50 protein-coding genes and 1 pseudogene (1 of these 51 running past the window's edge) are annotated in these 47964 nt (G+C 36.5%); 24 read left to right on the top strand and 27 right to left on the bottom strand.

The genetic code is table 11. The features are described from left to right. Positions 1-134: 134 nt before the first annotated feature. Positions 135-548 (top strand): acyl-CoA thioesterase, encoded by a 414-nt coding sequence (locus J4771_RS13175; protein ID WP_224135446.1) that lies wholly within the window; start codon positions 135-137, stop codon positions 546-548. Between the two features lie 118 nt (positions 549-666). Here the strand turns inward: J4771_RS13175 and pepE are convergent, their stop codons facing one another. Next, positions 667-1359 carry a dipeptidase PepE gene (pepE, locus tag J4771_RS13170; RefSeq protein WP_224135445.1) on the bottom strand — a complete coding sequence of 231 codons (693 nt, stop codon included), beginning with the start codon at positions 1357-1359 and terminating at the stop codon, positions 667-669. A 238-nt stretch (positions 1360-1597) separates the two neighbouring features. Here pepE and J4771_RS13165 point away from each other — a divergent pair, with 238 nt between their 5' ends. Then, the gene (locus tag J4771_RS13165; RefSeq protein WP_224135444.1) at positions 1598-2074 is read left to right on the top strand and encodes a hypothetical protein; all 477 of its coding nucleotides are present in this window, start codon (positions 1598-1600) and stop codon (positions 2072-2074) included. 67 nt (positions 2075-2141) lie between these two features. After that, positions 2142-2981, top strand: coding sequence for a prephenate dehydratase (gene pheA / locus J4771_RS13160; RefSeq protein ID WP_224135443.1), 840 nt, complete (start codon positions 2142-2144; stop codon positions 2979-2981). Between the two features lie 75 nt (positions 2982-3056). On the opposite strand, the gene J4771_RS13155 is transcribed toward pheA, so the two are convergent. Both J4771_RS13155 and J4771_RS13150 read right to left on the bottom strand, forming a co-directional pair. Then, positions 3057-4985: a M1 family aminopeptidase gene (locus tag J4771_RS13155; protein ID WP_224135442.1), complete on the bottom strand. Its 1929-nt coding sequence runs from the start codon at positions 4983-4985 to the stop codon at positions 3057-3059. A 135-nt stretch (positions 4986-5120) separates the two neighbouring features. Then, a complete protein-coding gene (locus J4771_RS13150; RefSeq protein WP_224135441.1) occupies positions 5121-6404 on the bottom strand; it encodes a replication-associated recombination protein A in 1284 nt (427 codons plus the stop codon). A 117-nt stretch (positions 6405-6521) separates the two neighbouring features. Here J4771_RS13150 and yidD point away from each other — a divergent pair, with 117 nt between their 5' ends. Both yidD and lgt read left to right on the top strand, forming a co-directional pair. After that, positions 6522-6800 (top strand): membrane protein insertion efficiency factor YidD, encoded by a 279-nt coding sequence (gene yidD / locus J4771_RS13145; RefSeq protein WP_224135440.1) that lies wholly within the window; start codon positions 6522-6524, stop codon positions 6798-6800. 165 nt (positions 6801-6965) lie between these two features. Next, positions 6966-7832: a prolipoprotein diacylglyceryl transferase gene (gene lgt / locus J4771_RS13140; RefSeq protein WP_224135439.1), complete on the top strand. Its 867-nt coding sequence runs from the start codon at positions 6966-6968 to the stop codon at positions 7830-7832. Positions 7833-7883: 51 nt separating this feature from the next. Here lgt and J4771_RS13135 read toward each other — a convergent pair whose 3' ends face one another. Further along, a complete protein-coding gene (locus J4771_RS13135) occupies positions 7884-8117 on the bottom strand; it encodes a hypothetical protein (RefSeq protein ID WP_224135438.1) in 234 nt (77 codons plus the stop codon). Positions 8118-8205: 88 nt separating this feature from the next. Beyond that, complete coding sequence (locus J4771_RS13130) at positions 8206-9705, bottom strand: NAD(P)H-hydrate dehydratase (protein WP_224135437.1); 1500 nt, start codon at positions 9703-9705, stop codon at positions 8206-8208. Positions 9706-9868: 163 nt separating this feature from the next. Here J4771_RS13130 and mscL point away from each other — a divergent pair, with 163 nt between their 5' ends. After that, on the top strand, positions 9869-10240 hold the full coding sequence (gene mscL / locus J4771_RS13125) for a large conductance mechanosensitive channel protein MscL (RefSeq protein ID WP_224135436.1): 372 nt from the start codon (positions 9869-9871) through the stop codon (positions 10238-10240). Positions 10241-10302: 62 nt separating this feature from the next. Here mscL and J4771_RS13120 read toward each other — a convergent pair whose 3' ends face one another. Together J4771_RS13120 and J4771_RS13115 are read right to left on the bottom strand one after the other, a co-directional pair. Continuing rightward, on the bottom strand, positions 10303-11262 hold the full coding sequence (locus J4771_RS13120) for a D-2-hydroxyacid dehydrogenase (RefSeq protein WP_224135435.1): 960 nt from the start codon (positions 11260-11262) through the stop codon (positions 10303-10305). Between the two features lies 1 nt (position 11263). After that, positions 11264-11665 carry an LNS2 domain-containing protein gene (locus J4771_RS13115; protein ID WP_224137860.1) on the bottom strand — a complete coding sequence of 134 codons (402 nt, stop codon included), beginning with the start codon at positions 11663-11665 and terminating at the stop codon, positions 11264-11266. Positions 11666-12108: 443 nt separating this feature from the next. Between J4771_RS13115 and idi the strand changes: the two genes are divergently transcribed. Both idi and gcvT read left to right on the top strand, forming a co-directional pair. Continuing rightward, entirely contained in the window at positions 12109-12618 is a 510-nt protein-coding gene (idi, locus tag J4771_RS13110; RefSeq protein WP_224135434.1) for an isopentenyl-diphosphate Delta-isomerase, read from the top strand. Positions 12619-12872: 254 nt separating this feature from the next. After that, positions 12873-13955, top strand: coding sequence for a glycine cleavage system aminomethyltransferase GcvT (gene gcvT, locus J4771_RS13105; RefSeq protein WP_224135433.1), 1083 nt, complete (start codon positions 12873-12875; stop codon positions 13953-13955). A 125-nt stretch (positions 13956-14080) separates the two neighbouring features. Here gcvT and J4771_RS13100 read toward each other — a convergent pair whose 3' ends face one another. Next, the gene (locus tag J4771_RS13100; RefSeq protein WP_224135432.1) at positions 14081-14437 is read right to left on the bottom strand and encodes an arsenate reductase family protein; all 357 of its coding nucleotides are present in this window, start codon (positions 14435-14437) and stop codon (positions 14081-14083) included. 70 nt (positions 14438-14507) lie between these two features. On the opposite strand from J4771_RS13100, the gene J4771_RS13095 reads away from it, so the two are divergent. Both J4771_RS13095 and J4771_RS13090 read left to right on the top strand, forming a co-directional pair. Next, positions 14508-14972, top strand: coding sequence for an acyl-CoA thioesterase (locus tag J4771_RS13095; protein ID WP_224135431.1), 465 nt, complete (start codon positions 14508-14510; stop codon positions 14970-14972). A gap of 268 nt (positions 14973-15240) precedes the next feature. Beyond that, complete coding sequence (locus J4771_RS13090) at positions 15241-16785, top strand: T9SS-dependent choice-of-anchor J family protein (protein ID WP_224135430.1); 1545 nt, start codon at positions 15241-15243, stop codon at positions 16783-16785. A gap of 89 nt (positions 16786-16874) precedes the next feature. On the opposite strand, the gene rny is transcribed toward J4771_RS13090, so the two are convergent. From rny to J4771_RS13060, 6 genes are all read right to left on the bottom strand, one after another. Next, a complete protein-coding gene (rny, locus tag J4771_RS13085) occupies positions 16875-18449 on the bottom strand; it encodes a ribonuclease Y (protein ID WP_224135429.1) in 1575 nt (524 codons plus the stop codon). 266 nt (positions 18450-18715) lie between these two features. Next, a complete protein-coding gene (locus J4771_RS13080; RefSeq protein ID WP_224135428.1) occupies positions 18716-19003 on the bottom strand; it encodes a cell division protein ZapA in 288 nt (95 codons plus the stop codon). Next, positions 19003-19305, bottom strand: a complete 303-nt coding sequence (locus J4771_RS13075; RefSeq protein ID WP_224135427.1) for a V-type ATPase subunit a family protein — start codon at positions 19303-19305, stop codon at positions 19003-19005. Before J4771_RS13075 ends, J4771_RS13080 begins: the two co-directional genes overlap by 1 nt. 134 nt (positions 19306-19439) lie before the next feature. Beyond that, complete coding sequence (porT, locus tag J4771_RS13070) at positions 19440-20225, bottom strand: type IX secretion/gliding motility protein PorT/SprT (RefSeq protein ID WP_224135426.1); 786 nt, start codon at positions 20223-20225, stop codon at positions 19440-19442. A gap of 1 nt (position 20226) precedes the next feature. Beyond that, positions 20227-20889 (bottom strand): bifunctional demethylmenaquinone methyltransferase/2-methoxy-6-polyprenyl-1,4-benzoquinol methylase UbiE, encoded by a 663-nt coding sequence (ubiE, locus tag J4771_RS13065; protein ID WP_262900201.1) that lies wholly within the window; start codon positions 20887-20889, stop codon positions 20227-20229. A 67-nt stretch (positions 20890-20956) separates the two neighbouring features. After that, positions 20957-21526, bottom strand: coding sequence for a hypothetical protein (locus J4771_RS13060; RefSeq protein ID WP_224135424.1), 570 nt, complete (start codon positions 21524-21526; stop codon positions 20957-20959). Between the two features lie 99 nt (positions 21527-21625). Between J4771_RS13060 and J4771_RS13055 the strand changes: the two genes are divergently transcribed. The 6 genes and pseudogenes from J4771_RS13055 (at position 21626) to J4771_RS13345 (ending at position 26992) form a co-directional block, all read left to right on the top strand. After that, positions 21626-22693, top strand: a complete 1068-nt coding sequence (locus tag J4771_RS13055; RefSeq protein WP_224135423.1) for a 3-oxoacyl-ACP synthase III family protein — start codon at positions 21626-21628, stop codon at positions 22691-22693. Between the two features lie 127 nt (positions 22694-22820). Continuing rightward, the gene (locus J4771_RS13050; RefSeq protein ID WP_224135422.1) at positions 22821-24026 is read left to right on the top strand and encodes a metallophosphoesterase; all 1206 of its coding nucleotides are present in this window, start codon (positions 22821-22823) and stop codon (positions 24024-24026) included. A gap of 141 nt (positions 24027-24167) precedes the next feature. After that, positions 24168-24662: a GNAT family N-acetyltransferase gene (locus tag J4771_RS13045; RefSeq protein WP_317196351.1), complete on the top strand. Its 495-nt coding sequence runs from the start codon at positions 24168-24170 to the stop codon at positions 24660-24662. Between the two features lie 89 nt (positions 24663-24751). Next, complete coding sequence (locus J4771_RS13040; protein WP_224135421.1) at positions 24752-24994, top strand: hypothetical protein; 243 nt, start codon at positions 24752-24754, stop codon at positions 24992-24994. Positions 24995-25129: 135 nt separating this feature from the next. After that, entirely contained in the window at positions 25130-25561 is a 432-nt protein-coding gene (locus tag J4771_RS13035) for a hypothetical protein (protein WP_224135420.1), read from the top strand. 79 nt (positions 25562-25640) lie between these two features. Then, positions 25641-26992 (top strand): annotated as a pseudogene (locus J4771_RS13345) (IS3 family transposase). Between the two features lie 46 nt (positions 26993-27038). Here the strand turns inward: J4771_RS13345 and J4771_RS13020 are convergent. The 5 genes from J4771_RS13020 to mutY all read right to left on the bottom strand — a co-directional run bounded on the left by J4771_RS13020 (position 27039) and on the right by mutY (position 33317). Then, complete coding sequence (locus tag J4771_RS13020) at positions 27039-28391, bottom strand: peptidylprolyl isomerase (RefSeq protein WP_224137856.1); 1353 nt, start codon at positions 28389-28391, stop codon at positions 27039-27041. 78 nt (positions 28392-28469) lie between these two features. After that, complete coding sequence (locus J4771_RS13015) at positions 28470-30299, bottom strand: peptidylprolyl isomerase (protein ID WP_224135419.1); 1830 nt, start codon at positions 30297-30299, stop codon at positions 28470-28472. Between the two features lie 89 nt (positions 30300-30388). Then, a complete protein-coding gene (locus J4771_RS13010; RefSeq protein ID WP_224135418.1) occupies positions 30389-31309 on the bottom strand; it encodes a PfkB family carbohydrate kinase in 921 nt (306 codons plus the stop codon). Positions 31310-31396: 87 nt separating this feature from the next. Beyond that, positions 31397-31951, bottom strand: a complete 555-nt coding sequence (gldD, locus tag J4771_RS13005) for a gliding motility lipoprotein GldD (RefSeq protein WP_224135417.1) — start codon at positions 31949-31951, stop codon at positions 31397-31399. A gap of 337 nt (positions 31952-32288) precedes the next feature. After that, positions 32289-33317 (bottom strand): A/G-specific adenine glycosylase, encoded by a 1029-nt coding sequence (gene mutY, locus J4771_RS13000; RefSeq protein WP_224135416.1) that lies wholly within the window; start codon positions 33315-33317, stop codon positions 32289-32291. Positions 33318-33364: 47 nt separating this feature from the next. Here mutY and J4771_RS12995 point away from each other — a divergent pair, with 47 nt between their 5' ends. Both J4771_RS12995 and J4771_RS12990 read left to right on the top strand, forming a co-directional pair. Continuing rightward, complete coding sequence (locus J4771_RS12995; RefSeq protein WP_224135415.1) at positions 33365-33655, top strand: HU family DNA-binding protein; 291 nt, start codon at positions 33365-33367, stop codon at positions 33653-33655. A 447-nt stretch (positions 33656-34102) separates the two neighbouring features. Next, positions 34103-35662 carry an Rne/Rng family ribonuclease gene (locus J4771_RS12990; RefSeq protein ID WP_224135414.1) on the top strand — a complete coding sequence of 520 codons (1560 nt, stop codon included), beginning with the start codon at positions 34103-34105 and terminating at the stop codon, positions 35660-35662. 82 nt (positions 35663-35744) lie between these two features. On the opposite strand, the gene J4771_RS12985 is transcribed toward J4771_RS12990, so the two are convergent. Further along, positions 35745-36743, bottom strand: coding sequence for a YihY/virulence factor BrkB family protein (locus J4771_RS12985; RefSeq protein WP_224135413.1), 999 nt, complete (start codon positions 36741-36743; stop codon positions 35745-35747). 30 nt (positions 36744-36773) lie between these two features. Here J4771_RS12985 and rlmH point away from each other — a divergent pair, with 30 nt between their 5' ends. The 4 genes from rlmH to J4771_RS12965 all read left to right on the top strand — a co-directional run bounded on the left by rlmH (position 36774) and on the right by J4771_RS12965 (position 40348). Next, positions 36774-37247, top strand: a complete 474-nt coding sequence (gene rlmH, locus J4771_RS12980) for a 23S rRNA (pseudouridine(1915)-N(3))-methyltransferase RlmH (RefSeq protein ID WP_224135412.1) — start codon at positions 36774-36776, stop codon at positions 37245-37247. Between the two features lie 160 nt (positions 37248-37407). Continuing rightward, complete coding sequence (locus tag J4771_RS12975; RefSeq protein WP_224135411.1) at positions 37408-39075, top strand: ABC1 kinase family protein; 1668 nt, start codon at positions 37408-37410, stop codon at positions 39073-39075. A gap of 126 nt (positions 39076-39201) precedes the next feature. Continuing rightward, positions 39202-39978: a HipA family kinase gene (locus J4771_RS12970; RefSeq protein ID WP_224135410.1), complete on the top strand. Its 777-nt coding sequence runs from the start codon at positions 39202-39204 to the stop codon at positions 39976-39978. After that, the gene (locus tag J4771_RS12965; protein WP_224135409.1) at positions 39965-40348 is read left to right on the top strand and encodes a DUF3037 domain-containing protein; all 384 of its coding nucleotides are present in this window, start codon (positions 39965-39967) and stop codon (positions 40346-40348) included. Before J4771_RS12970 ends, J4771_RS12965 begins: the two co-directional genes overlap by 14 nt. A gap of 202 nt (positions 40349-40550) precedes the next feature. Here J4771_RS12965 and J4771_RS12960 read toward each other — a convergent pair whose 3' ends face one another. Beyond that, positions 40551-42896 (bottom strand): ATP-dependent helicase, encoded by a 2346-nt coding sequence (locus J4771_RS12960; protein WP_224135408.1) that lies wholly within the window; start codon positions 42894-42896, stop codon positions 40551-40553. Positions 42897-43007: 111 nt separating this feature from the next. Continuing rightward, entirely contained in the window at positions 43008-43373 is a 366-nt protein-coding gene (locus J4771_RS12955; RefSeq protein WP_224135407.1) for a response regulator, read from the bottom strand. Between the two features lie 135 nt (positions 43374-43508). Here J4771_RS12955 and J4771_RS12950 point away from each other — a divergent pair, with 135 nt between their 5' ends. Then, positions 43509-43763: a hypothetical protein gene (locus J4771_RS12950; RefSeq protein WP_224135406.1), complete on the top strand. Its 255-nt coding sequence runs from the start codon at positions 43509-43511 to the stop codon at positions 43761-43763. Positions 43764-43861: 98 nt separating this feature from the next. On the opposite strand, the gene J4771_RS12945 is transcribed toward J4771_RS12950, so the two are convergent. Next, positions 43862-44224: a SpoIIAA family protein gene (locus J4771_RS12945; RefSeq protein WP_224135405.1), complete on the bottom strand. Its 363-nt coding sequence runs from the start codon at positions 44222-44224 to the stop codon at positions 43862-43864. 243 nt (positions 44225-44467) lie between these two features. Here J4771_RS12945 and secG point away from each other — a divergent pair, with 243 nt between their 5' ends. Beyond that, complete coding sequence (gene secG, locus J4771_RS12940; protein ID WP_224135404.1) at positions 44468-44824, top strand: preprotein translocase subunit SecG; 357 nt, start codon at positions 44468-44470, stop codon at positions 44822-44824. A 58-nt stretch (positions 44825-44882) separates the two neighbouring features. On the opposite strand, the gene J4771_RS12935 is transcribed toward secG, so the two are convergent. The 4 genes in view from J4771_RS12935 to J4771_RS12920 are tightly spaced (at most 6 nt apart) and all read right to left on the bottom strand, a layout consistent with a single transcriptional unit that may run on beyond the window. Continuing rightward, positions 44883-45896 (bottom strand): CgeB family protein, encoded by a 1014-nt coding sequence (locus J4771_RS12935; protein WP_224135403.1) that lies wholly within the window; start codon positions 45894-45896, stop codon positions 44883-44885. Beyond that, entirely contained in the window at positions 45893-47041 is a 1149-nt protein-coding gene (locus tag J4771_RS12930) for an NAD-dependent epimerase/dehydratase family protein (RefSeq protein WP_224135402.1), read from the bottom strand. The genes J4771_RS12935 and J4771_RS12930 overlap by 4 nt, the downstream gene beginning before the upstream one ends. Before the next feature lie 6 nt (positions 47042-47047). Further along, entirely contained in the window at positions 47048-47863 is an 816-nt protein-coding gene (locus tag J4771_RS12925) for a glycosyltransferase family 2 protein (RefSeq protein WP_224135401.1), read from the bottom strand. Between the two features lie 2 nt (positions 47864-47865). After that, positions 47866-47964 carry the final stretch of a hypothetical protein gene (locus tag J4771_RS12920; protein WP_224135400.1) on the bottom strand. 783 nt of this gene lie beyond the right edge of the window, so the window shows 99 of its 882 coding nt (coding positions 784-882); the start codon falls outside the window, past its right edge; the stop codon is at positions 47866-47868.

Raw genomic sequence — 47964 nt, 5'->3', positions numbered from 1 at the left:
TTTCGTTCTGCAATTTTTCCGTCGGTTATATAATTTTGAGAGAAGACAAATATCGAATTTTTAATTTTCAAAAAAAAATTTTTGTGCTATTGATTATTTAAAAATATATTTGTATGACTTATTTAAAACTTAAGATGATACACACAACTCACTCATTAAGAGTACGTTACGGAGAAACAGATCCTATGAAATACGTTTATTACGGCAACTACGCCGAATATTTTGAAGTTGCCCGTGTCGAACTTTTTCGGGAACTTGGAATGCCGTATGATGAAATTGAAAAACTGGGAATTTGGCTTCCTGTTTCGGAGTATCAAATTAAGTATTTGAAACCTGCACTTTATGACCAAATTTTAGAAATTCATACCTACATCAAAAAAATTCCCAGTGTTCGAATTGAATTTGACTATGAAATTTACAACGAGGCGAAAGAAAAAATCACCGAAGCAAAAACCACGCTCTTTTTTTTCGAGGCCAAAACCAATCGACCGGTGAAATGTCCTGAGTTTTTGATGAAAATCATCGAGAAGCGTTGGAAGGAAGAATAGAAGTTTTTGGTTTCAGCTTTCAAGTTCCACGTTGTTACAATAGCGATTTGTCCTTACAACGAGACACGCCAATTCACCACTCCCAGTGAAGCGATTCAACGACGAAGCAGAATTCACATTAAAGAACACTTCCCGCCCCCACTTCATACGGCTCCTTCCCTTTTTCAAAAATTCTGGTGGATTCGCTCCCTTCAACGGTTATTTTATCTCCAATTCTTTTGATCCAGTTTCCTTCGCGAAGTCCGACCACTTTGGTGTCGTTTTGGGTCAAAAATTCCTTGATTCGTGTTTCTCTGGTTTCTCCGTTATGTTTCAGTTCAGGATTTGGGTCGAGGTAATGCGGATTTAGGTTGAACGGAACCAGTCCCATACAGTCAAAACTCGGTGGATAAACAATCGGCATATCGTTCGTGGTTTTCATGTTGATTCCGCCAATGTTCGAACCTGCGCTTGAACCGAGATAAGGTTTTCCCTTTTCTACATTTTCTTTTAGAACCTGCATCAGATTTTCATCATGCAAAGTTTTCACGAGCAGAAAAGTGTTTCCGCCGCCTGTAAAATATCCTTTCGCTGAATTGAGTGCTGCAACTTTATCGTCAAATTCGTGCAGTCCTTTCACGGAAATATTTAAATCTGCGAAAAAATCCTGCACTTTTTTAGTGTATTCCTCGTGCGAAATTCCGCCCGGTCTTGCAAAAGGGATGAAAATGATTTCGTCAACTCCGTCAAAAAGACGGATGATTTCAGTGGTTAAATACTCCAGATAATTTCCACCAAAAAGCGTGGATGTGGAAGCAAGAAGAACGTTCATAATCGTTTTGATTAATAATGAAAAAGTAATAATTAATAATGCTTTACAAATGTAGTTCAATAAAAATTACTGGAAAAGCTTACCTTTTTAACAACATTCACTAATTTAACCTATTGAAAACACAATCTCAACCACAAAATAAATTATGATATTCATAAAATATTTACTGATTTTTATCAACTTTGTGTTAATATTTTTTATTTTAACATTTATGATTCAAAAATGAAGTATATTTGCAATGAATTTAACACACAACAATAAAATCATGATGAATTACACAGTTGTTGGCCTGTTTCCAAGTCAGGAAAACGCCAAAGAAGTATCGGCAAGTTTAGAACAGTCGGGGATTAAAAACGAGGATTACATCATTTACAGAACCGACAAAGAAAATGCACCTGAAGTGAAAAGAAGTTTTTGGGAAAGACTTTTCGGAAATGCAAACCCGGAAATCATTAACATTGAGGTAGATAAATTAATCACAAGCGTTGCCATACACAGCGAAGAAGAACTGCAAAAAGTTAAAAAATCTTTCGAGCAAAATCATGTAGTGAAAATGTACGAGTTTAAGGACATGACCCTGGAAGAAGCCAAAGATTTGAATCATGTAAAGAAAATCGTTGAAATACGCGCAAAATCACACATTTACGCAATGCCAGAAATTGCGCTTTCAAACGGAAGTATTCAGGAAGGAATTAATGCTGAAGTAAAAGCATAATCTTTAATTTTAATTTGTTAAACAAGGAAATCCGTACTTTTTGTGCGGATTTTTCTATTTTTACCGCATGAAAATCGCTTTCCTTGGTCCACGCGCAAGTTTCACGCAGCTCGCCTGTTCGCAAATTTTTCCTGATGATGAACTCGTTCCCCAATCGAGCATTCTCGATTGTTTCAATGCGGTGAAAAATGGTGAGGTTGAAAAAGCAGTCGTTCCTTTGGAAAATTCGATTGAGGGAACCGTTTCCATGACTTTGGATTATCTGTACGATTTCGAAAATATTTTCATTGAAACTGAAGTCGTGATGCCGATTGCACAACATTTAATGATTCATCCCAATAACGAAAGTTTTGAAAAAATTATTTCACATCCGCAAGCTTTAGCGCAGACTTTTCATTTCCGTTTTTATCATTTTAAAAATATGGAGACGCAGGATTTCAGTTCTACGGCTGCTTCCGCTAAATTAGTCTCAGAAAATCCTCAGGAAAAATGGGCGGCAATTGCCAATTCCTACGCGGCGAAATTGTACGGCCTGAAAATCATTCACGAAAATATTCAGGATTTTGAACAGAACCACACCAAGTTTATCGTGATTTCTAAAAAGAGAAATTTTTTGCCATTAAAATTCCCAAAAACGTCAGAGAAAACTTCTTTGATGATTACCCTTCCCGAAGATCATGCAGGTGGACTTCATCAGGTTCTTTCCGTATTTGCGTGGCGAAAAATGAACCTTTCCAAAATTGAAAGCCGAACCATGAAAAAAAGTTTAGGAAATTATTTTTTCTTTATCAATGTCGCGAATGAATGGCATCCTGTTTTATCGGAAAACGCGTTGGAAGAACTGCGTTCGATTGGTGCAATCGTAAAATTCGTCGGACATTACAACGAATATTTGCTGGAAAGTTAAGGCTATTTCATCATTTTTGGCAAAGCCAGTCAGTCTATATAAAACTTTTAACGTCATAAAGCCCGTTCCTATTGATTAATCCTTTACAAATTTTAATTTCTTTCCATTAATTTTAATAAAATAAACACCTTTAGTCATCCCTGCAACATTGATGAAAGCGAATGGTTTATAAGTTCCGGATTTAATGAGTTTTCCATCTGCACTAAAAATTTCATATTCGGAAACTTTAGAAATTCCTTTAAAATTAATTTCATTTTTCACAGGGTTTGGAAATAACGCCACCTCAACTTTATTCACAAAATCTGTTGCCAAAGCCAAATCGTGAATAACCGTGGAGTTTTTTTCAATTATTTGGTATTCATAATTAAATTCCACACTTGCCACTTGGAAAGTCAACGTTTTAGAAAAAAATTGATTATTAGAACTGTGATCTAATACCAGATAAGCCGTTTCGCCATTCGTCCCGATAACTTTTATTGGTAAAGGCATTTCGAAAAAACTCACGGACGGATCACTTTGGGTCTGCGAGACCAAAAATTTGACTTCCTGATTGGCAATCGGTTGGTTCCATCTAATCTCATAGGTCGGGTGACCTTGTCCGTAAATCCAGTCGTTAAAAAACTCGGTAAAATCTTTTCCTGTTGAAACCAGCAATTGATTTTTGAAGTCTTCTGTTTTTGCGTATTTGTATGCAAATGAAGGGTTTGACGTGTAATCTCTTAAAGCCTGATAAAAAACGTCGTCGCCTAAAATCCACTTCATCATTCTTAAACAGAATCCACCTTTAGCGTAGGAAAGACGCCCACTGAAAACAACAGGAATGTTACCCAAATTACTGTCATTAACATAAACACTTCCATTCGGTAAATTGGTAATGGCATTCATTTGATTCAGCAAATGGTTCATAAATTCCTGATGCGTCATCATATTTTTTTCATAAATCACATGTTCTGAAAAAGTGGCGAAACCCTCATTCAGCCAAATGTCGTTCCATGCACCGCAAGTAATTTTATCGCCGAACCATTGATGAGCAAGTTCGTGAACAATTGCCGCTCTCGGAAACGAATCCATGGACGACATCGTTTGATGCTCCATCGCAGCACCGGGAAGATTAAATTCCATGTGGCCGTATTTTTCGTTGGAAAAAGGATAAGGACCGAAGTGATTTTCAAAAATTTGCATTACGGTTTTAGTCCATTCCAAATTTGCTACCACTGCAGGATTTGCGTAGGTATCAGGATAAATATAATTGACATACGGAAAAGATGAATTTCCCATGAAATCATTAGTTTTAGTAAAATTACCCACAGAAATTGCTGCAAGATAAGCCGCCATTGGATATTGTGTTCGCCAAAAAGTTTTCTTTTTATTTCCCGGAAGTACGATTTCGGACATCAATTTTCCGTTTGCGGCAACGCTGTATTGATCCGGCGTCGTAATTTTGAAATCGAAACCTTCAATTTTATCGTTCATGCTTTGTTTCGTTGGAAACCAATTTTGCGCACCATAAGGTTCGGAAAGCGTGGACAATGTTGGAAAACCATACTTTGTCCCCACAAAAAAAGAAGGTCTCCCAGAATTATCTGGAACCCCTGAATAATGAACTGTAAGTGAGTCCATTGAGTTTGCAGGAATGGTCGCTGGAAAATCAATTTTCAGTTCTTTGGTTGAAAGTTGTTGGAAATTCAGATTCTGCCCATGATAAACCACTTGCGAAACAGGAATTGTATTGGTAAAGTCGAAATAGATATTTGACATATTTTGATTCGGCAAAAAATGGGAAGTGACCGAACCTGAAATCCATAAAACGGCAGGATCAACTTCTACATCGAGTCTTTGATATTTCAAATCATAATTTAACGTGTTTGGATTGACATTGAAATTAATCATTTTCATGTACTTCCCTATTTCTTTATCAACTAAAGTTTTATTCTCGAACGGAATTTGCGCAGAAAGCAGGAAAACTAAACAGTTGAAAATCAAAAAAGAATAGAATTTTTTCATGACGGAAATTTGAATTAAAGATAAAGAATTTTATGATTTCAACATCGAATAATTTTGTGGGTCAAAATGCAGAAAACTGCAACCTCATTTTTTCCAAATTTACATGAAAACTGTTGATGGAAAGGAAAGTGAAAATTAATCGAAATACTTCCCTCTCCACTTTTTTTTCAACTCTTCCGAGATTTTATTTTCCGTTGAGTTTTTTCCCGGTTCGTACAATTTTGTTCCTTTAATTTCTTCTGGTAAAAATTCTAAATCTACGAAATTTCCTTCGTGAGAATGTGCGTAATCATAATCTTTTCCATAATCCAAATCTTTCATCAGTTTGGTTGGAGCGTTTCGCAAATGAAGAGGGACAGGAAGATTCCCTGTTCTTTTCACCAAAGACATCGCTTCGTTAATCGCAAAATAAGTGGAATTCGATTTCGGGGAAACCGCCAAATAAACTGCAGTTTCACTCAAAATAATTCTGGCTTCGGGATTTCCAATAACATTTACCGCCTGAAAACAGTTGTTGGCAATAACCAACGCATTCGGATTTGCCAAACCAATATCTTCCGCCGCCAAAATCAGCATTCTTCGTGCAATAAACTTAATATCTTCCCCACCTACCAACATTCTTGCGAGCCAATAAACCGCCGCATTTGGGTCTGAACCACGCATCGATTTTATAAATGCAGAAATAATGTCGTAATGCTGTTCTCCATTTTTATCATAAAGTGCCATTGTTTCCTGCAAAACGGAAAGTACATCTTCGTTGGAAATCTCTTTTTTTGAAGAATTTTTGAAATTATTCAAAACGATTTCCACCGAATTAATAAGCTTTCTCGCATCACCACCCGAATATTGAATAAAGGCTTCTTTGTCTTTAATCTTAATATCAGTTCCTTCCTCCTCATTGAATTTGTTTAAAGAAATATCGGCAAGTTCTTCCAATTTATCATAACTTAACGATTTCAAAACATACACCTGACTTCGCGACAAAAGTGCGGAAACCACCTCAAAACTTGGATTTTCTGTTGTCGCTCCAATCAAGACAATCCACCCTTTTTCCACCGCATGAAGTAAAGAATCCTGCTGCGATTTATTGAAACGGTGAATTTCATCAATAAAAAGAATCGGCGATTTTCCTGAAAAAAGGTTTTGCTTTTTGGCTTCGTCAATTACTTCACGAACATCTTTCACCCCCGAAGAAACTGCGGAAAGTTTAAAAAATTTCCTGCCCGATTTTTCCGAAATAATTTCCGCTAAAGTTGTTTTTCCCGTTCCGGGTGGTCCCCAAAAAATAAGAGAATTCAGGGTATCGTTTTCCAACATTTTTCTGATGGTTCCGTTTTTTCCGGTCAAGTGTTCTTGTCCGAGAACGTCATCTAAAGTTTTCGGGCGCAGTTTTTCGGCTAAAGGGATGTTGTGGTTCATTAATTGGGCGCAAATGGTTGCAAGTTGCAATTGGTGCAAATGGATTCAACTTGATTTAATTTTCAAAGTTAAGAAATTTTGAATCTTGAATCTCGAATCTCGAATCCCGTATCTCGTATGCCGTATCTCAAAATATTAGTTTATTTTTGCAGTGTTTTGAAAAGCACATTCAACAAAATCATTACGTTTCCTTTGGTAGTTTTCATTAAATTTTACCAATGGTTTATTTCGCCTTTACTCCCGAAAAATTGCCGTTACGAACCGACTTGTTCTCACTATATGGTTGAAGCACTTCAAGTTCACGGAATTTTTAAAGGATTTTGGTTAGGGGCAAAGCGAATTGCACGCTGTCATCCGTGGGGAGGAGAAGGTTATGATCCGGTTCCCCCGAAATGAGTGGATGTGTGGGTGAGTTTTGAGTGTTTGAGTGTTTGAGCGAAATTGCAGAAATTTTATGTAAAAATCTTAAAATTTATAACAATTTTTAACCTTGCAACAATTTACACCTATTGCAACTTGCACCTTTCGAAACAGAAATTTTAAATATTAATTTTTGAATCTATGAATTTTTTATATACAACTTGGGATCCTTCCACCGGAATTCATTTGGGACCAATTACGCTTCATTACTATAGTTTGATGTTTATTTTGGCGTTTGGATTGGGTTATTTAATTATGACCAAAATCTTCAAAATCGACAACGTCAACCAAAAATACCTGGAGCCGCTTTTCACCTGGACTTTGGTCGGAACTATTTTGGGAGCAAGATTAGGACACGTTATTTTTTATCAACCGGAACTTTTCAAGCAGGATTTTTGGTCGGTATTTCTACCGATTCAAACCAAACCGGAATTCAAGTTTACAGGATTTTCGGGATTGGCTAGTCACGGTGCGACGATTGCGCTGATCTTCACGACATTGTATTATTCTTACAAAATCATCAGGAAAAATCCGTTTTGGGTGTATGACAGAATTGGAATCGTGGTCGCATTAGGCGGCGCTTTCGTAAGAATCGGGAACTTTTTCAATTCAGAAATTATTGGAAAACCTGCACCAGCAAATTCACCTTTCGCCATTTTATTTCCGCAACAAAGTTCGGAATACGGCGCGATTGTTCCACGTTATCCGACTCAACTTTTCGAAGCAGCGGGATATTTTTTACTTTTCGTTTTATTGTGGATGATTTACCGATATACCAACAAAAAATATCAGCAAGGATTTTTGTTCGGAATTTTCTTCATCATTTTGTGGGCGGTAAGATTCTTTGTTGAATTCTTGAAAGAACCGCAAGGAGACGAATTCATCACTTTTGCTGGATTAAATACAGGACAGGTTCTTTCGATTCCGTTTATGCTTGCTGGTTTTGTTATCTTGTTCACTTCAAAAAACCGAATGATTACCGAAGCGGAAAATGAAAAACCAGATTAATTGGTGCAAATTGTTGCAAAGTGCAATGGGTGCAAACTGGTCTAAAAATTTTTACTTTACACTTGTCACACGAATCTTTCCATCATTTTTGTGATACATCATACAGACAACTTGCCCTTCAAATTCCGAGCAGTAATCGGCTTTTTCAAATGTTGCGGAAACAGTTTGGCCTTCTTTAAAATTTTTCAAAATAGCTGAATTACAAACCAAATAATCTTTTTTGTCGATTTGAAGATACGTTCCTGTACAATCTCGAACAACTTTTGCCGATTCACACTTGAACAAGAAAAAACAAATGGTAAAACCATTGCGGGAAGAATACTTCCAAAAACTTATTTTAGATTTCTAAAAAAACAATCCATAAACGAAGCCATTATTTTTTCAGAGTTTTAAAAGCATTTCCCAATTCTTCTATCAAATCTGAAGGAAGCATCGCTTCTTTGGAATGTTTTTCTGCGGCGAAATCTCCCGCTTTTCCGTGAAGCCAAACTCCGAAAATGCTTGCATTTTTTGGGGAATAATTTTGAGCCAAAAGTGAAGTAATCAGTCCAAGCAAAACATCGCCACTTCCACCTTGTGCCATTCCGGAATTTCCGGTGATGTTGTAATAGACTTTGTTTTCAGGAGTGATAATTTGAGTATGATGGTCTTTTAGAACAATGAAAATTTCAAGTTCTTCAGATTTCTTCTTCGATAATTCCAGCCTATCAAATGAGTTCTCGGTTTTGCCAAAAAGTCTTTCAAATTCTTTCGGATGCGGCGTGATGATTGAGTTTTTCGGAATAAATCGTAAGTTTTCAGGATTTTTAGAAATTATATTTAAGGCATCTGCATCGAGAACCAAAGGTTTCCTATAATTTTTTAAGAATTCTAAAAAAGTGTTTTCTGTTTCGGGATCAGTTCCCAAACCTGGACCAATTCCAACCACTGAATTTTCCTCCACATCAAAGTGAGAAATGAAATCTTCGCCGCCGTACAAATACATCGCTTCAGGACAAGTCGTTTGCAAAATCTCATAACCACATTTTGGGGAGAGCGTGAAAGTTAAACCACTTCCCGATTTTAAAGCCGCTTTTGTCGCTAAAACTGTCGCTCCCATTTTCCCGAAACTTCCGGCAACAACAGTAGTTTTTCCGTAAGTTCCTTTGTTTGAAAATTCGTTGTGAGGTTTGTAGATGTTGCGGATTAAAGTTTCATCAATGACAAAATTTTCAGAAGGTTCTTTTTGAATAAATTCTTTGCCTAAACCAATATTGAGGATATTGATGTTTCCACAAAAAACCCCAGTTTCGGGATGAAGAAATGACTTTTTCCAAAACTGAAAGCTTAACGTTTCATCGGCTTTAAATACCGTTGAATTTTCATCCAAAATTTTGTCGGCAAATAATCCCGAAGGAATATCAATGGAAATTTTCGGAAAGGAAAGTTGATTTAATAATTTAATCAATGCAACCGTTTTACCTTCTATGTTCCTGTTCAAACCTGTCCCAAAAACCGCATCGATTATTACTGAATTGTTCTTAAATTCAAAACCCTTCACCGCATCAAAATCCAAAACATCAATCCCGGAAATCTGCTTTACTTTATAGAAATTAATTTCAGCGTCTTTCGAAAAATTTTGATTCTCTTTACCAATAAAAACTGTTACATCAAACCCGCAATGATAGAGCATTCTTGCCATGGCAAAACCGTCTCCGCCATTATTTCCGTTTCCGCAAAAAAAATGAAAAGAGTGGTCGTAACCGAATTTCTTCAAAATCCAATCCACAGCACTTTGCGCTGCACGTTCCATTAGATTGACAGAAGTTACTGGTTCATTTAAGATGGTGAACTCATCACATTTTTTAATCTGTTCCGAAGAAAATATTTTCATTGATCAACCTCTGAATTTAGTTTCATAAAAATACTTAATAAAATTTAAACCTTTTTATTAAAGCATAGCATTTATTAATAATTTTAAATGTTTTAATGCAAATGGCTGTAGATTTTAGATTAATTTCCTACTTTTGTTCCGTAAAACATTAAAAATATAAATTATGGGATTTGTAAAAGAATTTAAAGAATTTGCGTTCAAAGGAAACGTAATAGATTTGGCAGTCGGTGTGATCATCGGAGCTGCGTTTGGCAAAATCGTTACTTCTTTGGTGGAAGATGTTATTACGCCACTTCTTCTAAACCCAGCCCTCAAAGCTGCAGGTGCTGAAAATATCGCAAAATTAACATGGAACGGTGTTGCTTATGGTAACTTCCTTTCAGCAATCATCAGCTTCCTGTGTATCGCGATGGTACTTTTCTGGTTGATTAAAGGTGCGAACAAAATGAAAAAAGAAGAGCCTGTTGCAGATGCAGGACCATCTTCAACTGATGCATTGTTGATGGAAATCAGAGACGAATTGAAAAAGAAATAATCTTCAAATATCAAAAAAACCCGAACTTGAGTTCGGTTTTTTTTATACATAAATTTCAATGTTTAATGAACTTGCAAAATAGAGCAAATCTGATCTGCCAAAGAAATCCCAATTCGATCCTGCGCTTCCACCGTTGAAGCACCGGTATGTGGAGTTAACGAAATTTTTGGGTGGCTCAAAATTTCCTTTGAAGGTGTTGGTTCGTTGATGAACACATCCAAACCGGCAAAAGCAACTTTCCCCGAATCCAAAGCTGAAATCAACGCTTCCTCATCAATAACGCCGCCTCTTGAACAGTTTACAATTGCTACTCCGTCTTTCATCAGTTCAAATTCTTTTTCACCAATCATCGATCCACTGTTCTGTGCAGGAACGTGCAGCGTGATGAAATCTGCATGTCTCAAAACGCCTTCCAAAGGTTCAGTCTCAATATCCACGTTGATGAATTGGTTGTTGTAAAACTTTACCTTAATAACGGCTTTTCCAATTTGGTTATCAGCTGCAATAACCCGCATTCCCAAACCTAAAGCGATTTTTGCCACTTCTTGCCCGATTCTTCCCATCCCGATAATCCCGATGGTTTTGCCGCGAAGTTCGATTCCTTTTTCGTATTGTTTTTTGAGCTTTGCAAAATCGGTGTTTCCTAAAACCGTCATTTGACGGTTAGATTCCTGCAAAAATCTCGCACCTGAAAATAAGTGTGCGAAAACCAATTCCGCCACAGAAGCAGAAGATGCAGAAGGAGTGTTGATCACGTGAATTCCTTTAGAGCGAGCGTACTCTACATCAATATTGTCCATTCCAACGCCGCCTCTTCCGATAATTTCTAAACTTGGACAAGCGTCAATTAATTCCGCACGAACTTGCGTCGCACTTCTCACCAACAAAGTTTTTATTTGATGCTCGTTAATATATTCTGCCAAAAATTCCTGTGGAACTTTCGTGGTAATTACTTCAAAACCTTTTTCTGTCAACAAATCAATCCCCGATTGATCCAGACCGTCGTTTGCTAATATCTTCATCTTAATCTTTAAAAACTTCAATTGTTACTTGTTTCTCGACCATATCGGTAAATTTACCTTTGTATCTTGTTGCCTTAACCAAGTGATTATCAATCCAATGATAGTTTCCACCTCTTGGTTTACCGCATAAAACGCTATGGTATTTAAAGCCGTGTTTATCCAACCAATCAATCGTAATCTGCTTCAAATTTTCAGTTCTTGAAGTGAAAAAACAAATAATATGTCCTTGGTCGTACCATCTGTTAATCGTTTCCAACGCATCCGGATACGGTTCACAAGTCACCATTCTTTCAGGCTCCTCGTTCGGAACATCATCAGTAATCGTACCATCAATATCGATTAAATAGTTCTTTACCCCGTTTTTCAACTTCGGACTCAAATGGTCTAAATATTCTAATTCCATCATAAAATTTTAAGGTGCAAAATTACAAAATTTCATTGATTAACAGTTATTTAAATTATTTTTTGGGCAATTTTTTGGGCAATCCCCTCTCCTACGGGATTTCCTGCAGCGCGGGTCGGGCTGTACATTGCAATTCCTCGCGCAGCGGCTTTCCCATTTCTTGCTGCGGGATTTCCATTTCCATCCCTATTGCGAGAGAAAACACAAAAAGAAAGGTATTTTTCAAAAACAAAAATTAATACTTTTAAACAAAATCTTTATTCGAAGTAGCGAAGTTCCCCTTTTCCAGAGGAGCAGCGAAAATTTCGATGAAATTATTGACGGGGTGTCAAACCTTTTCAAGAAAATTGATTGATCTACCATGCTCAATGTGAAATGCTGTAATTTATTAAATATTCATAAAAATTTCCCTAACTAAACATTTAACCTTAATTTTGTGGGTTATGGAAGAACAGGTAGTTTTAATCTCGGAAAATGACGAAGTTTTAGGTTTAATGGAAAAAATGCAGGCGCATGAAAATGGTATTTTGCACCGTGCTTTTTCTGTTTTCCTATTTAATGATAAAGGTGAACTTCTCTTACAAAAAAGAGCTGCCGAAAAATATCATTCACCAAATCAATGGACCAATGCGGTTTGTTCCCATCCGAGAATCGATGAAACTTATTTGGAAGGAGCTAAACGCCGACTGAAAGAGGAACTCGGAATTGAAGCTGAACTCACCGAAAAATTCCACTTCATTTATAAAGCCGATGTTGGCGGAAATCTTTGGGAGCACGAACGCGACCACGTTTTCACCGGAAATTACAATGGTGAATTTACTTTAAATAAAGATGAAGTTTCGGAAATTCGTTATATTTCAATGGAAGATTTGGATCGAGAAATGAATGAAAACCCAGAAAACTTCACACAATGGTTCAAGATTATTTTGGAGGAGTATAAACACCATTTATAACAACCAAGATACAAGTAAAATGAGCCAGGTTTTTTGGAATGGTGCATTTGCATTGTTGTCAATTTGCTTTGTCGCAAAATATCAGTAAACTAAGGAATTAAAGACAAATTTATATTGAGGTAATAATACTGAAAGAAGCGACGAAGTCGCGACAGGTCGGTAGAAAATGATAAGGATTTTGAATGAGGTGCGAAGCACCGATATGTTGGTAAATTATAATCATCAGAAAAAATAAATCAAAATAAACATTGAAAATGGAAAAAAGAACAGCACTGTACGACAAACACGTTTCTTTGGGTGCGAAAATGGTCCCTTTTGCAGGTTTCGATATGCCTGTACAATATTCAGGTGTAACAGAAGAACATTTTGCAGTTCGTGAAAAAGTGGGAATCTTTGATGTTTCGCACATGGGACAGTTTTTTGTGGAAGGCGATTCTGCAAAGGATTTGCTGCAATATGTGACCACCAACAATGTAGACAATCTAGAAGACGGAAAAGCACAATACACTTGCTTACCCAACGGAAACGGTGGAATTGTGGATGATTTGATCATCTATAAAATGAAGGACGGAAAATATTTCGTGGTCGTAAATGCTTCAAACATTGAAAAAGATTGGAATCATATATCCAAATACAACGAAAAATTCGGCGCAAAATTAACCAATGTTTCCGATGAAATGTCGCTCATCGCCATTCAGGGACCAAAAGCCACCGAAACCTTACAGAAATTGACAGACACCAATCTTTCCGAGATTCCATATTATCATTTTACGGAAGGAACTGTTGCGGGAGTTTCCGATGTGATTATTTCCAACACGGGTTACACAGGAAGTGGTGGTTTCGAGATTTATTTCAAAAATCAAGATGCCTTAAAACTTTGGAACGATCTAACAGAGGCAGGTCAAGAATTTGGTTTAATTCCTTGCGGATTGGCTTCTAGAGATACTTTGCGTTTAGAAAAAGGTTTCTGTCTTTACGGAAATGATATCGACGATACGACTTCTCCGCTTGAAGCAGGTTTAGGTTGGATTACCAAATTCGACAAAGAGTTCTTGGACAAGGAAACTTTTGCAAAACAAAAAGAAGAAGGCGTTTTAAGAAAATTGGTTGGTTTCGAAATGCAGGAAAGAGCAATTCCACGTCACGATTATTTAGTGGTGGATGCAGAAGGAAACGAAATCGGGAAAGTTACTTCCGGAACAATGAGCCCAATGAAAAATATAGGAATCGGTTTGGCTTATGTTTCAAAACCCCATTTCAAAATAGGTTCGGATATTTTTATCCAAATCAGAAATAAAAATGTCCCTGCGAAAGTGGTGAAAACTCCTTTTGTGTAAACAAGTCATTGCTGAATTTGATTTGCAGTGAATAGTGAATTTTTAAGCGACCGAATTATCGGCCGCTTTTTTTTCTAAACATGATCAGTTAAAATCTGCGCGATCTGCCGAATCTGCGAGAGTATTTATTCTAAAATTCCAAAATAATGCTTCAATGCTTCCACATTTTTCTTGTCGTTTCCCACAAAAATTTCTTTGTCGGTCATGAAAACAGGGCGCTTCAAAAAAGTATAATGATCAAGCAACAATTTCTTGAAATCCTTTTCCTGCAAAGATTTCACATCAAGTCCTCGTAATTTAATCTGGGTTGATTTTTTGCTGAAAAGGGCTTCGTAAGATTGGGTCAATTGATACATTTCACCCAATTCTTCTTTGGTCATTGGTTCCGTTTTTATTTCCCGAAGTTCCCAATCGCTCAAATCAAACTGTTTCAATATTTTTTGGCAGGTGTCGCAGGACTTTAAATAAAAGACTTTTTTCATGTCTCAAATTTAGTATTTAAAGCAAAATTTTGAAAATTATTGAATACCTTTATTTAAAATTTTCAGAAAGATGCAGAACAAAACTGTTTTTCAGTTCATTTCCGAACCAAGCGACATTAATTACGGCGGAAATGTTCACGGCGGAAGCGTAATGAAATGGATTGACCAAGCTGGTTATGCTTGTGCAAGTTCGTGGGCTTCAAGTTATTGCGTTACGGTTTATGTGGGTGGAATTCGCTTTTATTCTCCCATCAAAATCGGTCATATCGTAAAAGTGGAAGCGGAAGTCATTTACACCGGTAACACAAGTATGCATATCGCCATCAATGTTTTTTCACGTAATATCAAACGTAAAGATTTTGAGAAGAAAACACACTGCATCATCGTTTTCGTAGCGGTTGATGACGAAGGAAATTCAATTGAAGTTCCGAAATTTCTGCCACAAACTGAAGCCGAAAAACAAATGGAGCAATACGCCATCAAATTGATGGATTTAAGGAAAAAGATTGAGGATGAAATGAAACCTTTTCTTTAAAATAATGAATTTTATGTTTTAAAAAAAAGACAATATAAACCCTCAAATCAACGAAGCTTATCTGAGAAAATATAGCCAACCCGGAAATAAAAAATATGCACAAGGAATTACAAAACCTGAATATGCAGATTACACCATGGAATTTAAAATCAGAAACTAAGGTATTTTTATTTTATACTTTAACATTTTGATATTTAAGTAAAATATTTTATTGTTTTTAAAATTCTTTAAGTTTAACTTGCGTTTCTTACCAATTTTAATTTTAAAAATGAAAAAAAAAATTACTACTGTTTTATTGATAGCTGCAACATTACAGTTTCAATCACAAATCTTTAGTTCCGGGTTTGAAAATAACAATGGAACTCCACTTTCTTCTTACACCAAAATAAATGCGGACGGGTTAACCGTTCCGTTCTATGCTCCGGTTTTGGATTTTGATACAGAGGCATGGATTCAGTTTTATGACGGTTATGACAACAAAATTGCGCTGAGCACTTCATGGTACGACCCTGCAGGAACATCGAATGACTGGTTGATTACCCCTTCAATTACCATTCCCGCAACAGGAAATCCAACGTTATATTGGAAAGCAAAATCTTATGATTTAGAAAAAATGGATAGTTATGACGTGAAAATTTCTACCACGAATAATCAACAGACCAGTTTCACCACTACACTTTTGTCGGTAACTTCAGAACAACCATATGATTTTAATTCTAGAACTTTGGATTTGTCTGCTTACAAAGGTCAAACCATTTATCTCGCTTTCATAAATAAAACTACGGATGGGATGTATCTTGCCTTGGATGACTTGTATATCAGTAATTCTACAAATTGTATTTTACCCAGTTTAACAGGTTTCAACTCAACAAACCTTACCGAAAACAGCTTCACTGTAAATTGGAATTCTACAGCAGGAATCACTAATTATGATACTGGATTGACTACTTTCACAGTGCCTGTTTCTTCAACTGGGATCCAGACTGCTCTTACAAAAAGTTTCTCGGGATTGCAGCCTGCAACTCGCTATCAATTTTTCTTGAAAAATGGGGATTGTGGCTCGGGTTGGGCAACCCCAAAATCGGTTTGGACGGCAGCGCTTCCTCCATATTCTTACGATTTCGAATATACAGCTGAAAATTATGGTGAATATGATTCCGACGGTTGGACTTCTGGAACTTGGGTAAATGGAACCGGTTCTGCTTCACAAAGCGGAAGTGGCTACGTTTTCAATAACACCAGTAAATCTTTTGCAAAAAACGACTGGATTTTTTCTTATCCCATAAAAGCTAACGCAGGCGACGAAATCACCATCAAATATTTTGCGCAAATGAGTACTGCAACGGCAACTCCTGCAACTTTGAAAGTTTCGGCGGCATCTGCTCCAAGCAAGGAATCGAATATTCAGGAATTGAGCAGCAACACAATTTCTGGCGGAAATTATGTGGAATATACTTCAACTTTTACCGCTCCTGAATCGAAGATTTATTACTTTGGTTTTGGAAACGTTACTCCAGTTGTTGCAGTAAACGCTTCTTTGAGACTTGATAACGTACGGATTACTAAAACTAATTTGGCTGTTCAAAATGCTTCTGCTTCTAGAATGAAGGTTTATCCGAATCCGGTAAAAGATATTTTGTATATTCAGTCGGGAGAAAAAATTGATAAGACCGAAGTTTACAGCGTTGACGGAAAATTAATTAAAACTATTGCTAACAGTGATAAAGTTGATTTTTCAAATGTCGTGAAGGGAATTTATCTCGTAAAAATCTACACGAAATCAGGAGTAAAAACCGAGAAAATAATCAAATAGAAATTCTTCAACAAAACCAACAAAAAATCCTTTCAAAACTTTTGAAAGGATTTTTTCTTCTGTCTTCGGACTTCCGTCTTCCAACTATTTTATCTCGCAATATTCACCGCTCTTGTTTCACGAATTACGGTAATTCTCACTTGTCCCGGATAAGTTAATTCGTTCTGAATTTTTTCGGAAATATCGTAAGAAAGTTGCGCTGCATGTTCGTCATTAATTTTTCCACTTTCTACCATTACTCGGAGTTCACGACCTGCCTGAATTGCATAAGCGCTGGAAACTCCGTCAAAGCTTAATGCAGCTGCTTCCAAATCTTTCAATCTTTGGATGTAAGATTCCAAAACCTGTCTTCTCGCTCCGGGTCTTGCTCCGGAAATCGCATCTGCAACTTGGATGATTGGTGAAAGAAGTGAAGTCATTTCAATCTCATCGTGGTGAGCACCGATTGCGTTGACTACTTCTGCATTTTCACCAAATTTTTCTGCCCACTGCATTCCGAGAAGTGCGTGTGGAAGTTCAGATTCCTGCTCCGGAACTTTTCCGATATCGTGAAGCAAACCTGCTCTTTTTGCAAGCTTCACATTTAATCCTAATTCTGCAGCCATAGTTGCCGCAATGTTTGCGACTTCTCTGGAGTGTTGCAATAAGTTTTGTCCGTAAGAGGAACGAAATTTCATTCTTCCGACGATTTTTACCAATTCTGGATGCAGTCCGTGGATTCCCAAATCGATGATGGTTCTTTTACCAACCTCGATGATTTCTTCTTCGATTTGTTTTTTGGTTTTATCAACCACTTCCTCGATTCTTGCAGGGTGAATTCTTCCGTCCGTTACTAAGCGGTGCAAAGAAAGTCTCGCGATTTCTCTTCTTACTGGGTCGAAACAGGAAAGTAAAATTGCTTCCGGCGTATCATCCACAATAATTTCTACTCCTGTTGCGGCTTCTAAAGCGCGAATGTTTCTACCTTCTCTACCGATAATTCTACCTTTAACCTCGTCTGATTCAATATTAAAGACAGAAACTGAATTTTCAATTGCTTGTTCGGTTCCAATTCTTTGAATGGTTTGGATAACAATCTTTTTCGCTTCCTGTTTTGCGTTCAGATTGGCTTCTTCCATAATGCTTTGAACGTGAGCTTGAGCTTTGGTTTTAGCTTCAGCTTTCATCGCTTCAACCAATTCGTTTTTAGCATCTTCTGCGGAATAACCCGAGATTTTCTCAAGAATTTCTACTTTCTGTGCGGTTACGGCGTCCAGTTCCTGTTGCTTTTTCTCAAGGATTTCGTGTTTTTTGCTGTAATCTGCAATTTGTTTGTCAAGATCTTTTTCAAGTTTTCCGGTTTTGCTTAACTCATCGTTTAGCTTGTTTTCCTTGTCTTTCACACGCTTTTCAGCTTCCTGCATTTTCTTTTCTCTGGCCTGGATGTCTGCGTCGTGTTGCGACTTGAGCTCAAGAAATTTTTCTTTTGCCTGTAAATGTTTTTCTTTTTTAATGGATTCTGCCTGTACGGTGGCTTTTTCTATAAGGTTTTCGGCGTTTTTCTTTGCATCATCTATGATGAATTTTGCCTTTGAATTCAGCGAGCTTTTGGAAAAAAACATTCCCAGAACCGCTCCAATTCCAAGACAAACCATGCCGATAATGATTGCGACTGTTGTTGTCATATATATATTTAGTTTAAATGTTCTATAAATAATTCAAGATTTCAGATTCAAAATTCAATCTGGAATTTTGAATAAAAAAAGCCCACAATAATTCAGTGATATAGAGTAAACTCCTAATCAACACGATTTGAACTGATTTCCTTCCTCTGTAATCTGCGTAAAGCAGCGCGCCATTGAAAGGACTTTCGTCCGGTAATTGTTTAGCGTTGAGTTTACCTGTAATGTGTTAGAACTATTGTAGGCAATTGTTTCCGGAAAAGAAAAATCTACTTTTCCAGCGCTTCCAAAATTTGGTTAATCTGCATCAACCTTTCATTGGAGGCATTAATATTTTTTTCGTTCGCGATTTGTGAAACTTCTGCATTGGTGCCCAATTTCAAGGCGCACATTGCTAAAGCATCCTGTTTATCCCTCACGTCAAAATTTTGTTCAAAATCTTTAATCATGGCTTCAATTTGTTTGCCCACTTTTCGCAGGGTTTCTTCTTCTGCGGCAGGAACGTTGAGCGGATAATTTCTTCCGGCAATGGTGATGGTAATTCTTCTTACTTCCATTACAATCCGCTGTTTTGAAGTTCTGCAATACAGTTGTCCACTTCCTTAATCAATCGGTTGATGTGGTTTTTCATCAGTCGGTTGTGGTCGGGATTTCCGGATATTGCTGAATAAAGTTTTATATTTTTTTGCTCTTCTGCTAAAACCTGATTTTTTCTTCTCTCCTCGTCGTATTTCTTCTTCAATTCTTCATGCTCCTGATTCAGTTCCTGGTATTTTTCATCGAGATTTTGATAGTTTTTACTAATATTCAAAATCCTTTTTTCCAATACCGAAAAATTATTTTCTAAATCTTTGAGCATTTTCAGGTGTTATTATTCTAACTGTCCTACAAAAATAGAAAAATTTAATTTGAATTGGTATTTAATTCCGCAATATATTAAATAAAAAAGAGGAAACTTTTGTAACCTCTTATTTATGAATTGATTATATTGATTTATTCAAACTTCAAAGTGAACATGAACGCACGAGTTTTGGCGCTTGAAATCGCTGCGCTCCAATAAGGCGGCGTTTCTGGATTATCGGAAACCATTTCGTCATTAATCATAAAAGTTCCTCTGAAACCCGGCGTCAATTTAAATCTGCTGAAATAAAACTGAATCCCAATTTCTGCAGACCATGCAAAATTACTCGCGGTAGTTCTGAAAAGTCCGTTTGCATTGTCATCCGCGGCTTTGCTGTTTGACTGCAAGTTCATCATCCAGTTCATTCCTGCTGCTGCATAAGGTCTTGAATTATACCAACGGTCGCCGTGAACCTCGATTAAAATTGGAATGTCTACATACGTGGATTTTACCGTTCTTAGTTTATCGGCATCCGTTAAGATTCTTGGTGTAAAAGGTGCGTTTGCAGTAGTTCCTGCGGCGTACTGATCGTTCGATTGCGTATCAAAAAACACTTCTCTCTGCAAAAATTGTAATCCCGGTTCAATTCTCAAATCGAAGTGGTCATTCAACCTCATTTTCCCGATTAATCCTGCACCAAAACTATAGGAGGATTTTGTCTGAACTAAACTTTTCTGACCATCCATCCCAAATTTTGGATCAAGAACTAATTTATAGTCGAAATTATTCGCAGCAAGAAAAAACCCGTAACTGAATTTCTGATTGTCGAAACCTTCCAGTTTGTCCATTCTGTCTTTTGTTCGGAATAATTGCGCATCGAAAAGCGTCGCTATACATACTGCTGCAATTACACTAATCTTCAATACTATTTTACCCATCTTATTTGGTTGCCTTATAAATGGTTGCAATGCCTAAACTCAATTTTTTATATTCCACCTTTTTGAAACCGGTGTTCAAAAGGATATTTTTCATTTTTTCACCAAACGGAAAAGCGTTCACCGAATCCGGAAGATAAGTATATGCACGGTTGTCTTTAGAAACCAATTTACCAATTTGCGGTAAAATGTTCTTGAAATAAAACATATAAAACGGCCCTAAAAAACCTTCAACTTTAGAAAACTCAAGGATATATACGCTTTTATTTTCCTTTACCACCCTTCTCAATTCCGCCAAACCTTTCTCCAAATTCTCAAAATTTCTCACTCCAAATGCAACGGAAACGGCATCAAATTTATTGCTTTCAAACGGTAAGTTTTCAGCGTCTCCTTTCTGCATCGAAATTTCGTGGTTTAAATTAAGTTTTTTTATTTTATCGATTCCCACGTTCAACATTTGTTGCGAAAGGTCCAAACCTACGACTTTTGCTTTCGTTCCTTTCTGTACAGCAATCGCCAAATCACCGGTTCCTGTTGCAACATCCAAAACTTCTTTCGGTTGGTCTTTGTTCATCCACTTTACCAAAGTGTTTCTCCAAAGAACATCAATTTTCATGGAAAGAACATGGTTCAGCAGATCGTATTTCGGCGCGATGTTGTCGAACATGTCTTCAACTTCCTTCTTTTTTCCAGCATCTGTATTGTACGGTGTAACTTGACTCAAAACGGTGTATTTAAAATTTGTAGTATTCTTTATAATAATTCAAAAAATCATGTTTTCTGAAAATTTTCGTGCGCGATTCTACTTTTTGAACGTTTTTCACCACTTTGTCGTAGTCTTCATCAATATTAAAGTAGAAATCGTCGGTATATAATTTATTGAAAAGTAGCGGTTTGTTGACATAATTTTTACCGTCAATTTCAGTGGCTCCTCTTGCAGTAATTAATGAATCTTTATTCAAACCATATCCGTAAAATTGCTCATTAATGTAATAATCCTGATGTGCAATGTTGAGCAAACCACGGTCTTTATTGACCACAAAACCTGAATCATAAAGCAATTTTTTTTGTTGGTCATAAACTTTTACGCTGTTTTTACCTTTATTAAAATCAACTTTTACATTTTGACCTGCAGAAATTATTTTCTCGTCACCATTATTGATTTTAAAGTAAAACGTGTTTTCGGTAGGATTATCAACGAGATAATAATTACGTTTCGCCAAAAACAAAAAGTAAATCCCGAACGCCAAAATCACCGCTAAAACCGAAATAATCAACCCTTTTGTTGACGCACTTAACTTCATATAAATCTTCTGAAAAACTTTTGCAAATTTAGTAATAATTTTGTTTTATTACGGAACGATATTAATTCTTAACTTTGCCCTAAATTTTCAAAAAAAAACATGCCCAATACAATTATTATAGGTTCTGGAAGTTATATCCCGACAAAAGTAATAGGAAGAGAACATTTCATGGATTCCGTTTTCTATACCGATGAAGGTGACCGAATCGACAAACCCAATGCAGAAATCATCCAAAAATTTGTAGAAATCACGGAAATCGAAAACCGTAGATATATGGAAGATGGTGAATTCAACTCTGATTTGGGTTACAGAGCCGCAAAAGAGGCAATCTACGACGCACAAATCGATCAGGAGGAGATTGACTATATTATTTACGCAAGCAATTTCGGCGAAGTTGATCAAAATGGAATGACGAACTTCATGCCTTCAATGTCGGCAAGAGTAAAGAATAAATTGGGCATTAAGAACAGAAAATGCGTGAATTACGACATGATATTCGGTTGTCCGGGTTGGGTTGAAGCGATGATTTTAGCCGACACTTTAATCAAAGCCAAAAAAGCGAAACTGATCTTGGTGGTTGGTTCAGAAGCTTTAAGTCGTGTTACCGATGCTTTCGACCGAAATAAAATGATTTTTGCAGACGGAGCCGGAGCTGTAGTGGTGAAAGCTACTGATGATGAAAACGTGGGAATAATTGCAGATTCCACGATTTGTGATAACGATGCTGAACTGAATTATCTGGAAAACGCACCTTCCTTGAAACGGGATGAAGACCGCCGTCCGCTTTACATCAGAATGCATGGTAGAAAAATTTACGAATATGCTTTGAAAAATGTTCCGGATGCAATCAAAGAAACGATTGACAAAGCTGGATTAACCATCGATGATATTGACAAAATTCTTATTCATCAAGCAAACGCAAAAATGGATTACGCGATGATTTCCCGTCTTCACAAATTATACGGAAAAACAGATTACGACCATGCAATTGCACCGATGACAATCCAAGAATTTGGAAATTCTTCGGTCGCCACAATTCCCACAATGTTTGATTTAATTATCAAAGGCGAAATGAAAGGTCACACTTTCAAAGAAAAAGGCAACATCGTTTTCGCTTCTGTAGGTGCAGGAATGAACATCAATGCAATTGTTTACCGATTTCCATAAATAAATTATACGAAATTTTCCTTAGGTCTATCTTTCGAGAACCTCAAGATGATAAAGTAGGAAAATTTCTCTCAAAAATAATGAAAGCACAAAACAACTTTTTGTGCTTTTTCAATTAAAACAACAAATGCAGAAAAATTTTCTCATCATCACAGGAATTATCTTTATTCTCGAGTTTTATGTTTATCAGGCGTTCAAAACCGTCACCAACAATCAATTGCTGCGAATTGGTTATTGGGTGATTACACTTTCGGTTTACGCTTTTTTCGTTTATGAATTATTAAATTTTAGCCGATCCGATCGCGATCATCACCGAGTTCAGATTGTTGCATCAATCCTGTTGATTTTTTTGATTCCGAAGCTTTTCGTGGTTTTCTTTTTAATTATCGAAGACATCGGAAGATTTTTCAGATATATTTTCACGATGTACGCTAAACCGGATTCTTATTTTCCTGAAAGAAGAAGGTTTTTGAGTTTACTCGGATTGGGCGTTGCAGGAATTTTTTCAGCAATGGTTGTTGATGGAATTATTTTCGGAAAATACAGACACCGGGTTAGAAAAGTAAAAGTAAAAATCGCAGGTTTGCCGGAAGTTTTCAAAGGTTACAAAATCGTACAGATTTCCGACGTGCATTCCGGAAGTTTTTTTCATCCCGAAAAATTGCAGAAAGCAGTAAACTTAATTAATGAGCAAAATGCTGATTTGGTCTTGTTTACAGGTGATATGGTAAATAATTTTGCGGAAGAATTTAAACCTTTCGTACCATTATTTTCAACGATTAAAGCTAAAGACGGTAAATTTTCTGTTCTTGGAAACCATGATTACGGCGATTATGCGGAATGGAATTCACCACAGGAGAAAGCGCAGAATATTCCGAATTTAATTGAATTGCAAAAACAGTCAGGCTTTGAAATGTTGCGAAACGAACACCGCATCATCGAAAAAAACGGGGAAAAATTATACATTCTCGGGGTAGAAAATTGGGGTGAAAAACCGTTTCCACAATATGGAGATTTGGATAGAGCTTCGGCAGGAGTTCCTGCAAATGCCGCAAAAATTTTGATGAGCCACGATCCAACCCATTTTGATCGGGTGGTAAAAAATCATCCGTGCAATGTGCAACTCACGCTTTCAGGGCATACTCACGGAATGCAGTTTGGAATTGACCTTAAAAATGTTCGTTGGAGCCCGGTTCAGTATCGCTATAAAAAATGGGCGGATTTGTATGAAAGCGAGGGAAAACTCCTTTATGTGAACCGAGGTTTCGGTGTGATTGCTTTCCCTGGAAGAGTGGGAATTGAGCCGGAAATTACGCTTTTCGAGTTGAGTTAAATTTTTAATTTTCTGGCTGACTACGCTTATTGCGCAGATTTTTCAGATGCATCTATATCATCACTATTAAAGAAGAATAATTTAATCTGCGTTAGCTGTAAAATCTGCTAGAAAAAATTCCAATAAAACATTCAAAGAAAAATGATTTCATTTAAAGAAGCCACAAAAAACGATATCGAACTCATCCGCGAATTGGCAAAAATATCGTGGAATTCTGCTTATGTGGGAATTATTTCGCAGGAACAAATTGATTACATGCTTTCCACAATGTATTCGGTAGAAGAAATTTCGAGTCAGATGGAAAATCCGAATTATCATTATCATTTAATTTTTAATGAAGAAATTCCTGCAGGATTTATCGGCTTTGAACATCATTACGAAGAAAAAACCACCAAACTTCACCGCGTTTATCTGCTTCCTGAAATGAAAGGAAAAGGATTGGGAAAAGCTGCCATTGAACTTTTAAAGGAAAAAGTTTCTGCAACTACCGATAACAGAATTATTTTGAACGTGAATAAAGCCAACCATGCTAAAAACGTTTACCAATCGCAAGGTTTCACGGTTTATGATGAATTGGTTTTGGACATTGGCGACGGTTTTGTGATGGACGACTATGTAATGGAATTCAGACTTTAATATCAAAAATTATACATTTTTAATAAAGATAATTTGTTTTGGTACACTTTTAGGTAAGTAAGTTTTATAACACTAAAAAAAATAAAATTATGACACGCGCAAATTTATCTTCAAAAGTTCAGATGTTGGTTTTGGCTGTAATGGCAAACGTAGCAACAATCCTAGTAAAAGCACAGGAAAAAGCTCCAGATTTGAAAGTTGATGTTGACATGAACAAAACCGGCGATGCAATGGGAGGTGACTGGATGAGCAATCCGCTAATTTGGGTGATTGGTGCATTGGTTTTGATCGTTCTAATTGCATTGGTTGCGAGAGGCGGCGGAAACAAATAAAAAAATTGATTCGAACGAATGAAAATCCTGAATTTTTTCAGGATTTTTTTGTTTAAAGAAATCCTAAATTATTTTAATCAAAATAAAAATCGTATTCATTTTTAAATTAGTTTTGTACTCTAATACTTTAATAAAATGATTAAAAATTTGCTTACTTCATCTGCGTTGGTTCTGTCTTTTACCCTGATTTCCTTTAATGCGAAAGCCCAGGAAAATGACATCAACGTTATGAAACAACAGTCTGAGGTTCTAAAACTTAATGCTGATTTGATGGATAAAAAAATCGATTGGGAAAAAGAGAAACAAAACAACACCAAAATACAGGCATCAGTTGCAAGTTTGAATAAGAAATCGGACAATGAAACTGATGACTACCACCCTTCCAAAGACCCAAAAGACACTGCAAAGGACGCAAAAAATGCAGCCAAAATCCTAAAGCTAACCGAATCTGCGAACAAAGATTTGGAACGCAGCAACAATAAAATGATTGATATTGAAGGCGACATTAGAAAACTTGAAAAAAAACTTGAGAAACTAAAATATACTGTTGAGTTGAAAGAAAAATAATCTTTGATTAGGCTTAAAAAAAATCTCTGCAAGTGGACTGCCCCCAAAAAGTTAGACACTTTTTAGGGGCATTTTTATTATGGGAGAATCAAAGTATAGTTTAGAATTTAAGGTGAGTTGTGTGGAGAAGATTAAGAAAAATGATCTGTCGATCCACTCTTTGGCACAGGAAGTAGGTTTGGATGCGACGGTTGTTCGCAAATGGAAAAGGTTTTATGATTTGTACGGAATTGAAGGACTGCAACGCAGAAGCAATCGCCGTTATGACGTAAAATTTAAGTTAAGAGTTTTGGAAACGATCAAGGCACAAGACTTATCTCTAAAGCAAGCTGCTGCACGGTTTAATATCGCTGCAGAATCCAGCATCACCAATTGGCGGAGCGCTTACGAAAAAAGTGGTATTTTAGGGTTACAGAATAAACCCAAAGGAAGACCAGCAATTATGAGCGATTACCAACGTAAAAAGAAAAAGTCTGGCAAACCATTGACCAGGGAAGAAGAATTGTTACTGGAAAATGAAAGACTGCGAGCCGAAATCGATTTTCTAAAAAAGTTAGACGCCTTAACTCTCAAAAAGAACAAGCAAAAGCCATCGAAGAGTTAAGGCCTAAATACAATCTGTCCGTATTATTGGATTGTACCGGGATGGCGAGAAGCAGTTTCTATTATCATCAAAACAAGGCTCAAACCGACAAATATTCGGACGTAAAAACAATGATAAAACAGATTTATCATCAACACAAAGGAAGGTTTGGATACCGGCGTATTACTTTGACAATGAGAGATAAAGGAATTATTATCAATCATAAAACAGTATTGAGATTAATGAAATCGCTAGGACTGAAAAGCATTATACGGGTAAAGAAATACAAATCTTACCGTGGAGAACAAGGAAAAATAGCACCCAATATTTTGAAAAGAAATTTCAAAGCCGACCAGCCGAACACGAAGTGGGCAACCGATGTAACGGAATTTAATGTCTCGGGAAATAAGCTCTATTTATCTCCGATAATCGATTTATTCAACGGTGAAATCATCAGCTATAATCTCTCAGAAAGGCCTGTCTTTGCACAGATTACAGATATGCTGAAAAAGGGTTTAAAGAAAATTAAAAATACAGAAAACATCATTTTACATTCAGACCAAGGTTGGCAATATCAAATGAAAGCTTATCAAAATATATTAAAAGAAAAAGGAATTGTTCAAAGTATGTCCCGAAAAGGGAACTGTCTGGACAATGCCATAATCGAAAATTTCTTCGGAACATTGAAGTCTGAAATGTTTTATACCAAAAAGTTTGGTTCTATCGACGAACTCAGGAAAGAAATAAAAGAATACATTGATTATTACAACAACGACAGAATAAGGCTTAATTTAAAAGGAAAGAGCCCGGTACAGTACCGAACTCTTTCCTTTAATAATATTGTTTAATTTTGTCTAAACTTTTGGGTGCAGTCTAAAGTTGCAGAGATTTTTTTTATTTGGATGTTTCAGCTTTTCGCCAATCGGTTTTGAAAGTACAGTCTTTGTATCTGTTGTCGATAGAGACAAAAACGTTTGGGAGTTTTTCTTTCACCCATTTTTCTACCATCTCGTTCTTCTTTTTATTCAGCGCCATTTGCTTTATCCTGTCGTAATCAGTAGTAATGTCAAGTTTGTGGGCTGGAATTATATCATCAATTTTAATAATTGTAACAGCTTTTCGGTCCTGAACATCGTTCTGAAAAACCTCGGTAATGTCACCTTTGTTCAGTCCTGCAATTTGATAGGAAATGGTTGGCGGAAGATTCAGCTTTTCAATTTTGTCTGAACCATCTTCCGAAGTGATAATCCCTGCATTGAACTTGGTTTTTTTATCGTCGGAAAATCGGTATGCAGCATCTTTGAAGCTCAATTTTCCCTCGATAATTAAAGTTCTTATACTGTCTAACTCTTTTTTTGCCGAGGCAATTTCATCTGCATTTGGATCTGCTTTCAAGAGAATGTGTCTTGCATCATAAATCTTACCTGATTTTTTTACAAGCTGAATGAGGTGATAACCGAACTCAGATTCTACTGGATCCGAAATTTCACCTTCCTGCAAGTTAAGTGCCGCAGCTTCAAAAGGTTTTACCATTTTCCCTTTAGAAATATTTTTGTAAAGTCCTCCGTTTGCCGCTGAACCTGGATCTTCCGAGTAAATTCTTGCCTGACTTTCGAATGATTCGCCTTTCTGTATGTCGTCCTTAATTTTTTTCAGTCTCGCAATGATTTCATCTTTGTGAGCATTGGTGAGTTTAGGATACATCATGATCTGGGAAATAGAAACCTCATCTTTAACTTCCGGAAGCTGGTATTTGTATGTATTGAAGAAATCGGTCACCTCGTTTGGTGTTACATCGGCCTTATCCGTTATTCTACCAAATTTCATCTGCCCGTAATAATTGTCGGTGTCAATTTTCTCGATGGCATTTTTCATTTCGTATGAAGTACGGAACTTGTATGTGGCGAGCATCGTTTTTTCATCGGGAAACTGCCCTAAAATTTGGTTATATTTTGCTGTTGCATTTTCTTTGATTGCAGCAGAACGGTTTTCAATCAGCGTATCTCTTTTTGCTTCATAAATCATCAGTTTGTTGCTGATGATACCTTCCAAAAATTCGCATCTGTTCGACACATCTGCTCCCTGCTGTTTTGTATAATTTGCCTGATCTTCAATATCAGATTCCAAAATAATTTCGTCTCCTACCACTGCTGCAATTCCGTCCACCAAATCTCCCGATTTCAGCTGTGCATTGAGCTTGATGCTGAAAAATCCAAGGATTAAAGTCAAAATAAGGACGAATTTCATGTTTTTGTTCATGTTCATTTTTTATACGATTTGCAAAATTATCATTCTAAACGAAATAATCTGCATTTTTTATTATAATTATTTCTTAAAATTCTTTTCCAAATCTTTCATGAATTCGGGCTGAATAATGATTTTTGTTTTTGCTTTTTGAGCGGCAATGGTTTCTCTTAATTTTTGTTCAGTTACTGCATCTTTCAATAATTCGGAAGCTTCCTCCTGTGTCATTTGTGAAGGTGGCAAAATTTTATCGATGGCAATCACCAAAAATCTTTCGCCCATTTTGGTTTGAAAAACACCTGGTTTGAAGGGAACATTGTATTTTGTGAAAACTTCTGCATCTTCCGACATTTCACCTTTTTCGAAATTCACGAGAATTTGTTTCTTGTCGTTCAGCTTTCCGTAATATTTTGATTTTAAAGTTTCCCAGTTTTTTGGATCTTTAATCTGTGTCTCAATATCTTTAGTAAGACCTTGATCCGAAATTATGGCTACCCTACCTTCTGCACGATTTCCCCACATGTATTTCGACTTGTTTTTGTTGTAGTAATCGGTGAGCAGTTGTGGGTTTTTAGAGATTTCTTCATTCAAATATCTGGAGAAGATATAATCGGAATACAGACCTCTCTTAAATTCTTCAAGTTGTTTTTTTATTTCTTTCTGATTAGTAAAATCCTCGCTGTAAAACTTCATCAAATCCTGAGAATTTACCGCTGCGACGGATTCTCCCCAAATCGCAGGAGAAAGTTTCTCGGCGTCAGCTTTTTTGTCGCCAATCATTTTTTTGATGTCACCAACAGTGGTTTTATGATTTCTGTACTGATAAAGAACCGAATTATATTTCGCGGCAAAGAAGTTCTGAGACGATTTTCTCACATTCTGAAATTCCGGAAATTCCTTGTAAGTTGGATCTGATTTTAGAAAGGCCAACATTTTATCCTGCAGAACCTCTCCATACAGCGAATTGTTCATGTCACGCAAAAAGAATTCTCTATTGTTCTCCGTTAGTGTATAGGGTTCAACATTGTAAAGATTGAACACGAAATAGTTTTCGCCAAAGAGAATAGGTTCGGGGGTGTAATAACCTGCTTTTTTACCTTTAAAAAGTGCATAAACTTCATCTGGAAGCGTTGGAGAACCCATCACTACTCCACCGTTATCTTTTTCATGTTCGTTGGCTCCGTATAATTTTGCCACTTCTTGAAAAGTTTTTCCAGCTTTCAAATCTGCATAAATTTTTGCCTTCATCGCATCGGATTCAGCATTTTTGGGGTAGGAAACCGTACCGAAAACCATGTAACCCAAAGTCGGGCGAGAACTCAATAATTTCGCAAAAGCAAAATAACCAGGTTTGTCCAGCAATTTGGTGTAGGAATTATTTGGAATCACCTTCAATTCAGAATAAAGACTGTTGTCAATACCTCCCGGTTTCACGAAAAAAGGTTTCGGATTGGATTTGGTGTATTTGGAAATGGCTTCTTCCATCGTGATTTTTCCCGATTTTACATCATTGTAAATCTGTTGGTAATTGTTGGTGTCGCCTTCCGTTTTTTGAGCGATGAAAATCTGGACTTGCTTTTCAGTCTGCAAATCTTTCATGTAATCGTTTAAAACGGGATCGATGACTTGTTTTGGAAAGAAAAACTTGCTTCTCAATTCCCCTTCTTTATCCATCATCTTTTCACGGAAAGCAGCAGTGGTATCAATTTTTTTATCGGCCGCAAACTGCTGTAACAAATGGAAATCCTCTGTGGAAGCAATCGTTTTTTCAATACCGTTATTTTCCAAACCGTATTTGTATTCCTTTTTATACTGGTCGAGTGAAATACTGTCTTTCCCGATGATCATATATTGAGCCGACAAAAAACTGCCGAAACTCACCATCAACGCAACACCAAAAATCTTTTTCATTATTTTTCCTTTTAACTGAATTTATTATTCAGATTTAATTTTGATTAAAAGTTAAATTCCCGCAGAAGAAAATCTGCGGGAAAAAATATTTATACTTCAACTTCGAAAGTCGTTAAGTCCTTGAAATTCTTTATTCTTGCAATCATTTCGCCTTCTGTAACTTCCTGCAATTTTTCTGTCCCAAATTTTTCTACGGTGAAAGAAGCCATCGCAGAACCTGCGATTAAAGCAGATTTCATCGTTTCAAAACCGAAGTCTTCTTTTTTCGCCAAATACGCTGCAAATCCACCTGCAAAAGTATCTCCTGCCCCAGTTGGATCAAAAACATCTTCCAAAGGAAGCGCAGGAATTGCAAAGATTTTTCCGTCGTGGAAAAGCAAAGCTCCGTGTTCTCCTTTTTTGATGATCACGTATTTTGGACCCATATCGTGGATTTTTTTTGCAGCTTTTACCAAAGAATACTCTCCTGAAAGCTGCCGTGCTTCTTCGTCATTAATCGTAATTACATCAGTTTTTGCAATCATCTGCATCAACGTGTCCCAAGCTGAATCCATCCAAAAGTTCATCGTATCGAGAATAACCAATTTCGGACGGTTTTGCATTTTTTCCAACACTGAAAGTTGAACTCCCGGATGAAGGTTTCCTAACAATAAAATCTCTGCATCCTGCATAGAATCTGGAATTTTTGGATCGAAATTTTCTAGAACGTTCACTTCAGTCACCAAAGTATCTCTCGAATTCAAATCATTGTGATATTTGCCGCTCCAGAAAAAAGTTTTTCCGTCTTTAATGATTTCAATTCCTTCAATGTTTACTCCTCTGTTGGAAAGCATATCCAAATCCGACTGCGGAAAATCGCCACCAACAACGGAAACAATGCCCGAAGGAACATTAAGAATCGACGACGCCAAAGTGATGTACGTTGCAGCACCACCCAATATTTTATCGGTCTTTCCGAAAGGGGTTTCAATCGCATCGAAAGCAACTGAACCAACGACTAGTAATTTCATTTATATTGTTTTTTTATTTGAATTTGTTTGATGTTATTTGATATTGTTTGATAACGCTTTTAATTATTAATTCTTCATTATTAATTATTATTTCCATTGGAAAGTGTCGATTAAATGAAGTAAATCTTTCTTGATATAATTTACAGCCGGAGCAAGTGAATCAGGTTTTGGACGACTGTTAAAATACAGGTTTGCTGTCACATAATGTTTGGTAGAATCGGTCACAAAAAACTGCAGGTTCGATGCAGATGGACCTTTCAGCTCATAAAAATTTCCGTAAACTTTTCTTTCGGGATAACTGAAAGATTTGGTATCGATGGAAGTTGCTTTAATGGTATGTTCGTAAACCATTTTCTCAGATTCCTTCACGTGTAAAGCAAAATCGTTTTTGATTGGGAAATAAGTCAGAAAAACTTTTGCCTTCATTTTCGGGTAATAAATGTAGTACCAACAAGGGTTTTTAGCATTTTCAACCTTCGCAAAATCCGAGTATTCAAAAGTGAAATTACAGGGTGATGAGTAACTTTCATATTTTGCTTGCGGATATTCCAGACGTAGTTCGCCGGAAGGTTTCGGCTTTGCTTCTTCACCACAGGAAACTAAAATAAGCGTTAAAAAGATGAAAATGAGTTTTTTAAACATTGGGCAAAAATAATTCTTTTTGTCGGAATTGGGAAGTCCGAAGACGGAAGATTTATCAGAAGTGGAAATTAAATGGAAAAAGATTTAGGAACCTCGAAAAATATTTTGCATTATCAATCATTTAATTCTGAAGAGATTCCTAAATCCCTGTAAAACAAATTTCTATTTAGAATTGAAATTGTACTTTTTAGATGGTGAAAGTCTGTTTATGTTAAATGGGAATTCCATTTTTAATTTCAAAAATTTTTATATTCTCTCAGATTACACGCATAGCGCAGATTTACTGCTAATTAAATTACACATTTAGAATCTGCGTCATCTGCAAAATCTACGAGCGTTAAATACTATACAAATAATTCTCAAGCGGTTTTGGAAATGATTTTTGGTGCGACTCTTCCAAATCGGTAATCAGAAAATCATTTTCATTCGCGAAATCTTCAAACATTTTTTTTGAGTTCAACTTCACCTTAAATAGATGTATCGTCAAATTTTTGTGGGTGAGTTTATGAGAAACCGTTTTTTGAGTGGTAATAAATCCTTCAAAATTTTTGGGAATTTCAATCGGAAATTCATACAATTTCTTCCAAATGAAGTCGTCTTTTCGTTGTTTGATTAAAAATTGATTTTCAAATTCTACGAAATAGTACTTTAGTTCCAAATCGGTTGCTTTTGTTTTCTTTGATTTCACGGGAAAATTTTGAACCTTTCCTGATTGAAAAGCAAGACAGTCTTTATTTAAAGGACAGATTTCACAATTAGGATTTTTTGGTTTACAGATTTCGGAACCCAAATCCATCATCGCCTCATTAAAATGTCCCGCTTCATTTTTAGGCATCATCATTAAAGCCAATTCCGAAAAATACGGAAACGCTTTTGTACTGGAAATATCAAAATCATCCGCAAAAACCCGCGACAAAACCCGATAAAAATTTCCATCGACCGCAGGTATTTTTTCATTAAAACAAATACTCGAAATTGCAGCGGCGGTATATTTCCCAACTCCTTTCAATTTCAAGATGTCGTCGTAGTTTTCGGGGAATTTCCCATTAAAATCTTCAATAATTTGTTTGGAGGCTTTATGCAGATTCAAAGCTCTGGAATAATAGCCAAGTCCTTTCCAATAAAGTAAAACTTCATCGGTTTCCGCACTTGCCAAAGTTTCGACATCGGGAAATCTTTGGATGAAATTTTTATAATGATTCAAACCCTGTTCGATTCTGGTCTGCTGAAAAATAATTTCGCAAATCCAAATATTGTAGGGATTTTTGGTTTTTCGGAAAGGAAGCTCTCTGCCGTGGATTTTGTACCATGCCAATAATTTCGCACCAACGTGAAGAAAATCAGCATTTTGTTTTTTTGTTTTCAAAAAATGTTCATATATTTGCACACCAAAAATATAAATAAATACAGGAAATGACAAAGGCAGAATTGGTAAATACCATCTCAAATAAATTGGGAACTGAAAAGAATGAAACTCAGAAAGTTGTAGAGGCATTCATGCAGGAAATCAGAACTTCAATGTACAATGGTGACAATGTTTATTTAAGAGGATTCGGTTCATTTATCATCAAAACAAGAGCAGCAAAAACAGGAAGAAACATATCAAAGAACACGGCAATCGAAATCCCGGCGCACAATATCCCGGCTTTCAAACCTTCCAAAACTTTTGTTGAAAAAGTAAAAGCCAAAGTAGCAGTAAAATAATCAACGGAAAATAAGTAACTTAAAATAAAAAATATAAATTATGCCAAGCGGAAAGAAAAGAAAAAGACACAAGGTAGCGACTCACAAGAGAAAGAAAAGAAGGAGAGCAAACAGACATAAGAAAAAATAATCTCTACGAGAGATTTCTCAATATATAATATAGTTGGTGTTTTTAATTACTTAAAAGGTCACCGACTATATTTTTGTTTTTAAGGAGAATTAAGGGATTAAGAAATTAGGGAATTAAGAGATTTCTTACCCTTTCTGATTTTTCCTTTATTTAAAAAAACAAAAAATCAATTAAGACCACAAGTAAAAAGAGTATATTTTTTTAACCTCTTCATTACTTAATGCCTTAATTTCTAAAAAATCTATTAAGACATCAAGTAACGAGAGTGTAAATTCTTAATCTCTTAATTACCTAATCTCTTAATTTTAAAATAAATAATGAAGAAAGAACTGATTATATCACATGAAGATGAGCAATCCAAAATTGCCCTACTCGAAGACGGAAGGCTTTTCGAACTCCACGAACAGGAGGACAAAAGCGATTTCGTGGTGGGTGATTTATTTATCGGCAAGGTAAAAAAACTCGCGCCCAACCTGAATGCGGCGTTCGTGAGCATCGGCTACGAGAAAGATGCGTTTCTGCATTATCAGGATTTGGGACCGCAATTTCTTACGTACAAAAAATTTCTGAACGACACGGTTTCTAAAAAACAGCAGACTTCCTCTTTGAAAAATTTCGAAATTCAAAAGGAAATCAACAAGAACGGAACCATCGATAAAGTCCTTTCAAAAGACGAAAGCGTACTGATTCAAATCACAAAGGAACCTATTTCTACAAAAGGACCACGAATTTCTACCCAGATTTCTTTAACGGGAAGATTTCTCGTACTCATTCCTTTTGACAAAAGCGTTTCCATTTCCAAGAAAATCGGAAATGCCGAAGAGCGTGAACGGTTGAGAACTTTAATTGAAAGCATTAAACCTGAAGGTTTCGGCGTCATCATCAGAACTGTTGCAGAAGGAAAAAAAGTAGCAGAACTCCACAACGACATGAATCAACTGGTTCAAAAATGGGAGACTGCCTTTAAAAATATTCAGAAAAATAAAGTTCCGAGCAAGGTCTTGAGTGAGGAAGATAAAGCTTCTGCAATTCTTCGCGACAATTTCAATGCGGATTTCGTTTCGATTATTTGCGATGATGAACAGATGGTGAACGATATGAAAAACTATATCGAAGTCATCGCTCCTGAAAGAAAAAACATCGTACAGTTTTACGACCGACCTACTCCGCTTTTGGAATATTATAATGTTGAAAAACAACTAAAACAGAGTTTCGGAAAACACGTGAATATTCCAAGCTCGAAAGGTGCTTATCTTGTAATAGAACATACAGAAGCACTTCACGTGATCGACGTCAATTCGGGGAACAACATTTCATCAGGAAATTCTGCCAACAAAGACCACGCTTTAAACGTGAACAAAATGGCGGCAACGGAAATCGCCCGTCAACTTCGTTTGAGAGATATGGGCGGAATTATCGTGGTAGATTTTATCGACATGACCAATCCGGAACACAGAAAAGATTTGTACGAACACCTGAAAGAAGAAATGAAGCGTGACAAAGCGCGACACAAAATTTTACCGCCGAGCAAATTCGGGCTCATACAACTGACGCGACAAAGAACGCGTCCCGAAAAGCAAATTGAAACCAAAGAGGAAAATCCTAATGCAGACGGAGAAATCCTTGCACCAATAGTTGTTGTAGAAAGAATGGAGGAAGTGATTAGAAACCTCATTCAGCAGCATAAAGGAAAAATTTTCCTTCACGTGCATCCTTTTGTGGAAGCTTACCTTACAAAAGGTATCGTAAGTATTCAGACAAAATGGTATCTAAAGTACAAAAAATGGGTGACGATTATTCCACGCGACTCGTTCAAATATTTGGAGTACAAAATCATCAATTCTAAAAAAGAGGAATTGGTGAGTTATTCGAATTAAGATGGAAGATGGATGCAAAGTCCATTGCGAAGTATAAACTCGCGAAATTTTTCGGGAGTTTTTTTGTTCCTGTACTTAATCTTCATGTAACTTTTATGGTGTGCGAATCATCCCCCTCTTCCAAATCCGGCAAAATATCCGGATTAAATTGATTGGCGTTTGCTGCAATTTCATCCGCCATCATTTTTTCTACACGAACTTTTTTAATGGCGATATTCAGTTCATTTCCTAAAAGGATGAGAATGATGTTGATATTCACCCAAACCATTACCAAAATGATGGAACCGATCGAACCGTAAAGCACGTTGTAACGGGCAAAATCTCTAACATAAATGGCAAAAAAGTACGTCAGCAAAATAAAGAGAATGGTGGTGAGAATTGCGCCCGGAATCGCCTGTTTAAAGGTGGTGATTTTTAAACATCCCACCCAATAAAACAATGCCAACAAAATAAAGTAGAAAACCGGAAAAGAAATAAATCCGATAATCCGCGACATATTATCAACGAGCCATGAAATATTAATTTCAGGAGTGAAAAGTTTCAGCACCACCTCACTGTAATAGACACCAAGTAAGGAAGCGATAATCAATACGATAAACGCAATGGTAATCACGAATGCCACCAAATATTCTTTCACGACTCCACGCTGCAGATTGGTGTTGAGATTGAAACCGTTAATGAGGGAATGCGTTCCGTTCACCGCAAAAATCATCGCAAAAACAATGGTGAGATTGCTAATGTTCTTCATATTCGGAATGATGAAATTGGTGATATAACCCGACACATCTTTTTGAATATGCGCCGGAAAAATATTCGGCATCAAAATCTCAAAAATATAGAACTGAAGCTTGTCGTAATGCGGCAGATACGGCAACAACGAAAGCAAAAACAAAATAAATGGGAACAGACTTAAAAAAAAACTCCAGGAAATACTCGCTGCAATTCTTCCTATTTGCATCCTGAAAACGCCTTGTCCGTAAACCTCGAACATTTTCCATAGAGAAATTCCCAAAAACGGGATGTGGATTTCATCAAGAAAATTGTGGATTTTAATCAGGAATTGTGGAGTTTTAATGCCCATTCATCTATATTTGCACAACAAAGATAAGAAATGAGAATCAATTTAATCTGCATCGGAAAAACGGACGACAAAGAAATTTCCGGCCTTATTAAATATTACCAAAACCGCCTGCCAAAACATTGGAATTTTGAAATCACCGAAATTCCCGATGTGAAAAACGCTAAAAATCTCTCCCCCGAACTTCTGAAAAAAGAAGAGGGAAAACTATTTCTCAATCTTACTGAAAACTCCGATCACATCATACTTCTCGACGAAAAAGGAAAACAGTTTACAAGTCGGGAATTTGCCGCAAAAATTGATAACTGGATGAATTTTTCCATCAAAAAAGTTTCATTTTTTATTGGCGGTGCTTACGGATTTTCAGAAGAAATTTACCAAAGAGCAAACGAGAAAATATCTCTGTCTAAAATGACTTTCACCCATCAAATGATTCGACTGTTTTTTGTGGAACAGATTTACCGAGCCGACCAGATTTTGCAGGGGAAACCGTATCACAACGATTGAACCAAGAACCAAGTAAAAAGAGCCAAGTAAAATAATTACATAAATGGTAATTTCAATTTTGAGTCTGCAGATTTGGAAATCTTTGCATACCATTTTTCCGAAACACCGTTCAGATAAAAACTAACAAATTGTGGTACAATTTTTTCTTTTAGGAAAAATTATGGCACTACAACAACTCAACAACTACGCAAAATTTTTCAGTTTCATTCTTAAATACTACAACAGCGATGTCGTGAAATCAACGGCAAATTCCGTTTTAAATGAAATTGAAAAAACAGAAATCTCCGAGGACGAGTACAACCAAAAACCTGAAGAATTGGTTGAAGATCTAAAAAAGATGGGTCCCACTTATGTAAAATTAGGTCAGCTTCTTTCAACAAGACCGGATTTGCTTCCGGAAAACTATCTTCAAGCGTTGGCAAATCTACAGGATGATGTGGAAACTGTGCCTTACGAAGAAGTGCAGAAAATTTTTGAGGAGGAAATTGGAGTAAAAATCAACAAAGCTTTTGAACTTTTTGATCCTAAACCTTTAGCAAGTGCATCAATTGGGCAGGTTCACTTGGCATTGTTGCCTTCCGGAAGAAAGGTGGTGGTGAAAATTCAGCGACCGGGAGTTCGAAAAAAATTCATCGAAGAACTGGAAACCTTAAAGAATATGGCAGATCTTGCGGTAACTCACTCCAAAGTTGCTAAAAAATATGCATTGGATGATGTCATCGAAGAACTTCGTTTCATTTTACTGAATGAACTCGATTATAATAAAGAGGCGCAAAATCTTGTCATCCTCAAAGAAAATTTAAAGGAGTTTAAAAACCTCATCGTTCCATCACCTGTTGCCGAATATTCTTCATCAAAGGTACTTACGATGGATTTTATTGACGGCAAGAAAATCACGTCTTTGGGGAACCTTAAAAAAATTGAAACGGATTTTACGTCGGTCATCGATGATTTGGTTGAAGCTTATATGAAGCAGATTATTGTTGATGGTTTCGTGCATGCAGATCCACATCCCGGAAATATTCATGTGACTGCAGACGACAAAGTTGCTTTAATGGATTTAGGAATGGTCGCAAAATTCAGTCCCAAACTTCAAGAAAAAATCATGATGCTTTTAGTCGGAATGACCAAAAAAGATGGTGACGATATTACGGATGCTCTCCTTGAAATTAGCGAATATGATTCTGCCAAAGTAAATCTTGACCACTTCCGAAAAAACATCAACAGACTTGTGATGGACAGTACAAGTACAAACGCTGAAGACATGGAAACCGGAAGAATTCTTCTGCAAATGAACAGAATCGCCGCAGATGAAGGAATAAAATTAGCAGTTGAACTCAATATTTTAGGAAAAGTCCTTCTGAACATGGATCAGATCGTCGCTGTATTGACGCCGAAATATGATCTTCAAAAGGCGATTCGCCGTTTCATGGAGAAAATGGTGAACAAAAAAATGCAACAGGAACATAAACCTGAAAATGCTTATGCATTCCTTTTAGACAACAAAAAATTATTAGAAAATTTACCGGGTCGCCTGAATAAAATTACCGAAAATCTTGCCAACAATCAGTTAGAATTAAAAATCAATGCAATTGATGAAGATCGGCTGACAGAAGGTTTTCAGAAAGTAGCCAACCGAATCACTTCCGGATTAATTATTGCGGCAATGATCATCGGAGCGGCGCTTTTGATGCGTATTCCATCAACTTATACCATTTTAGGTTACGGGGTTTTACCTTTCTTTTTCTTCGTAATTGCGATTGGATTAGGACTGTTTCTGGTGTACAGCATCATGTTTAAGGATGATCATTTTAAAAAGTCATCTTAAAAAAATCTAATTTTCAGTATTAAATTCAAATCGTTAATTACTTTTTGAGCATTCAGTCTATATAGAATTCAAAAAATCTTTCCGCTTGCAGCTTCCAGCTTCCATCTTTTCCGTACTTTTGAAAGGATGAATTTATCTTTAAGAACAGTCACCGTCATGCGATACATTCTGCCTTTGCGGGAAGGCGGAAGTTTGCCCGCACTCGCCGAAGGGGACGATGACTTTAAATATGTTCTAAAATTTCGTGGCGGTGGACATGGCGTGAAAATGCTGATTTCGGAATTGTTGGGCGGGAAAATTGCACAGGTTTTAGGATTAAAGATTCCGGAACTAGTTTTTGCCAACCTCGATGTAGATTTCGGAAGAACAGAAGCGGATGAAGAAATTCAGGATCTATTGAAGTTTTCAGAGGGTTTGAATTTGGGACTGCATTTTCTCTCGGGAGCGATTGCGTATGATCCTTCCGTAAAAATTGATCCGCTTTTGGCTTCGAAAATTGTTTGGTTGGACGCTTTTATTACCAATATCGACCGTACTTTCAAGAACACGAATCTTTTGATGTGGCACAAAGAATTGTGGGTGATTGACAATGGCGCTTCATTTTTCTTTCATCATTCCTGGGAAAATTTCGAGAAACATTCGTTAAGTCCTTTTGCTTATATTAAAGAACACGTTCTATTAAAACAGGCAACTTTGTTGGATGAAGCCGATGCTTTTGCAAAAACAGTTTTGAATGATGAGATTTTCAGAGAAATCGTTGAACTTATTCCATTGGAATGGCTCGATTGGAAAGACACCGAAATGTCGCCCGAAGAAATTAAGGAAGTGTATTTCAACTTCATGAAAAGCCGACTAGAAAATTCCGCAAACTTTGTAAACGAAGCAAAAAATGCAAGAGGTTAAAATCTACGAATACGCAGTAATACGGCTCGTTCCGAAAGTTGAGAGAGAAGAATTTTTCAACATCGGACTTGTTATGTTTTCCAAGAAGGCAAAATATATTAGGGTTGAATTTCATCTTTGTCCCGACAAATTTGCGTTGATGCATTCCAAACTCGATTATGATGATATTCAGCAAAATTTAGAAAACTTCAAAGCGGTTGCAAATGGTGAAAAATCTGGTGGAGAAATTGCCCAATTTGATATTCCCGAAAGATTTCGTTGGCTGACGGCGGTGAGAAGTTCGGTGGTTCAAACTTCTAGACCTCATCCTGGAAAAACGACGGATTTAGATGGGACTTTTGAGAGGTTGTTTGAGGAATTGGTGAAGTGATTGATTGTCAATATAATTTTAGTTCTTTTCTCCTGAAACAAAAGAACCAAAAAATGCCTCATCTATTTTAATATTTTAGAATAATCGCCGAATCTTCGAATTAAAGATGAATCTTTTTGCTAAAAATGTATAATGTCATTTAATTACGAACTTCAACCACACTTTTTTAAACTTCCAGCATCCATCTTCCCTCTTCCAGCCCCTAAATCTTGGTCAGTTTCGCAAACTTCAAAATCAAATTTTTCTCGCCTTCATGTTGGAAAACCACTTTTGCCTTGATGTTTTGCGGGTCGGTTCCATCGAGGAAAGTCACTTCTCCAACGCCGAAACGGTCGTGACGAACTTTGTCGCCCACTTCGATGTCCTGTGAACTTTGTCCGCTCGGATTGATGATTTTTGCGGTGGCGACAGGTTTTAGGTTTTGAGGAGGTTGCTTCGCTTCGCCCGCATCGACATCGCGTTTTAAAGTTTTCTTCGGTTCGACTTTTTTAAAGAATCTCGGTTCGCTAGGACCGTCGTCAAAAATATTGGATTTTAAACCTGAATGATTTACGAAACGGCTTTCTATCGCAGGATTGATGAATTCTAAATATTGGGAATCGACTTCGCTTAAAAATCTTGAAGGTTCTGCATCGGTGATTTTTCCCCACTGAAAACGGGAAACGGCGTAAGTGAAAAATGCCTGTTTTTCAGCTCTTGTTAAAGCCACATAAAATAATCGACGTTCTTCTTCCAACTCTTCACGAGTGGATGAACTCATAAAACTTGGAAATAAATTCTCCTCAAGTCCCACCAAATGCACAATGGGAAATTCCAAACCTTTGGAAAGGTGAATGGTCATCAAAGAAACTTTATCAGTATTGTCATCTTCTTTGTCTTTTTGCGTATCTGCGGAGAGCGCGATGTTTTCAAGGAAATTCGACAAGCTTGGATCGCCGTCTTCCAGTTGCTGCTGTTCCTCAATGAAACCCTGCATCGAGTTCATCAATTCCTGCACGTTTTCCACACGGGAAATTCCTTCGGGAGTTTGGTCGTCTTTCAAAAATTTTATCAATCCGCTGCGTTTGGCGACTTCCATGGCGACATTGTACACGTTTTCAGTTTTTAGTAAAACCTGAAACGCTTTAATCATTGACCAAAAGTCGGAAAGTTTCGTTAAAACTCCGTTATTTAAACCTAATTGTGGAGCGTAAAATCCGAGATTATTCAAGACTTGTGCCACCGAAACATTTTGAGAATCCGCAAAAACAATCAGTTTATTTTGTGTCGTTTCACCAATTCCACGGGCGGGATAATTGATGATTCGGAACAACGCTTCACTGTCGTTTTCATTCACCAAAAGTCGCAGATAAGCGATTAAATCTTTCACTTCTTTCCTTTGGTAGAAAGACAATCCCCCGTAAACTCGGTACGGAATATTCTTTCTTCGGAGCGCATCTTCAAAAGCACGGGTTTGGGAATTCGTTCGGTACAAAATCGCAAAATCTGTAAATTTTCTTTGATTGGAATTGTGAAGTTCCCAAATATTGGAAGCCACGAAATTCGCCTCATCCGCATCGGAAAGGGAGCGGTAAACTTTTATTTTTTCACCTTCTTCGTTGTCGGAAAAAACATTTTTTTTGAATTGCTGAACGTTTTTAGCAATCACCACATTCGCCGCATTCACAATGTTTTGCGTGGAACGATAATTTTGCTCCAATGATACGGTAACTGCGTCGGGATAATCTTTTTTGAAATTTAAAATATTGTAAATATTTGCACCACGGAACGAGTAAATCGATTGCGCATCGTCTCCCACCACACAAATATTTTCAAATTTTGAAGCCAAAGCTTTTACAATCAGATATTGCGAGTGATTCGTATCTTGATACTCATCCACCAAAATATATCGGAATCGGTCTTGATATTTCGCTAAAACTTCGGGAAAGCGAGTCAGCAATTCATTGGTTCTCAACAACAAATCATCAAAATCCATCGCTCCGTTTTTAAAGCAGGCCTCTACATATTTTTGGTAAATCAAACCGATGTGTTTCATGTTCGCACGTTCGTCCGCCTCGATTAATTCGGGGTTGTTGAAGTAGGCTTTAACGGTGATCAAATTATTTTTGTACGTCGAAATTCTCGCCTGAACTTTTTTAGGTTTATATAAATCCGCATCGATGTTGAGTTCTTTCAAAACTTTTTTAATGACATTCAAAGAATCCTGCGAATCGTAAATCGTAAAGTTGGAGGGAAATCCGAGATACTGCGCCTCACTTCTTAAAATCCTGGCAAAAACCGAGTGGAAAGTTCCCATCCAAAGTGATTTGGCTTCACTTGCACCAACGACTTTCGCGATACGTTCCTTCATTTCTTTAGCGGCTTTGTTGGTAAAAGTCAAGGCTAAAATATTGAAAGGGTCCACCAAATTGGTGATCAAATGAGCAATGCGCATCGTGAGAACGCGTGTCTTTCCGGAACCCGCACCTGCAAGAACCATCAAAGGTCCTTCAAGTGTGGTAACTGCTTCGTACTGTGCTTCATTTAATCCTTTCAAATAATCCATCATGCAAAAAAAATTGAGGTTCAAATTTATGAAAATTAATCACGAAGTCAAATTATATTCCAAACAAAAACCTCCCGAAAATGAGAGGTTTAATTTATTTTTTTAAAGTAAAAGTTAAGCTGTAAACTGATTGAGCGTATTCAAGACTACATCAATATCAAAAGGTTTTGGAATAAATGCGTTTGCTCCAGAATCAATTGCTGTTTGTTCTAAACCACGACTTGCAGACATCATAATCACGGGAATATTTCTCGTGGGTTCAAATTCTTTCAACCTCTTGCAAATATCTCTTCCGTCTTCGTCGGAAAGCCACATATCTAATAAAATTGCGTCGGGAACACTTCTGTTTTCCACCCACTTGAAAATTTCTGAACCGCGCTCGAATGCCTCTACATCAAAACCCTCAAAATCTAGCAATAAACCTAAAGATTCAAGTATTGCGGTGTCATCATCAACAATAATTATTTTTTTAGAATTCATCTGTATTTCAATTTAAATTTTTTATCATCAAATGGATTTACAAAAAATCATCAATTTTCTAAAAAAGTTATCAACAAGAAAAATAAAAGGCATAATAATTGTAAAAACTATCAACATAACATAAAATATCGAGTCATGTCAGAAAATATACTTTCTTTAGAGGATTTAAAGTTTTTAGAAAAACTTCACTCAAATTACGGATTGCAATTTTTGAGAGTTGATGACTCGGGAATCCGCATCAACAATGACGAAATTATTTTAGATGACATTTCACACGCAGACAATTTTAACCTACTGAGTGAAATTTCAAAGAAATTGAAATATCGTCTGAATTCTAATTTTCAGATGAATTTTTCAAGCGGATTCCAATTTGACGTGGTGAGAGTTTAAAACGACCAAATTCAGATTTCATATATAAAAAATGCCTTTTCAGATTTTGAGAAGGCATTTTTTTATTCAATATTCAAAATTCCGAATACAATATTATTCTACGGTGTTTGTAGCCAAGCGATGGCTTCCTGTTCTTCACTCTTTTTGAAGATTTTAAAATCGCCTTTCATGAATTTCTGAAAATTGCTGACGGGTTTAATCATTCCTTCGCAATCGGTGATGAAGGCGGTTTTGTTCCACGAACAAACATTCTGAACTTTGCGAATTGCATCTTCGAACCAAACACTGAACGAAGTGTCGGTTTCGTTATCAATCATATACAAGAAATCGAGTTTGGGATTTTTCTCTATTCCCTGCGAAACTTCGGGCATGATGAGTTTTTTAAAGTCACTTTTCGTGATTCGGTGGTGAATCGTAAAACCCAAAACGCTTTCCGGCAGATTTTTCAATTTTTCAATCATGTTAAAACGTTTTTTGGTGATTTTAAAGATAAGCAATTTTTTCACCATTCTATTTTGCTTTAAGAAACATTAACACAATATGATTTAACTTTTTGCTGAATGAACAAAATTATTCTGTATTATTCACAATTAAAGATTTGTTATTCTGATTTTCTGTTGTTTTTCATTATCAATTATTTGGCAAATCAAAACAGAGATTTAAAAAAATACATTATATTTGCAAACTAAATTTTAGAACAAACAATGGGCACAATATTTACATTATTCATGGTTCTTATCATGATTGCGAGTATCTTACTAATTATCGTTATTATGGCGCAAAATCCAAAAGGAGGCGGTCTTTCCGGAACTTTTGGCGGGACTTCTTCTGCACAGTTCGGCGTTCAAAGAACCAACGATTTCATGGAGAAAGCAACCTGGACTTTAGGAATCATCATTGTAGCTTTAATTTTGTTGAGCGTAATTTTGACGGCAAAACCTGTTCAAACGTTCCAACAAACTTCTCCGGCTAAAAAAGAAGCTCCAGCTCCGCAAACAGCGCCTGCAACAAATAATCCTGCAACAGCGCCTGTTCAAACTCCGGCTGCGCCAGCAAAATAGGAAGTTAGATTTAATCATACAAAAAACGGTTTGAAGATTTTCCAAACCGTTTTTTTATTTAATTCATTTTCCAATAATCGTCTTGATTTTTAATGAACAAACAACTGATCCAAGAATCCAGCGACATCATTTCTAGCGTTTCATGGTGGATTTCTTGAAAAGGTGTGTTAAAAAATTCAGGAGAAATTTTCAAATCATTTCGGTCTAAAATCAGAATATTTTGTGGATCGTAAAATGGATAATTTTTAATGTCTGAATTGGTTGTCAACAATTTTTTACCGGAAGCTAAAGTTTCGAAAGTCCGCATCGTTAAACCATCTTGAAAAGGTTTATTAATATCTAAAACCGAAAACGACTGTTGATAAATTTCTGCAATTTCCGAATGGGAAAGTTTGGTGAAACTTAATTTTTTAGCATCAAATGTATGAAGATTTTTATCAAATATTTTTTTGAGTTGAAAAGCTGTTTTTCCCGGTGCATAATAGAAAAAGAAAGTTTTTAGATTTAATTTTTTTGCATCATTTTTCACCTTCTCTCCTATCAAATATCGGTCGGTGTGCGCGCTTCCGATGAACGTGATGTCGTATTTTGAAATTTTGTGTGCCGAATTTTTATATTCATTCAAAAAAAATAATGGCCGGAAATGTAATTGATATTTCTTTGCATCAGAAGGTTCAAACGTAAAATTTTGATCAAAATAAGGATAGAGTTTCAAAAATTTCGGATACTCTGAAACCGCGTCGTACGAATAAAATATTTTGACAGCTTTTGGATGTAGCGTTTTGAAATCGTCAAGAAAGAAAAATGGAATCGTTTCGCCTTTAATCAAAAGTAAAAAATCATAATTCTTTCCTTTAATTTTATTCAGAATATTTTTGTAATATTTGTTGATTTTAGCTTGGTAAAGACTGCTTTTCACCCGAATAATTCCGCGTGACAGAACAGAATCTGAAGGTCTTTCGTTAAAAAAATCAACTTCTGCACCGAGTTCTTTCAAACGGGTGACAATCGCTTTTTCGTAACCGAAAAAATGAGGAGAAAGGAACAATATTTTTTTTCCATTCAAATTCATGATTTCAAAAAGCCTTTGCTTTTCAACTCTTGCATGGAACGTTCAAAATTACTTTCCTGAACCGGCTGATTCAAAACCCATTCCGTAAACTCAGCAATTCCCTGTGCGAAAGTTTTCCTGGGTTCAAAACCGAGCAATTTTTTCATTTTACTTAAATCTGCAAAATTGTGACGTATGTCGCCAATTCTGAAATCGCCGGAAATATTGATCTCCGTATTTTTTTGATAATTTTGAGAAAGAAGTCCCGCGACCGTCAAAATCGTGGTTGCGATTCCGGTTCCAATATTGATGGTTTCGTTGTTTGCAGAAGCCATTTCAAGGCTTCGAACCGTTGCCTCAACCGTATCATCCACGTTGATAAAATCTCTTGTCGGTAAACCGTCTTCAAAAACATTGATGTTTTTACCGTTTAAAATTTGCGTAGAAAAAACGGAAAGAATTCCCGTATAAGGATTTAATAAAGACTGTCCCACTCCGAAGACATTTTGGTAACGAAGAATTACAAAATCAATTCCAATCGAGCTGCAAACGAGCTTTACCATCTGTTCCTGCTGCAGTTTAGTAATTCCGTAGAAAGAAGTTGGGTGCAGTTTTGATTCTTCGTCCGTTGCAACCGCTTCCAAAATTTCATCATTATGATCGGTCATTTGGAAGTTTTTTTGGCGCATTTCATCCCAATTTCGATGTTCGGGATAAACAATTTCTGATTTTGAATTGATGTATTTTCCTTCACCGTAAACTGCTCTTGAAGAAGCCAAAATAAACTTTTTCACCGAGTTTTTCTGATTCACCAAAACATCGAGCAACAATGCCGTTCCGGAAATATTCACGTTTGCATATTTCTCGATTTCGTACATGGATTGTCCGGTTCCGGTTTCTGCGGCGAGATGAACAATGGCGTCTTGACCTTCAACTGCTTTTTGGATTTCTTTTCGGTTGCAGATATTTCCCTTAATGAAGTTTACCTTTCCTGAAATGCTTTTGAACAGAGATGAATTTGCTTCTGGGTTTTTGCCGTGAATTTGTTCTGAAAGGCAATCCAAAACGGTTACAGAATATCCTTTATTAATCAATGACAAAGCGAGTTTGCTCCCGATAAATCCGGCTCCACCGGTAATTAAAATATTTTTAATTTCGTGCGACATTATTTTCTATTTTCCCTGCAATTTCAGGAATTTGTTTCGGGAGATCCGAATGATGTATTTAATTCTGTAAAATATTCGATAAAGTTGATATTCAATTGGCGATAGCTTTTTCATCTCGAAGATTTCTTTCAAATTACGGTGAAAACCTTTCTCCATTTCTGACAAATTTGCAGAAAGCCCAGAAATTCCGAACGTTCTTTTTCCTTCACCTGCAAGCAACAATTCTTCATCTAAAATAAACATTTTATTGTTAAGAGAAACTTTCAGCCAATAATTAATGTCTTCCGCATAACGCTGCGTTTCGTTAAAAAGCCCCGTATTTTCCAAAACTTTTCTTTTAAAAACAACGGTTGAAGGTTGAGCCTCGTTTCTAATTAACAGCTTTCTGAAAGTGATTTCAGCCAATCCGTCTTTTACCTTGTAGGGATAAAGTATTTTCTGATTTGTTCTTTTTACGGATAAAAAATCGATGTGCAATTCTTTATTTTCAAGTAGATTTATTTGCTTTTCAATTTTTGTCGGCAACCATTCGTCATCTGCATCCAATAAAGCGATGTAGTCGCCTTCAGCAATTTTTAGCGCTGTATTTCTCGCACTTGAAACTCCACCGTTTTTTTGGCTAAAAATAGAAATGTTCAGTGTCGGATTTTTCGCCTTATATTTTTCAACAATGTTTAAACTTTCATCAGTAGAACCGTCATTGACGATGATTATTTCAAAATTCTTACTGCCAAAAGTTTGATTTTTGACACTATTTAGAGCTTTCACTACTGTTTGTGATGAATTGTAAACCGGCAAAACAACGGAAATTATCTTTTTCATCCCTAAATTTTTAGTAGTGCTTCCTTCCCCAAAATACTGTTATTCAAGGGTAAACTCAAAATAAAAAATGGCATCGCCACATTGAAATAACTGATATCAAA

The organism is Candidatus Kaistella beijingensis (genome assembly GCF_020084865.1).
In the GTDB taxonomy this organism is placed as follows: Bacteria; Bacteroidota; Bacteroidia; order Flavobacteriales; family Weeksellaceae; genus Kaistella; species Kaistella beijingensis.
The sequence above is the reverse complement of the archived record's forward strand: the minus strand, read 5'-3'. Positions and strand labels throughout refer to the sequence as shown.

Excerpts from the sequence above, each read along its gene's own strand:
- J4771_RS13040 (WP_224135421.1), top strand. The coding sequence starts at position 24,752 with ATGACACGCGCAAATTTATCTTCAAAAGTTCAGATGTTGGTTTTGGCT.
- J4771_RS13155 (WP_224135442.1), bottom strand. The coding sequence starts at position 4,985 with ATGAAAAAATTCTATTCTTTTTTGATTTTCAACTGTTTAGTTTTCCTG.
- J4771_RS13090 (WP_224135430.1), top strand. The coding sequence starts at position 15,241 with ATGAAAAAAAAAATTACTACTGTTTTATTGATAGCTGCAACATTACAG.
- gcvT (WP_224135433.1), top strand. The coding sequence starts at position 12,873 with ATGGAAAAAAGAACAGCACTGTACGACAAACACGTTTCTTTGGGTGCG.
- porT (WP_224135426.1), bottom strand. The coding sequence starts at position 20,225 with ATGGGTAAAATAGTATTGAAGATTAGTGTAATTGCAGCAGTATGTATA.
- J4771_RS12925 (WP_224135401.1), bottom strand. The coding sequence starts at position 47,863 with ATGAAAAAGATAATTTCCGTTGTTTTGCCGGTTTACAATTCATCACAA.
- J4771_RS12975 (WP_224135411.1), top strand. The coding sequence starts at position 37,408 with ATGGCACTACAACAACTCAACAACTACGCAAAATTTTTCAGTTTCATT.
- J4771_RS13120 (WP_224135435.1), bottom strand. The coding sequence starts at position 11,262 with ATGAAGATATTAGCAAACGACGGTCTGGATCAATCGGGGATTGATTTG.
- lgt (WP_224135439.1), top strand. The coding sequence starts at position 6,966 with ATGAATTTTTTATATACAACTTGGGATCCTTCCACCGGAATTCATTTG.
- J4771_RS12960 (WP_224135408.1), bottom strand. The coding sequence starts at position 42,896 with ATGATGGATTATTTGAAAGGATTAAATGAAGCACAGTACGAAGCAGTT.
- J4771_RS12930 (WP_224135402.1), bottom strand. The coding sequence starts at position 47,041 with ATGTCGCACGAAATTAAAAATATTTTAATTACCGGTGGAGCCGGATTT.
- J4771_RS13115 (WP_224137860.1), bottom strand. The coding sequence starts at position 11,665 with ATGGAATTAGAATATTTAGACCATTTGAGTCCGAAGTTGAAAAACGGG.
- rny (WP_224135429.1), bottom strand. The coding sequence starts at position 18,449 with ATGACAACAACAGTCGCAATCATTATCGGCATGGTTTGTCTTGGAATT.
- J4771_RS12990 (WP_224135414.1), top strand. The coding sequence starts at position 34,103 with ATGAAGAAAGAACTGATTATATCACATGAAGATGAGCAATCCAAAATT.
- J4771_RS13055 (WP_224135423.1), top strand. The coding sequence starts at position 21,626 with ATGCCCAATACAATTATTATAGGTTCTGGAAGTTATATCCCGACAAAA.
- J4771_RS13080 (WP_224135428.1), bottom strand. The coding sequence starts at position 19,003 with ATGGAAGTAAGAAGAATTACCATCACCATTGCCGGAAGAAATTATCCG.
- secG (WP_224135404.1), top strand. The coding sequence starts at position 44,468 with ATGGGCACAATATTTACATTATTCATGGTTCTTATCATGATTGCGAGT.
- pheA (WP_224135443.1), top strand. The coding sequence starts at position 2,142 with ATGAAAATCGCTTTCCTTGGTCCACGCGCAAGTTTCACGCAGCTCGCC.
- J4771_RS13010 (WP_224135418.1), bottom strand. The coding sequence starts at position 31,309 with ATGAAATTACTAGTCGTTGGTTCAGTTGCTTTCGATGCGATTGAAACC.
- J4771_RS12965 (WP_224135409.1), top strand. The coding sequence starts at position 39,965 with ATGCAAGAGGTTAAAATCTACGAATACGCAGTAATACGGCTCGTTCCG.
- J4771_RS12985 (WP_224135413.1), bottom strand. The coding sequence starts at position 36,743 with ATGGGCATTAAAACTCCACAATTCCTGATTAAAATCCACAATTTTCTT.
- mscL (WP_224135436.1), top strand. The coding sequence starts at position 9,869 with ATGGGATTTGTAAAAGAATTTAAAGAATTTGCGTTCAAAGGAAACGTA.
- J4771_RS12955 (WP_224135407.1), bottom strand. The coding sequence starts at position 43,373 with ATGAATTCTAAAAAAATAATTATTGTTGATGATGACACCGCAATACTT.
- J4771_RS13130 (WP_224135437.1), bottom strand. The coding sequence starts at position 9,705 with ATGAAAATATTTTCTTCGGAACAGATTAAAAAATGTGATGAGTTCACC.
- J4771_RS13165 (WP_224135444.1), top strand. The coding sequence starts at position 1,598 with ATGAATTTAACACACAACAATAAAATCATGATGAATTACACAGTTGTT.
- J4771_RS13075 (WP_224135427.1), bottom strand. The coding sequence starts at position 19,305 with ATGCTCAAAGATTTAGAAAATAATTTTTCGGTATTGGAAAAAAGGATT.
- J4771_RS13020 (WP_224137856.1), bottom strand. The coding sequence starts at position 28,391 with ATGAAATTCGTCCTTATTTTGACTTTAATCCTTGGATTTTTCAGCATC.
- ubiE (WP_262900201.1), bottom strand. The coding sequence starts at position 20,889 with ATGTTCGACAACATCGCGCCGAAATACGATCTGCTGAACCATGTTCTT.
- J4771_RS12945 (WP_224135405.1), bottom strand. The coding sequence starts at position 44,224 with ATGATTGAAAAATTGAAAAATCTGCCGGAAAGCGTTTTGGGTTTTACG.
- J4771_RS12970 (WP_224135410.1), top strand. The coding sequence starts at position 39,202 with ATGAATTTATCTTTAAGAACAGTCACCGTCATGCGATACATTCTGCCT.
- idi (WP_224135434.1), top strand. The coding sequence starts at position 12,109 with ATGGAAGAACAGGTAGTTTTAATCTCGGAAAATGACGAAGTTTTAGGT.
- pepE (WP_224135445.1), bottom strand. The coding sequence starts at position 1,359 with ATGAACGTTCTTCTTGCTTCCACATCCACGCTTTTTGGTGGAAATTAT.
- J4771_RS13045 (WP_317196351.1), top strand. The coding sequence starts at position 24,168 with ATGATTTCATTTAAAGAAGCCACAAAAAACGATATCGAACTCATCCGC.
- J4771_RS12950 (WP_224135406.1), top strand. The coding sequence starts at position 43,509 with ATGTCAGAAAATATACTTTCTTTAGAGGATTTAAAGTTTTTAGAAAAA.
- J4771_RS13035 (WP_224135420.1), top strand. The coding sequence starts at position 25,130 with ATGATTAAAAATTTGCTTACTTCATCTGCGTTGGTTCTGTCTTTTACC.
- J4771_RS13175 (WP_224135446.1), top strand. The coding sequence starts at position 135 with ATGATACACACAACTCACTCATTAAGAGTACGTTACGGAGAAACAGAT.
- J4771_RS13060 (WP_224135424.1), bottom strand. The coding sequence starts at position 21,526 with ATGAAGTTAAGTGCGTCAACAAAAGGGTTGATTATTTCGGTTTTAGCG.
- J4771_RS13100 (WP_224135432.1), bottom strand. The coding sequence starts at position 14,437 with ATGAAAAAAGTCTTTTATTTAAAGTCCTGCGACACCTGCCAAAAAATA.
- J4771_RS12935 (WP_224135403.1), bottom strand. The coding sequence starts at position 45,896 with ATGAATTTGAATGGAAAAAAAATATTGTTCCTTTCTCCTCATTTTTTC.
- gldD (WP_224135417.1), bottom strand. The coding sequence starts at position 31,951 with ATGTTTAAAAAACTCATTTTCATCTTTTTAACGCTTATTTTAGTTTCC.
- J4771_RS13050 (WP_224135422.1), top strand. The coding sequence starts at position 22,821 with ATGCAGAAAAATTTTCTCATCATCACAGGAATTATCTTTATTCTCGAG.
- J4771_RS12995 (WP_224135415.1), top strand. The coding sequence starts at position 33,365 with ATGACAAAGGCAGAATTGGTAAATACCATCTCAAATAAATTGGGAACT.
- J4771_RS13095 (WP_224135431.1), top strand. The coding sequence starts at position 14,508 with ATGCAGAACAAAACTGTTTTTCAGTTCATTTCCGAACCAAGCGACATT.
- J4771_RS13150 (WP_224135441.1), bottom strand. The coding sequence starts at position 6,404 with ATGAACCACAACATCCCTTTAGCCGAAAAACTGCGCCCGAAAACTTTA.
- J4771_RS13015 (WP_224135419.1), bottom strand. The coding sequence starts at position 30,299 with ATGAAAAAGATTTTTGGTGTTGCGTTGATGGTGAGTTTCGGCAGTTTT.
- rlmH (WP_224135412.1), top strand. The coding sequence starts at position 36,774 with ATGAGAATCAATTTAATCTGCATCGGAAAAACGGACGACAAAGAAATT.
- yidD (WP_224135440.1), top strand. The coding sequence starts at position 6,522 with ATGCCGTATCTCAAAATATTAGTTTATTTTTGCAGTGTTTTGAAAAGC.